This window comes from Arthrobacter silviterrae, from assembly GCF_011045165.1.
Taxonomy (GTDB): Bacteria; Actinomycetota; Actinomycetes; order Actinomycetales; family Micrococcaceae; genus Specibacter; species Specibacter silviterrae.
Window position 1 is genome coordinate 1 of record NZ_JAAKZI010000007.1, and the last position, 57,671, is coordinate 57,671.

General features: G+C 65.6%; 44 protein-coding genes and 4 tRNA genes (1 of these 48 running past the window's edge). 28 read left to right on the forward strand and 20 right to left on the reverse strand.

The features are described 5' to 3' along the window. Nucleotides 1-54 precede the first annotated feature (54 nt). A complete protein-coding gene (locus tag G6N77_RS05715) occupies nt 55-672 on the reverse strand; it encodes a hypothetical protein (RefSeq protein WP_165181074.1) in 618 nt (205 codons plus the stop codon). Nucleotides 673-1,091: 419 nt separating this feature from the next. On the opposite strand from G6N77_RS05715, the gene G6N77_RS05720 reads away from it, so the two are divergent. Further along, nucleotides 1,092-2,183 (forward strand): BtrH N-terminal domain-containing protein, encoded by a 1,092-nt coding sequence (locus G6N77_RS05720; protein WP_165181075.1) that lies wholly within the window; start codon nt 1,092-1,094, stop codon nt 2,181-2,183. 57 nt (nt 2,184-2,240) lie between these two features. Then, nucleotides 2,241-3,365, forward strand: a complete 1,125-nt coding sequence (locus G6N77_RS05725) for a GuaB3 family IMP dehydrogenase-related protein (protein WP_165181076.1) — start codon at nt 2,241-2,243, stop codon at nt 3,363-3,365. Between the two features lie 305 nt (nt 3,366-3,670). Here G6N77_RS05725 and G6N77_RS05730 read toward each other — a convergent pair whose 3' ends face one another. Further along, nucleotides 3,671-4,423 carry a PKD domain-containing protein gene (locus G6N77_RS05730; protein ID WP_205678036.1) on the reverse strand — a complete coding sequence of 251 codons (753 nt, stop codon included), beginning with the start codon at nt 4,421-4,423 and terminating at the stop codon, nt 3,671-3,673. Nucleotides 4,424-4,574: 151 nt separating this feature from the next. Next, nucleotides 4,575-5,021, reverse strand: a complete 447-nt coding sequence (locus tag G6N77_RS20285) for a DUF6318 family protein (protein ID WP_306986949.1) — start codon at nt 5,019-5,021, stop codon at nt 4,575-4,577. Here G6N77_RS20285 and G6N77_RS20290 point away from each other — a divergent pair. Next, entirely contained in the window at nt 4,978-5,463 is a 486-nt protein-coding gene (locus G6N77_RS20290; RefSeq protein ID WP_165181078.1) for a hypothetical protein, read from the forward strand. The genes G6N77_RS20285 and G6N77_RS20290 overlap by 44 nt on opposite strands. Before the next feature lie 405 nt (nt 5,464-5,868). Continuing rightward, a complete protein-coding gene (locus G6N77_RS05745; RefSeq protein WP_165181079.1) occupies nt 5,869-6,441 on the forward strand; it encodes a hypothetical protein in 573 nt (190 codons plus the stop codon). Here G6N77_RS05745 and G6N77_RS05750 read toward each other — a convergent pair. Together G6N77_RS05750 and G6N77_RS05755 are read right to left on the reverse strand one after the other, a co-directional pair. Further along, nucleotides 6,416-6,898 carry a MarR family winged helix-turn-helix transcriptional regulator gene (locus G6N77_RS05750; protein WP_165181080.1) on the reverse strand — a complete coding sequence of 161 codons (483 nt, stop codon included), beginning with the start codon at nt 6,896-6,898 and terminating at the stop codon, nt 6,416-6,418. The genes G6N77_RS05745 and G6N77_RS05750 overlap by 26 nt on opposite strands. After that, nucleotides 6,895-8,025, reverse strand: a complete 1,131-nt coding sequence (locus G6N77_RS05755; protein WP_165181081.1) for an LLM class flavin-dependent oxidoreductase — start codon at nt 8,023-8,025, stop codon at nt 6,895-6,897. Before G6N77_RS05755 ends, G6N77_RS05750 begins: the two co-directional genes overlap by 4 nt. Nucleotides 8,026-8,215: 190 nt before the next feature. Between G6N77_RS05755 and G6N77_RS05760 the strand changes: the two genes are divergently transcribed. Together G6N77_RS05760 and G6N77_RS05765 are read left to right on the forward strand one after the other, a co-directional pair. Further along, nucleotides 8,216-9,682, forward strand: coding sequence for an MFS transporter (locus G6N77_RS05760; RefSeq protein WP_165181082.1), 1,467 nt, complete (start codon nt 8,216-8,218; stop codon nt 9,680-9,682). A 435-nt stretch (nt 9,683-10,117) separates the two neighbouring features. Continuing rightward, on the forward strand, nt 10,118-10,771 hold the full coding sequence (locus G6N77_RS05765) for a hypothetical protein (RefSeq protein WP_165181083.1): 654 nt from the start codon (nt 10,118-10,120) through the stop codon (nt 10,769-10,771). Nucleotides 10,772-10,836: 65 nt separating this feature from the next. On the opposite strand, the gene G6N77_RS05770 is transcribed toward G6N77_RS05765, so the two are convergent. The 3 genes from G6N77_RS05770 to G6N77_RS05780 form a co-directional block, all read right to left on the reverse strand. Continuing rightward, complete coding sequence (locus G6N77_RS05770; protein ID WP_165181084.1) at nt 10,837-14,097, reverse strand: efflux RND transporter permease subunit; 3,261 nt, start codon at nt 14,095-14,097, stop codon at nt 10,837-10,839. Nucleotides 14,098-14,179: 82 nt separating this feature from the next. Beyond that, on the reverse strand, nt 14,180-15,679 hold the full coding sequence (locus G6N77_RS05775) for a malate:quinone oxidoreductase (protein WP_165181085.1): 1,500 nt from the start codon (nt 15,677-15,679) through the stop codon (nt 14,180-14,182). A gap of 93 nt (nt 15,680-15,772) precedes the next feature. After that, nucleotides 15,773-17,461: an ABC transporter substrate-binding protein gene (locus G6N77_RS05780; protein ID WP_165181086.1), complete on the reverse strand. Its 1,689-nt coding sequence runs from the start codon at nt 17,459-17,461 to the stop codon at nt 15,773-15,775. Between the two features lie 176 nt (nt 17,462-17,637). Between G6N77_RS05780 and G6N77_RS05785 the strand changes: the two genes are divergently transcribed. Beyond that, nucleotides 17,638-17,719: transfer RNA gene (locus G6N77_RS05785), tRNA-Leu, on the forward strand. A gap of 51 nt (nt 17,720-17,770) precedes the next feature. Here G6N77_RS05785 and bcp read toward each other — a convergent pair. Together bcp and G6N77_RS05795 are read right to left on the reverse strand one after the other, a co-directional pair. Further along, nucleotides 17,771-18,247 (reverse strand): thioredoxin-dependent thiol peroxidase, encoded by a 477-nt coding sequence (gene bcp, locus G6N77_RS05790; RefSeq protein WP_165181087.1) that lies wholly within the window; start codon nt 18,245-18,247, stop codon nt 17,771-17,773. 187 nt (nt 18,248-18,434) lie between these two features. After that, nucleotides 18,435-18,507, reverse strand: a tRNA-Lys gene (locus G6N77_RS05795). 250 nt (nt 18,508-18,757) lie between these two features. Here G6N77_RS05795 and ilvD point away from each other — a divergent pair. From ilvD to metG, 7 genes are all read left to right on the forward strand, one after another. Then, nucleotides 18,758-20,521 (forward strand): dihydroxy-acid dehydratase, encoded by a 1,764-nt coding sequence (gene ilvD, locus G6N77_RS05800; RefSeq protein ID WP_240901719.1) that lies wholly within the window; start codon nt 18,758-18,760, stop codon nt 20,519-20,521. A 72-nt stretch (nt 20,522-20,593) separates the two neighbouring features. After that, nucleotides 20,594-21,523 carry a hypothetical protein gene (locus tag G6N77_RS05805; RefSeq protein ID WP_165181088.1) on the forward strand — a complete coding sequence of 310 codons (930 nt, stop codon included), beginning with the start codon at nt 20,594-20,596 and terminating at the stop codon, nt 21,521-21,523. A gap of 300 nt (nt 21,524-21,823) precedes the next feature. Next, on the forward strand, nt 21,824-23,710 hold the full coding sequence (locus G6N77_RS05810; protein WP_165181089.1) for an acetolactate synthase large subunit: 1,887 nt from the start codon (nt 21,824-21,826) through the stop codon (nt 23,708-23,710). Nucleotides 23,711-23,712: 2 nt separating this feature from the next. Further along, nucleotides 23,713-24,225 carry an acetolactate synthase small subunit gene (gene ilvN, locus G6N77_RS05815; protein WP_165181090.1) on the forward strand — a complete coding sequence of 171 codons (513 nt, stop codon included), beginning with the start codon at nt 23,713-23,715 and terminating at the stop codon, nt 24,223-24,225. Nucleotides 24,226-24,300: 75 nt separating this feature from the next. After that, a complete protein-coding gene (gene ilvC / locus G6N77_RS05820) occupies nt 24,301-25,326 on the forward strand; it encodes a ketol-acid reductoisomerase (protein WP_165181091.1) in 1,026 nt (341 codons plus the stop codon). A gap of 169 nt (nt 25,327-25,495) precedes the next feature. Next, nucleotides 25,496-27,091 (forward strand): phosphoglycerate dehydrogenase, encoded by a 1,596-nt coding sequence (serA, locus tag G6N77_RS05825; RefSeq protein WP_165181092.1) that lies wholly within the window; start codon nt 25,496-25,498, stop codon nt 27,089-27,091. A 103-nt stretch (nt 27,092-27,194) separates the two neighbouring features. After that, on the forward strand, nt 27,195-28,769 hold the full coding sequence (gene metG, locus G6N77_RS05830; RefSeq protein WP_165181093.1) for a methionine--tRNA ligase: 1,575 nt from the start codon (nt 27,195-27,197) through the stop codon (nt 28,767-28,769). 67 nt (nt 28,770-28,836) lie between these two features. Here the strand turns inward: metG and G6N77_RS05835 are convergent, their stop codons facing one another. The 5 genes from G6N77_RS05835 to G6N77_RS05855 all read right to left on the reverse strand — a co-directional run bounded on the left by G6N77_RS05835 (nt 28,837) and on the right by G6N77_RS05855 (nt 35,543). Beyond that, a complete protein-coding gene (locus tag G6N77_RS05835) occupies nt 28,837-29,841 on the reverse strand; it encodes a type IV toxin-antitoxin system AbiEi family antitoxin domain-containing protein (RefSeq protein ID WP_165181094.1) in 1,005 nt (334 codons plus the stop codon). A 201-nt stretch (nt 29,842-30,042) separates the two neighbouring features. Further along, nucleotides 30,043-32,607, reverse strand: coding sequence for an FtsX family ABC transporter permease (locus G6N77_RS05840; RefSeq protein ID WP_165181095.1), 2,565 nt, complete (start codon nt 32,605-32,607; stop codon nt 30,043-30,045). 4 nt (nt 32,608-32,611) lie between these two features. Next, nucleotides 32,612-33,364 carry an ABC transporter ATP-binding protein gene (locus tag G6N77_RS05845; RefSeq protein ID WP_165181096.1) on the reverse strand — a complete coding sequence of 251 codons (753 nt, stop codon included), beginning with the start codon at nt 33,362-33,364 and terminating at the stop codon, nt 32,612-32,614. Between the two features lie 181 nt (nt 33,365-33,545). After that, nucleotides 33,546-34,250, reverse strand: a complete 705-nt coding sequence (locus G6N77_RS05850) for a response regulator (protein WP_205678038.1) — start codon at nt 34,248-34,250, stop codon at nt 33,546-33,548. Further along, entirely contained in the window at nt 34,251-35,543 is a 1,293-nt protein-coding gene (locus tag G6N77_RS05855; protein WP_165181180.1) for a sensor histidine kinase, read from the reverse strand. A 133-nt stretch (nt 35,544-35,676) separates the two neighbouring features. Between G6N77_RS05855 and G6N77_RS05860 the strand changes: the two genes are divergently transcribed. From G6N77_RS05860 to G6N77_RS05890, 7 genes are all read left to right on the forward strand, one after another. Continuing rightward, a complete protein-coding gene (locus tag G6N77_RS05860) occupies nt 35,677-36,729 on the forward strand; it encodes a 3-isopropylmalate dehydrogenase (RefSeq protein WP_165181097.1) in 1,053 nt (350 codons plus the stop codon). 175 nt (nt 36,730-36,904) lie between these two features. Further along, complete coding sequence (locus G6N77_RS05865) at nt 36,905-38,017, forward strand: branched-chain amino acid aminotransferase (RefSeq protein ID WP_165181098.1); 1,113 nt, start codon at nt 36,905-36,907, stop codon at nt 38,015-38,017. A 238-nt stretch (nt 38,018-38,255) separates the two neighbouring features. Further along, nucleotides 38,256-40,235, forward strand: a complete 1,980-nt coding sequence (locus tag G6N77_RS05870) for a cell wall-binding repeat-containing protein (RefSeq protein ID WP_165181099.1) — start codon at nt 38,256-38,258, stop codon at nt 40,233-40,235. A 321-nt stretch (nt 40,236-40,556) separates the two neighbouring features. Then, nucleotides 40,557-41,861, forward strand: a complete 1,305-nt coding sequence (locus tag G6N77_RS05875) for a YncE family protein (RefSeq protein WP_165181100.1) — start codon at nt 40,557-40,559, stop codon at nt 41,859-41,861. Nucleotides 41,862-42,177: 316 nt separating this feature from the next. Then, nucleotides 42,178-43,785, forward strand: coding sequence for a cell wall-binding repeat-containing protein (locus G6N77_RS05880; protein ID WP_165181101.1), 1,608 nt, complete (start codon nt 42,178-42,180; stop codon nt 43,783-43,785). A 91-nt stretch (nt 43,786-43,876) separates the two neighbouring features. After that, complete coding sequence (locus tag G6N77_RS05885) at nt 43,877-44,653, forward strand: fumarylacetoacetate hydrolase family protein (RefSeq protein WP_165181102.1); 777 nt, start codon at nt 43,877-43,879, stop codon at nt 44,651-44,653. A 148-nt stretch (nt 44,654-44,801) separates the two neighbouring features. Continuing rightward, nucleotides 44,802-46,241 carry an amino acid permease gene (locus G6N77_RS05890; RefSeq protein WP_306986932.1) on the forward strand — a complete coding sequence of 480 codons (1,440 nt, stop codon included), beginning with the start codon at nt 44,802-44,804 and terminating at the stop codon, nt 46,239-46,241. 72 nt (nt 46,242-46,313) lie between these two features. Here G6N77_RS05890 and G6N77_RS05895 read toward each other — a convergent pair whose 3' ends face one another. Both G6N77_RS05895 and G6N77_RS05900 read right to left on the reverse strand, forming a co-directional pair. Further along, nucleotides 46,314-46,808 carry an SRPBCC family protein gene (locus G6N77_RS05895; protein WP_165181103.1) on the reverse strand — a complete coding sequence of 165 codons (495 nt, stop codon included), beginning with the start codon at nt 46,806-46,808 and terminating at the stop codon, nt 46,314-46,316. After that, nucleotides 46,805-47,149: an ArsR/SmtB family transcription factor gene (locus G6N77_RS05900; RefSeq protein WP_165181104.1), complete on the reverse strand. Its 345-nt coding sequence runs from the start codon at nt 47,147-47,149 to the stop codon at nt 46,805-46,807. Before G6N77_RS05900 ends, G6N77_RS05895 begins: the two co-directional genes overlap by 4 nt. 124 nt (nt 47,150-47,273) lie before the next feature. On the opposite strand from G6N77_RS05900, the gene gltX reads away from it, so the two are divergent. The 6 genes from gltX to G6N77_RS05930 all read left to right on the forward strand — a co-directional run bounded on the left by gltX (nt 47,274) and on the right by G6N77_RS05930 (nt 53,475). Then, nucleotides 47,274-48,773 carry a glutamate--tRNA ligase gene (gltX, locus tag G6N77_RS05905; protein ID WP_165181105.1) on the forward strand — a complete coding sequence of 500 codons (1,500 nt, stop codon included), beginning with the start codon at nt 47,274-47,276 and terminating at the stop codon, nt 48,771-48,773. 67 nt (nt 48,774-48,840) lie between these two features. Continuing rightward, nucleotides 48,841-49,569: an HAD family hydrolase gene (locus G6N77_RS05910; RefSeq protein ID WP_205678039.1), complete on the forward strand. Its 729-nt coding sequence runs from the start codon at nt 48,841-48,843 to the stop codon at nt 49,567-49,569. Nucleotides 49,570-49,699: 130 nt separating this feature from the next. Further along, a tRNA-Gln gene (locus G6N77_RS05915) sits at nt 49,700-49,771 on the forward strand. Between the two features lie 89 nt (nt 49,772-49,860). After that, a tRNA-Glu gene (locus tag G6N77_RS05920) sits at nt 49,861-49,936 on the forward strand. 144 nt (nt 49,937-50,080) lie between these two features. After that, entirely contained in the window at nt 50,081-51,868 is a 1,788-nt protein-coding gene (locus G6N77_RS05925; RefSeq protein ID WP_165181107.1) for a dynamin family protein, read from the forward strand. Next, complete coding sequence (locus G6N77_RS05930; protein WP_165181108.1) at nt 51,865-53,475, forward strand: GTPase; 1,611 nt, start codon at nt 51,865-51,867, stop codon at nt 53,473-53,475. The genes G6N77_RS05925 and G6N77_RS05930 overlap by 4 nt, the downstream gene beginning before the upstream one ends. Nucleotides 53,476-53,480: 5 nt before the next feature. Here the strand turns inward: G6N77_RS05930 and G6N77_RS05935 are convergent, their stop codons facing one another. The 3 genes from G6N77_RS05935 to G6N77_RS05945 form a co-directional block, all read right to left on the reverse strand. Next, on the reverse strand, nt 53,481-54,014 hold the full coding sequence (locus G6N77_RS05935) for a DUF1697 domain-containing protein (RefSeq protein WP_165181109.1): 534 nt from the start codon (nt 54,012-54,014) through the stop codon (nt 53,481-53,483). 50 nt (nt 54,015-54,064) lie between these two features. Further along, nucleotides 54,065-56,155, reverse strand: a complete 2,091-nt coding sequence (locus G6N77_RS05940) for a family 20 glycosylhydrolase (protein ID WP_165181110.1) — start codon at nt 56,153-56,155, stop codon at nt 54,065-54,067. Between the two features lie 232 nt (nt 56,156-56,387). Further along, a complete protein-coding gene (locus G6N77_RS05945; protein ID WP_165181111.1) occupies nt 56,388-57,107 on the reverse strand; it encodes an IclR family transcriptional regulator in 720 nt (239 codons plus the stop codon). Nucleotides 57,108-57,309: 202 nt separating this feature from the next. On the opposite strand from G6N77_RS05945, the gene leuC reads away from it, so the two are divergent. After that, nucleotides 57,310-57,671: the 5' end (the start) of a 3-isopropylmalate dehydratase large subunit gene (leuC, locus tag G6N77_RS05950; RefSeq protein ID WP_165181182.1), read on the forward strand. 1,117 nt of this gene lie beyond the right edge of the window; only the first 362 of its 1,479 coding nucleotides appear in the window; its start codon is at nt 57,310-57,312; its stop codon lies beyond the right edge, outside the window.

Genomic DNA, 57,671 nt, shown 5'->3' on the forward strand with positions numbered 1-57,671 from the left:
CGACGGTGGGCCGGCCACTTCGGCGCGGGCAGGGTCAGCCGGCGCGGGCCGGGGTCACCCGGCGAGGGCTGCTTCGAGCCGGTCCAGGGCGGTTTCGGCGGAGACGGCCTCTTCAGCGGGGTTGGATTCGCCACCCGTGCGCAGGGTCCAGTTTCCGGATTCGACGGCGGCCAGCTGGGCGGTGACGGGCTCGGCGCCCACTCGAATGCGCCGGACCGTGGCCATGGCGGGCAGTCCCTCGGCGGCCCCCACCAGGTATTCACTGCACAGATGCAGGCCCAGGGCCAGCATTGCGGGGCCGGACTCAATGGGTTGGATCTCATGCACGCCGAAGGGGCTCAGCCCCAGCAGCACGGCGCCAACGTTGGAGCCGGCCATGAACAGCACGTGCTCCGCGGACGGCGTGGACAGCGAAATTTCCAGCCATTCCTGGGCTTGAGAAAGCACTGTCCCGACCACGGCGCAGCGTTCAACGGGGATGATCCGCCCACCCTGTTCCTCGGCCAGTCCGCGAACCAGCAGCGTGGTGAGGCCGGCGTTGTGGAGCAGTTCGTTGCCGGCGTGTTGGTCCAGCCGGAAAAGGCCCAGCGTGGTGGCCGCAGATTCCGTCGGCGTCATGGACAACAGCGCGAGCAGTTCGTGGTCGGTCATGCGCAATTCGGTGTCAGTCATGGGCTCCAGCATAGGTGAACCTCTACGCGTTCGCCGTTGCCGGGGCTCCACCTTGCCCTGCAGTTCGGCGTATTCCGCCGCGGCCGGGCTGGATGCCTCCCGCGGCACCGAAGGGGAAAGCAGCTTCAATCGGGGTGTCCTGTCCTTCGTCACAGCGGTCCAAAGTCCCGGGAAATGCCCGGCCACTGGGTTGCCTGCACCGAAGCCTGCAACGGCGCGTCAACCGACGCCAACGGCGTCCGGCCCTTCCGCGGAATGCGGCGCCTAGCGGCCCGTCCTGCTGAATCCATTGCGGAAGTTCCTTCCCAAAGCTGTGCATGTGGTCCAGGGGCCTGCCTCATCTCACGGTCCGGCGCAGGCGATGGGGACAGCTCTCCGTGGCTTCCGCCAGCCCGCAGCTTCCCGGCTACAATCAACGCATGCTCCCCGCCTATGCTCCCCGGACAGCCCATTCCCACTGGGACTCGGGGCTGTGGACCCGCGTATTCGCGGCGTCCGGCACCATCAATCCAATGACGGGCGCCCCATTTACGGAAGCCATGCTGGCTGGCTTGGGCGGCGGGATCGGCTTCATGCTGTTCACCTTTGAGTACACCGAGGTGACCACGGCTTCGGTTGTCATGCGCTTCCATCCCGGGCCGTTCGTGGAAAACATGCTCTCCCGCAGCGGAGCCGCCGTGTCCATCCAGCAGACAGGCAGCGCCAGGCTAGCCCAGGCGCGACTGGACGCAGCACTGGAAACGGGGGCACCCGCCGTCGTGCGCGTGGTCCGCGGCCAGCTTCCCTGGGCGGAGGCGGAACCCTGGGCCGACATGGACTCCATGGACATCGCAGTGGTGGCCCGCGACGGGGACGCCTATCTGGTGGACGACGGCGGCGGGCGGCTCGAGCGGATCAGTGCGGCCGCGCTGGGCGGGGCTCGGGGGAAGCGCAAGGCGGACAAGCACTGGCAGGCCCATGTGTTGGTGGATGCGGGCAGGGATGGGGGCGCCGCGCTGACGCCCCAGGTGCTGCGGGGGGCCGTGGCCCAGACCATGGAGGCGCTGCTGTCTGAAAGCGCGCCGCCCGGCATTCCGGCGGGGTACGCAAAGAACTTTGGCTTGGCCGGCATGCGTTCCTGGGCAGCCTGGCTGAGGGACACGTCGGGCAAGCGGGGCTGGGCCCGGATCTTCGCCGACCCGGACCGGCGGGCCGGGGCCATGTCCATGCTGCACCGCCAATTGACCGGAAAGCGGTACAGCGGGCCGGGGGCGCTGCGCCCGTTGTATGCCCAATTCCTGCGGGAGGCGGCTCCCCTCGCGGACGCGGGCGACGGCGTCATTCTGTCCAGGTGGCTGGAAGCGGCGGGGGAGTACCCGAAACTTGGTGCACACTGGACGTGGCTGGCGGCACTGATTGAACTTGACGCAGGCGGCGATTTTGCCGCCATGTCCGAAACCGTGGCCGCCTTGGCGGACGCCGAGGAGCGGACGGCACGGCTGGCAATGGGCACCTTGATGACGGGCAGCTAGCGCTCGCCGGCCCCTGCCTTTGATGGGCGCGGCCCCGGCTGGGATAGGCTAGGGGGCGTGACTTATGAGATTGAGATTGGCCGTGGCAAGCGTGGACGCCGTGCGTATTCACTGGATGACATCGCGATCGTGCCCTCCCGAAGGACCCGCGACCCCAAGGATGTGTCCGTCAAGTGGCAGATCGACGCCTACCAGTTTGAGACGCCCGTCATTGGCGCGCCCATGGACTCGGTCATGTCGCCGGAGACCGCCATTGCGCTGGGCCGGCTGGGGGGCCTCGGCGTGCTGGACCTGGAAGGCCTGTGGACCCGCTATGAGGACCCGCAGCCGGTGCTGGATGAAATCGCCCAGCTTGAAGGATCCGTGGTGGACCCGGAATCCACGCTCCGCATGCAGCAGCTGTACAGCGCCCCGATCCAGCCCGAGCTGATCACGCAGCGGTTGGCGGACATCCGGGCATCCGGGGTCACCGTGGCCGGTTCGCTGACGCCGGGGCGCACGCAGGAGTTCTACAAGACCGTGGTCGCCGCCGGCGTGGACATTTTCGTGATCCGCGGCACCACCGTTTCCGCCGAGCACGTGTCCAAGACAACTGAGCCGCTCAACCTGAAGCAGTTCATCTACGAGCTTGACGTGCCTGTCATTGTCGGCGGGGCCGCCGGCTACACACCGGCGCTGCACCTGATGCGCACCGGTGCCGCGGGCGTGCTGGTCGGCTTTGGCGGCGGCGCATCCACCACCACCCGCCGCGCCCTGGGGATCCGTTCGCCCATGGCCAGTGCCATCTCCGATGTTGCGGGCGCCCGGCGCGATTACATGGACGAGTCCGGCGGGCGCTATGTTCACGTGATTGCCGACGGCGGCATGGGCTCCAGCGGCGACATTGTCAAGGCGATTGCCATGGGAGCTGACGCCGTCATGCTCGGCGCCGCGCTGTCGCGTGCGGCCGAGGCTCCGGGCCAGGGCTGGCACTGGGGCGCGGAGGCCCACCACCAGGAACTGCCGCGCGGCCACCGCGTGAAGATGGGCACGGTCGGCACGCTGGCCGAGGTGCTGCACGGGCCGGCTCACACGGCCGACGGCGCTTCGAACTTGATCGGTGCGTTGCGCCGTTCGATGGCCACCACCGGCTACTCGGACCTGAAGGAGTTCCAGCGCGTTGAGGTGCTGGTTTCCCCGTAGTCCTGCTTTAACTCTCCAGTGGCCAGCCAAACGATGATTGGCTGCGGCCAGGCGCCCCGGTTCCGTGCGGACCGGGGCGTTTTTGGTCTCTCTCCGCATAATTTCTGCGCCCTCCCTGAATACCGACGCTTCATCACTTTTCGCTGGTTTTCGGCCGACGCGGCATCACCTTTCGCGGGCTGCCGCCCGCCGCCCGCCGGTAAGGCCTGTCAATGACTTCGTTGAGGTTGGAGATCACCACGTCCTGCCGTCGTTGAGGTTGGAGATCACCACGTGGTTGTCCCGGTTGTTGGTGCGTGCGTGGTTTAGCAGCCGGTGCCGGTGGGGTTTTGGTTGCAGTTGTCGGCGTAGTTGCGGGTGATGGCGCGCCAGACGGTGAGGTGCAGGGGTGGGGAGGGGATGTTTACCTGGCCGGGGATGGGGAGGGTGGGGCCGTTGTTGACGGTGTAGGTGCCGGTGTAGTGGGTGGTGAGGGTGATGGTGTATTTGCCGGTGGTGGTGTAGGCGTGGCTGGTTTTGGTTTGTTCGCCGATGCGGTCATCGGGTAGTGGGGCGCCGTGGCTGGGGGTGGGTCCGAGGGTGGTGCCGTCGCCGTAGTTCCAGGTGTAGGTGGTGGTGGTGGCGGTGATGTGGACTTTTTGGCCCAGGAGGGTGATGTTGAAGGTTTGTTCGGTGGCGTTGGCGTAGAAGTTGGTGTTGTTTCCGCGCAGGGTGTGGGGTCCGGGTTGGGAGCCGATGGTGGCGGGGGCGACGGGGAGTTGCTTGAACTCGTGCTCGATCCTCGCGGCGATTTCCTTGAGCACGTCGATGGGCTTTTCGTCGTAGATGCAGGTGGGGCCGGAGTCAAAGGCCCAAACCGGGGTCTTCTTTCCTCGGAGTGAGTGGTACCACCACACAGCAACGCCACCTTTCGCGGCCGTGCAGGCAGGCAGATTGACGGCACATTTGGCGAAGATGGCTTGGTCCGCCGTTGTGCAGGCCAGCCTGTATTCGTAGATGTAGGGATCTACGGGTCCGGCCGAGGGCAGTTGCCCCCAGTGGGAGGGATCATTGGGCAACTGATTCCAGGACCCGGACTTAATGTGCGTATCGTCCCAATCCAACTCATAGTCTCCGTCAGCCCATACGGGCTGGCCAACGGTGGAGAACAGTACGACAAGGGCGAAGACGCTGAACAAGAAATGTAAGTTGGGTGTCCGGCGGGGTGAATTACTCACCGCTACTGCCCTTCAGATGTTCGACAGTTTGGGCTATCCATTGCCCTTTGACGTAGTTCGTGACGACAATGTCCGCGACCGAAGATTTCGCTCCCAAGTCCTTCGACAGCGACTTATCGGCGCGGTAGTACTTGACTTGTGACTGGCGGACCATGGTGATCGTTTGGTAGGAACCACCAGGGGCCGGATCAAATGAAGCCTCCGTGGTTAGCACCTCCATTTGTCCTCCCACGATCCACCGCCCGTTTTCGTGTCCACCGATGGCGGAACTTTTCATGGCATTGCACGGCTTGCAGCCTGGGTCGCTGATGGCGAGCATGGGGCCGGCGTCTCCGGTTTCGAAGGCGTAGCCGAGGGTGGCGTACCAGTAGGTGGCGAAGGCTTCCAAGCCTTCCTTGGAGAATTCCTTGGCCTTGGCCGGTAGTACGGGGACGGGCACGTTTTGTGCCGGACCGGCCGCCGTGGCCGGCTTGTACGCCGGCGCCGGCGCTGGGACAGTAGTCGGCGGATTCGTCGGCGCGGCATTGGCGGCCGTTGAGGGGGCCCACTTTCCGGGCGACCCGCTGCCGGCCACCGGCGGGGCGGCGGATGAGCACCCGGGCAGCAACAGCGACGCCGCCACCACGGCGGCCACCACCACTGCCGCGGGCCGTGAAGGCCGTGGAGGCCGTGAAGGCCGTGAAGGCCGTGGAGGCCGCGACGGCCGCGAAAGCCGGAACCGGGCTGTGCCGGCGGGCCGGACCAACAGCCACCCGGCCCGCCCCGACAGGAAGGGCACTGTGTGTGCCGTGGTCCGCATGTTCGTCGTCATAAAAGCCCCCGCCCAAGTCCCCCCAGGGCCGCCTCGTGGCGGTCCCCGGCTCAGCTATGTACCAAGTTAGCCGACTTGACGCAGACCCGCCAGAAGTTATCCACAGCCATTGCGGGGCGCGCCGCGCACAGGGGTGCCCCGCAAATGGCTAGCATTGGCACCATCGGAATGGAATTTCTGAGGAGGTCCAATGCCATCTCGACGGGGACTACGCCAATTTTTCCCAGCGAATCATGCCCCAACCACCGCAATCCGGGTCGCCACAGCCGCCCTCGCCGTCGCGCTTTCCGTCACGGGTTGCGGTGTGTCGATCGGCGTTCCAAGCCAGGCGCCCCAAGCGGGCGGGGCCACGCAATCCGCACCAGCGCCGTCGGCCTCGGCAGGAGGCGCTTCGGCAGGAGGCGCCTCGACGCCGACTGCCGCCAACAGCGCCGGGCCGGGAAGCAGTGCAACCCCGTCAGCGGCGGGCCCCACCATGGAGCCCACGGCCGCGGTATGGAAAATCTACACGGACCCGGGCAAAAACATCAGCTTTGAACTGCCCCAGGACTGGACCACGCAGCTGGTGCCGGGCACCAACCCCGCAGCCCTGCACGTGGAAGTCCGGGACCAGGACGGCACGCTTACGGCCACCCTGCAAACCCACATCACCGGGCTCGGCGGCGCGTGCCAGCCCGGAGCCATGCGGCCCTACACGGTGCTGTCGAGCATTCCACTGGCCATCCCATCCACCAGTACGGGAACCACCACGGTGGACCCCCGTTTTGTGTACCGGCTGATTCAGGGCGCCACACACTTTTACGCCTCCTACGGCATCACCGACAGAGCCGGCGGCCAGGACGGCCGCGCCTGCCTGGTCTACAACACCGTAACCTCGGACAAGCTGGGCATCTACATGTTCGGGGACGTCCTCCAGTTCACCAGTGCACCCGACGGCTCGCCCGGGCTGCAGGCCTTCACCACCATCACGGAGGCCCAGGCACACATGCGCTCCACCAGCTATCGCAATGTGGAGCGGATGGTCACTTCCCTGAAGGTGTTGGGGTAGCTGCCCGCACGGCAACGGTGGCACGCAACTTTCCCGTCAGCTCCAGCAGCACCTGCATCTCGGCGTCGGTGAGCCCTTCCTCCATGACGTGCATGATATTTTGCACATGCGCCCGCCCCACCTTCTTTTGCAACGCCGCGCCCGCCTCGGTGAGGCCGATCAGCACGCCCCGGCGGTCGTCGTCGGGCGTCTTGCGCCTGACCAGCCCGCGCTCCTCCAGCCTGTCCACCAGGCGGGAGATGCTGGGCTGGGTCAGCAGGACGTTGTCATTGAGCTCGTTCAGCCGCAGCCAGCCGGTGGGGCAGCGGGAGAGGTTGAACAGCACGTCGTACTCCCGGCTGCCCACCTCCTTGAAAATGGGTTCCTTGTGGAGTTCGCGCATCACGGCCACCTGCGCGCGCAACAGCGATTCCCAGGATTCCGCGGCCAGGCGCCGGTGCGCTGCAGCTGACATCATGCCCCGGCCCCGCCTACAGCTGCGCCGGAATGCTCGACGCCGGCCGCCTCCTTCGCTGCCTTGGCCGCCTTGCGTGCCGCAAAGGTGGGCGCGTCCGGGACTGTGGCCGGGCGGTTTGCCGCAAACTCGGCGCGGAGTGTGGGCAGCACGTCCGAGCCGAACAGGTCCAGCTGTTCCAGCACTGTCTTCAGCGGCAGGCCGGCATGGTCCACCAGGAACAGCTGGCGCTGGTAATCGCCAAAGTAGTCCCGGAAAGTGAGTGTCTTCTCAATGAGTTCCTGCGGGCTGCCCACCGTCAGCGGGGTCTGCGAGGTGAAGTCCTCCATGGACGGGCCGTGGCCGTAGACGGGGGCGTTGTTGAAATACGGGCGGAACTCGTTCACGGCGTCCTGTGATTTGGGCCGGATGAAGAACTGCCCGCCCAGGCCCACAATGGCCTGCTCCGGCGTGCCGTGGCCATAGTGCGCGTAGCGTTCGCGGTACAGGTTGATCAGCTGCTGGTAGTGCTCCTTGGGCCAGAAGATGTTGTTGGCAAAGAAGCCGTCGCCGTAGTAGGCGGCAATCTCTGCCACCTGGGGGGTGCGGATGCTGCCGTGCCATACAAACGGGGCAACGCCGTCGAGCGGGCGGGGCGTGGCCGTGAAGCCGCGCAGCGGCGTGCGGAACTTGCCCTCCCAGTTCACCACTTCTTCATCCCACAGGCGCCGCAGCAGGGCGTAGTTTTCCACCGTCAGCTCCACGGAATCCTGGTTGTTCTTGCCAAACCAGGGGTACACGGGGGCCGTGTTGCCGCGGCCCAGCACCAGGTCCACGCGACCTTCGGCAAGGTGCTGCAGCGTGGCGAAATCCTCCGCGATCTTCACCGGATCGTTGGTGGTGATCAGCGTGGTGGTGGTGGAAAGGATGATTCTCTCAGTTTGCGCCGCGATGTAGCCGAGAATGGTGGTGGGGGAGCTGGGATAGAACGGCGGGTTGTGGTGCTCGCCCGTGGCAAACACGTCCATGCCGACGTCCTCGGCGTGCTTGGCGATGGTGGTGATGGCCTTCAGACGTTCGTGTTCGGTGGGCGTGCGGCCCGTGGTGGGGTCCATGGTGACGTCCCCGACGCTGAATATTCCGAACTGCATGGTGCGCTCCTTGCTCCGGGCCGGTGGCCAAGATATATGCGTTTGCATCTAATATACCCGGCAACCGTGCAGGACGTGAAAATGTTCCCGGGCGAAACCTGTTGCCGCCCCGCCTGCGTCCAGTTCCCCGGCGGGCGCTAGGATTCTGCCAACCGGTAGTAACGGATCTCACACATTGCGGGGGCAGTTCATGGATTCACCCAAGCTCAGCCAGGCCAGGGCGCAGGCGGGCCCGGCGGCCATGGCCGTGGTGGGATTTTTGGTCCTCGTGGAGTTCACCAGCGGCATCCTGCAGGGCTACTACACGCCGCTGCTGACCGACATTGCCCGCTTCCTCCACATTCGCGACGCCGACGTCAACTGGTTTGAAGCCGCCCAGCTCATGGTCAGCGCCCTGGTGGTGCCCGTGCTGGCGAAGCTGGGCGACATGATTGGCCACCGCCGCGTACTGCTGATCTCCACGGCGCTGACGGCCGCCGCTTCGTGGGGTGTGGCCTTCGCCCCAAACTTCTGGCTTTTCCTAGGTGCGTGGGCGCTGCAGGGCTTTTATGTGGTGTGGCTACCGCTGGAAATCGCCCTCGTCTACAGCCGCTCCCACCGCCAGCCCGACGGCGCCGCACTGACCCGCAAAGCAGCCGGCATCCTCGTGGCCGGCCTGGAATTCGGCGTCATTGTTGGGGCCCTGGCGGGCGGCTTCATTGGCGGCGCCCTGCCCGGACGGTTGTGGCTGACACTCCTCATCCCCGCCATCGCCGTCACCCTGTGCTTCTTTGTGATCCTCCTTTGGGTGCCTGAATCGGCCAGCCGGACGGGCGGGCGGATCGACACCACCGGGCTGGTGCTGCTGTCGACCGGGTTGCTGTTGATTACCGCGGGGCTGACGTTCATGCGCATCAACGGCCCGGGCACCTGGTGGGCGTGGGGCGCGGTGGTGCTTGGCGTTCTGGCGCTGGTGCCGTTCACCCGGTACGAGCTGGGCCACCGGGACCCGCTCGTGGACATTCGGCTGCTGCGCCAGCCCAGCATGTGGCCGGTGCAGCTGACGGCCTTCCTGTTTGGGGTTTCCGTCCTCGGGGCGCAGGCGCCCTTGTCCACATTTGCCCGCACCAACCCGCACGACGTCGGCTATGGGCTGGGTGCCAGTTCGTCCCTGGTGTCCGTGCTGATCGGAGTTTACGTCCTGGGCCTGCTGGTGGGTGCGCTGTTGTTCCCGGCCGTGGCCAAATGGACCACGCCGCGGGTCACCTTGATCGGCGCTGCCCTCCTGGTGGCGTTGGGGTACCTGATGTTCCTGCCGCTGCACGGTTCCATGGTGCAGGTGCTGGTAAACATGGGAATCGCCGGTATTGGCAGCGGCGCCCTGGTGGCGGCCCTGCCCTCTGCCGCCGCGGCGGCGGCGCCGCTGACAAAGACGGGCATGGCCACCGGCCTGACCAATGCCACCAAGACCGTGGGCGGCGCCTTCGCCTCGTGCGTGTTTGGCATTGCCCTGGCCGGATCGGCGCTGGGGTCCCTGACGGCTGGCGCGGGCAGCACGGCGGCCCCTTTGGCAGGCTACATGCTGGTGTGGACGGTGTGCGGAGTCACTGCGCTGGTTGCGGCCACGGCGCTCTATTTTGTGCCGAAACTGGCCTTCGGAGCCACCCTTCCGGCCTGAAAGGGTACTTAGTCCTTCAATTGGAGAATTACCTCACAGACACGCCGGAAGACGGTCTGCGCGGGGGAGGTGCTCGGTTAATCTTTCAAGTGGCGCACATGACCACCGGTCCCCAAGCACGTGGGGAACTTGTCAGTTTCTTGGATTCCCTGGCTGCGCAAACCCTCTGAAAGGCACCTTTGTGAGCAATTTCAACGGGGCACACCGACCCCTTGCAACGATCCCGTTCCCGGTGCGCCCGCACCCCAGCCGGGGCCGTCCAACCGCAAGACCCTCTTCAGCGTCCCGGGCCCCGTTGCAGCCGTGATGGTGCTTGCCCTGGTCGCCGTGTCTGTTTGGGCTATCCCCGCATTCACCCAGTTTGTGGCCAATGGCAAGCCCGGGCCCACGGCGGTCGCGGCATAATCGGAGCAGGGTGCGCCGCCGGCGTTGGGCATGCCGCCGGCAGAATCAAGTCCGGAAGCAACTTCGGCCGGCCAGGAGACAGGGGCCGCTGCGGGCATTCCGGCCGGCGCGGTGGCGCTTCCCGCGGGCTGGATTGCGCTGAACGGGCCCAGCAACGTCCCGGCGGACGGGGATCCGAAGTTCGGGAAGTTTGTGACGGGGGAGTCGTCCTTCCAGCACCTTTCGTCATGGAGCAATGACAACATGTTCGGCATCACCACCGATCCGGAAACGGGGAAGACGATGCAGCAGGTGGCCCAGGGCACTGAAGAGAAGGACGCCGACGGAATTTCCATGGCCTTTGCGTTTTTTGCCGAAACCGACGAGGGCAAGTACGGCAGCGACCCGGCCAAGGTAAAGGCGGCCATTGCGGCCACGCAGGAGAAACTTGCAGCCACCCCCGCAGCCGAACTCCCGAAGTACTTGGTGGGCCACAAATGTGTCTCCGACTTCCAGTCAAGCACCCCGGAAACCCGCGAGTTCCGCCGCGGGATGGCCTGGTGGTGCAATTCAGCTGCAAGACGGCCGCCGGGGATGAGATCCAAGCCGTCAACCCTTTTTTTCCGTCACCCCGTGGGGAACCCCGCAACGAATGGGGATCAGCGGCCACAAGAGCTACTGGGATGCGAATCCCGGCACGCTTGAACTGCTCGCCAACTCCTACCGCATCAACAAGTGGAAGCAGCAAGGGCAGCCCCGTCCGGTCCCGGTCAGTCGGCTGCCGCGCGACGGCCGCGGACCTTGGGGATGGCGCCCGTGGTCCAGTCCTGAAACTCCGGAACCCCCGCCGGGCCGGCGGCCGGGACCCCCGCCGGAACCCCGGCCGGGACCCCGCCTGGCAAAGCGGCCGGCTTGTGCACCACCTTGAGTGCCTTCAGCAGCTCGCGGCGTTCCTTGCGCCCCTCCACGAGGCGGTACAGCACCGGGACCAGGACCAGCGTCAGCAGGGTTGAGGAAACCAGGCCGCCCACCACCACCACGGCCAGCGGCTGGGAGATGAACCCGCCGCCGCCCGTCACGCCCAGCGCCATGGGCGTCAGCGCAAATATGGTTGCCAGGGCGGTCATCAGGATGGGGCGCAGGCGCTGGCGGGCGCCGTGCTCAATGGCGTCTGCCACGTTCATGGCGGGCCTGTCGCCGGAAGGGCGCCGGTACTGGTTGATCAGGTCGATCAGCACAATGGCGTTGGTGACCACAATGCCCACCAGCATCAGCATGCCGATCAGCGACGGCAGGCCCAGCGGGATCCGGGTGATGAGCAGCAGCGCAATGGCGCCCGTGGCGGCAAACGGGATGGACACGAGAAGGATCAGCGGCTGCACCAGCGACTTGAACGTCGCCACCATGATGACGTAGACAATGGCGATGGCGGCCAGCATGGCCAGGCCAAGCTGCTTGAATGAATCGGCCTGCTGTGTGGCCGCACCGCCCACGGAGGCAATGGTGCCGGCGGGAAGCTTGGTAGCGTCGAGCCGCTTTTGGACCTGGGCACTGAGCGAGCCCAGCGAGTTGGCTTCCGGCACCACGGACACGGTGGCCGTGCGCTGGCCGTTGGAGGAGGTGATGGTCAGCGGCGTGTCCACCTGCTTTACGGTGGCCACCGCTGAAAGCGGCACCAGGCCCGCGGGGGTGGGAATCTTCGCATCGGCCAGTGCGGCAACGGAGTCAAAGGTGGTGCCCGTGCCCACCTGGACCTTGTAGTCGGTGGTGTCAATGCGCACGGTGCCGGCCGGGATGGGGCTGACAGTGGCGGCCAAAAGTCCCGTGATCTGCGATTCGTCCAGGCCGGCAGCCACTGCCTTTGCGCGGTCCACGCTCACCTGGACCACGGGCTGCGCCGCGGACAGGTTGCTGGAGACGGACTGGGCCCCGGGAACGCCGGTCATGGCCTTGACCAGGGCGTCGGAGGCCTGTTGAAGTTCGACGCCGGTGCTTGCCTTCACCGTGATGTCCACCGAGCTTGAGGTGCCAAAGCCGCCTCCGCTGGCACCGAGGGAAATGCTGCCAGCATCCTTGATGGTGGCGATGGCGGCCCGGACGGTGTCCTGGAGCTTGACCTGGTCTGCGGCAGGGTCCGTGATGATCTGGAAGGAGGCGCTGGACGCCCCGGAGGACAGCAGGGCCGAGAAGCCGCCGGAGCTGTTGCCGATGGTGACCTGGACGTCCTGGATGCCGGTGATGCCCTTGAGCTTCGCCTCAACCTTCTTCGCGGCCGCATCGGTCACGGCCAGGCTGGTGCCCGGCGGCATGGCCTGCTTGACGGACATGCTGTTCTGGCCGGTGTCGCCGAGCAGATTGGTGGGCAGCAGCGGCGTCATGGCGAGGGTGGCCCCGAGGATGATGACGCCGGCAATGAGCGTGTAGACGGGGTGCTTCTGGGTCTTGGCGAGGACGGGCAGGTAGCCGCGCTGCAGCCACGAGGACCGCTCCTTGGCCTCCACCACGCGAAGCAGGGCCTGGCCGCCCAAGGGGGCGCCGGCTTCGTCCGTGTGGGAGGTGCCCTTCAGGAACCAGTAGGCGAGCACAGGCACAATGGTCAGCGACACCAGCAGGGAAGCCAGCAGCGCAAAGGTGACGGTGAGCGCGAACGGGCGGAACAGCTCCCCGGCCAGGCTGCCCACGAAGGCAATGGGGAGGAAAACGGCCACCGTGGTCAGGGTGGAGGCTGTAACGGCACCCGCCACCTCGCGGATGGCGGACAGGATGGCTGCCCTCTTGTCCTCCCCGTAGCTCATGTGCCGCTTGATGTTTTCAATGACCACAATGGAGTCGTCCACCACCCGGCCAATGGCGATGGTCAGCGCGCCGAGGGTCAGGATGTTCAGCGAATACCCCGTGGCCCAGAGCCCAATGAAGGTCACCAGCAGGGACAGCGGGATGGAGATGGCGGTGACAAGCGTGGAGCGCGCCGAGAGCAGGAAGATCAAGATCACGACGACGGCGAAGCCCAGTCCCAGCAACCCCTCCTGGGTGAGGTCGCTTATGGACTTTTCAATGAACGGGGCCTGGTCCAGGACGGTGGTGAACTTTGTCTGGTGGCCCAGTGATGCCTCGATTTGCGGCAGCTGGGCGTTGATCTGCTTGGACAGCCCCACAGTGTCCGCGTCCGGCTTTTTCGTGATGGACAGTGCCAGCGTGGCCACGCCGTTGGTGCGGGTGATCGAGGTGGTGGTGTCGTCCGCCAGGGCAACGCTGGCCACCTGGCCGATGGTGGGCGCGGCGGCGGCCTTGCTGCCGGCCAGCGGGAGGGCCTTGATGGTGTCCAGCGAATCAACGGGGCTGCCTGCCTGGACGGGGAGTGTCAGCCCGTCATTGCTCAGGGATCCGACGGGAATTAGTGGGCCGTTGTTCTTCAGCGCCGCAGTGATGGAGCCGGGATTGACGCCCGCGGCGGCCATCTTGGCGGGATCGGGCAGGATGGCGATGTGCTGGGAGTTGGCGCCCGTGACGTCGGCGCTTCGCACGCCGTCGATTTTCATCAGGGCCGGCACGGCCAGCCGCTGCAGGTTGGTGTTGAGGGCGGCGAGGTCCTGGTTTGAGGAGACTGCCAGGAAAACTATGGGGAAGTCAGCGATGGAGCCGGCAATCGGCTGCGGGGTGACGCCGGAGGGCAGCGTGGTGCTGACGGTGGAAATGGCACGGTCAATCTGGTTCCGGGCACGGTCCAGGTTGGTGCCGTAGGTGAAGGCCAAGTTGATCGTGGAGACGCCGCTGCGCGAGGTGGACGTGCTTGATTCCAGGCCCTCGACGGCGTTCAGCGCGGCTTCCAGCGGTGCGCTTACCTGCTTGTCAACCACCTCGGGCGAAGCGCCCGGCATTGCCGAGACCACCGTAATTTGCGGAAATTCGATGGACGGGATGAGCTCCTGCTTGAGGGAGCCGAGGGTGATCACCCCGAAAACCACCGCGAAGATGGTGATGAGTGCAATGAGTGCCCGGTTTCCCAGGGACAGCCGTGCCAAACGAAACATCAATAAACTCCCATTGCGTTATGCCGGTTCCGTCTGGCCCTGCCTGTGTTGCCTTTGGTGCGTGTGGCGGCGTCCGCCCGCCCTACCCCGCCACCGTCTCCAGCTGCAGGGATGCTGCAGTCGAGGCAAGTGTCTTTTCAAAGAGCTCGGCATTCTCGTTGAGCTTGGTGCCGTAGGTTGGCATCATTCCGCGCAGGGAGTCCTGCCATTCGCGCTTGAACTTGCGCGGGAAGCACCGCTGGAGCAGCTGCAGCATGATCGGCACCGCCGTGGAGGCCCCGGGGGAGGCGCCGAGCAGGGCGGAAATGGAACCGTCGGCCGAGGTAATGACTTCGGTGCCGAACTGCAGGATCCCGCCCTTCTTGGCATCCTTTTTGATGATCTGCACGCGCTGGCCGGCCGTGATGAGTTCCCAGTCCTTGCCGTCCGCCTCGGGGAAGTATTCGTGCAGGGCCTCCACCTTGCCGGCGTGCGACTTGGTGACTTCGCTGACCAGGTACTTCACCAGGTCCAGGTTGTCCTTGCCCACGGCCAGCATGGGGATGATGTTCCCGGGCCGGATGGACCCCGGCAGGTCAAGGTAGCTGCCGGTCTTGAGGTACTTGGTGGAAAAGCCGCCGTACGGGCCGAACAGCAGCGAGCGCTTGCCGCCGACGAAGCGGGTGTCCAGGTGGGGAACTGACATGGGCGGGGCGCCAACTGACGCCTGGCCGTAGACCTTGGCGCTGTGCTGGGACGCCAGTTCTTCATCCGTGCACCGGAAGAACTGGCCGGAGACGGGAAAGCCGCCAAAGCCCTTGCCCTCGGGGATGCCCGATTTCTGCAGCAGGTGCAGCGCCCCGCCGCCGCCTCCGATGAAGACAAACTTGGCCTTGATCTGCCCGTGTTCGCCGGAGGCCGGGTGCTTGGTGGAAATGTCCCACTGGCCGCCGCTGGTGCGCTGGACATCCGTGACGGAGGTGTTGTAGTTGACCTCCACGCCGCTTTCGCCCATGTAAGCGATGAGCTCGCGGGTGAGCGCACCAAAGTCGACGTCGGTGCCCTCGGCCGCACGGGTTGCCGTCGCCACGTCACGGGGGTCGCGGCCCTTCATGACCAGCGGCGCCCACTCGGCAATCTGTGCGGGGTCCTCGGAGTATTCCATGGAGGCAAACAGCGGGTTGTTGCTCAGCGCGGCGTGCCGGGCCTTGAGGAACTTCCTGTGCGCCTCGCCCAGCACGAAGCTCATGTGCGGGACGGTGTTGATGAAGCCTTTGGGGGAGCCGACCATGTTGTTGTCGACCATGTGCGCCCAGAATTGGCGCGAGAGCTGGAACTGTTCGTTGATGTTCAGCGCCTTTGCCGGGTCAACGGTGCCGTCTTTTGCCATCGGCGAATAGTTGAGCTCGCAGAGCGCGGAGTGGCCGGTGCCGGCGTTGTTCCACGGGCTGGAGGACTCAAGGCCCGGTTTGTCGAGCTGTTCAAACAGCACGATGTTCCAGGTGGGTTCGAGTTGCTTGAGCATTGCACCCAAAGTGGCGCTCATGATGCCGCCTCCGATGAGGACAACGTCAGCGTCTTTGGTGGTGGAAATGAAAGTCACAGTCAACTCCGGGTAGAGGCTCTTCCTAGCGGTAGAAGCCTATCGCGGCGGGGGCGCGATGCTTAAATCACGTCTGGTGGGTCACATCACGCCCTAGCCGCCCGCGCCAGGCGTCAGCGTGACGTGGTTGAAGACCTCGTTGAGGACGGGGCTGAGAGGATAGCTGGCCACCTTGTCGGAGAGGGCGATGGCGGAGATGGGCAGGGCAATGGGGATGGCGGGCAGTGTGGCGGCAATCTGCTTGTTGATGGCGTCATAGGCGGCAACCCGGTCCGGCCCGTTGGGCATGCTGCGGGCGCGGGTGATTTTCGAAACCAGCTGCGGGTCCTCGAGCCCCAGCCCGGCGTTGGCCGAGCCGAACAGCGGGCCCACAAAGTTGTCCGGGTCCGCGTAGCTGCCGTTCCAGCCCATCAGGCTCAGCGCCTGCCCGTCCTGTTTGGTCACGGCCTGGACGTAGCCGTCATTCCAGGCAATGGGCACTGGCTTGATGTTCAGCCCGATGGCCGTCAGCTCACGCGCAATTTCGGCGTACACCTTTTCGGGCGTGGGGAGGTAGGGGCGCGACGCATTGGTGGGGTAGAAGAATTTCAGCTCCTGCCCCTTGTAGCTGGAGGAGGCCAGCAGCGCCTTGGCCTTGACTGGATCGTACGGGATGCCCTGGACCGAGTTGTTGAAACCGCTGAGCTTGGGCGGGATGAACTGCGCCGTGGCGGTGGTGCCGGCAATGAAGAACTTGTCCACCAGGGTTGACTTGTCAATGCCCGCCGCAATGGCCTCACGGACCTTGAGGTCCGCCAGGACGGGAATGGACTGGTTGAGGGCCACGTACATGACGGAGAACGGGTCGCGCTGCAGCACCTGCTTGCCGCTCTTGATGAGCTTGTCAAAGTTGCCGGGCGTGACCGGGTCGAAGCCGTCCAGGGTGCCGTCGGCGAGGGCGGCCAGGCGCGCTTCGGGCTGGTCGTAGGTAATGAACTTCAGCGTGGTGATTTGGCCCTTGGTGCCCCAATAGCCGGGGTAGGCCGTCATTGTCACGACGCCGTTGGCTGAGGAGGTGAATTCGAACGGGCCCGTGCCCACGGGGTGGAGGGCGTACTTGGAGACCTTGTTGCCGCCCATGGTCTCGTTGAGGGTGTTGGCGGTGCCCTGCTGAAGTGCCTTGGGGGAGGAGATGGCGAAGGCGGGAACGGTCAGGGCCTGCAGGAAGCCGGTCAGGCGCATTTTGAGCCCAACCGTGACTTCCAGGGTACTGTCCACCGTGCAGCGGTCGTACAGGGAGTTTGCGGCGTTGTCGGAAAATTCACGGAACACCTGCTTGAAGGTGGCCGAGGACCCGTCCCCGCGCGTTGCGGCCGGCATGGTGTACCAGCGGTTGAAGTTGGCGCACACGGCTGCCGCGTCAAACGGCGTACCGTCCTGGAACGTGACACCCTTGCGCAGCTTGAATGTGTAGCCGAGCCCGCTGCCGAGTTCGGTCCACGACGTCGCCAGGCTGGGGGCGGGCGCGCCCGTCACCGGGTCAATGGTGACCAGGCCCTCGAGCACCTGCCGTGTCACCCGGTACGACTCCGTGTCGGAGACCAGTGCCGGGTCAAAGCCGGAAGGGTCCGCCCCCGTGCCGAAGCTGAAGGTGACTGGCGCTGGGGCCGTGGTGGCCGGCGTCGTGCTGGAGGGGTCGGGGCCCGGCGCCCCAGTGCACCCCGTGGCGGCCAGAAGCACGACGGCGGCAATCACGGCAGCGCGGCGGCTTGCCTTGCGTCGGGGACCGGCTGGGGTGGGCACGTTGTGGTTCTCCTTGCGGGGATGAATTCCATCAGCCCCTCATCTTAGTGGCACTTTCCCCGCAACGCCCGGGAGGCGCGGTGGGTGCGCTGGCAGCGGGCGGTCACAAGCTGCATCGCGGCCGGGTAGTATGGTGCAGGTCTTTCAAGGTGTTCATTCCTTGGCGGACGCACCGCGCGCGAGTGGTGGAATTGGTAGACACGCAGGTTTTAGGTACCTGTGCCTTCGGGCGTAGGGGTTCAAGTCCCCTCTTGCGCACTCTTTGGACCGGGCTTCGGGGCTGCGGCCTCCGCCGTCCTAGGCCTTGTTCTAGGCCTTGTCGATGCCCAGGTCCCGTCGCAACTTCGCCACATGGCCGGTGGCGCGGACGTTGTATTGCGCCACAGCAACCTTGCCCGCGCCGTCCACCACAATCGTGGAACGGATCAGCCCCTGGTAGGTCCTGCCGTAGTTCTTTTTCTCCCCCCATGCCGCATAGGCTTCGGCCACGGCGTGGTCCTCGTCGGCCAGCAGCGGGAACGGGAGATCCTGTGCCGCCGCGAACGTGGCCAGCTTGGCAACGGGGTCGGGGGAGATCCCCACCACCTGGTACCCGGCCGATTTCAGCGAGGCCAGGTTGTCGCGGAAATCGCAGGCCTGCTGGGTGCAGGCGGGCGTGGAGGCGGCCGGGTAAAAGTAGACCACCACCAAGCTGTCGGCGAAGTCCTTCAGAGAGGTGCTCCCGCCTGCGGCGTTGGGGAGGGTGAAGTTGGGGGCGGCATCGCCGGGGACAAGACGGTCACTCACGTCGGAACTCCTTGCGGGCGCCGCCGTGCGGCGCCAAATGGTGGTGTTTGTTCCAGCCTAGGCCAGAATCCACGGGGGCGTGGTCACGGAATAAAGTGGCAGCTAATAGCCAGTTGGGCCGATTCGAGGCTATAAAAAAAACCGCTCCAACACCGGCTGTTGCCAGTGTTGGAGCGGCTTTTCTCTGTGCACCCCTCGGGACTTGAACCCGAAACCCATTGATTAAGAGTCAATTGCTCTGCCAATTGAGCTAGAGGTGCATCTTGGCGCTGCAGTGAACCACCCCGGTTTGTGTCCGTTGTGTTCCCCGCAACGACATGAAACATTACATGGTTTTTGCATGAGTGTGAAATCCAAAGTGGCGTTTGCGGTGCAGATCACACCCGCTGCCGCGAAAAGCCCCGGAATCACGTGGGTTTTGGCGGCAAAATTGGTCCGCGGGGCGGCTGGGCGGCGGCGGGCGCGCGGATTCTGTGGCCTGCGTCGCATTCCGGTCATAGACTGGCGAACATGAGCGTCGAGACCAATTCACCAGACAGGGCGTCAGTGGACAAGGCATCAGCACTTGTCCGCAACGCCGACGGCAGCCCGGACATCAAGCCACGCAGCCGCGTGGTGACCGACGGCATCCACGCCTCGCCTGCACGGGGCATGTTCCGTGCCCTGGGCATGGGCGACGACGACTTTTCCAAGCCGCAGATTGGCGTGGCCAGTTCCTGGAACGAAATAACCCCCTGCAACCTGTCCCTGAACCGGCTGGCACAGGGCTCCAAGGAAGGCGTGTTCGCAGCGGGCGGCTACCCCATGCAGTTCGGCACCATCTCCGTCTCCGACGGCATTTCCATGGGCCACGAGGGCATGCACTTTTCCCTGGTTTCGCGTGAAGTCATCGCCGACTCCGTTGAAACGGTCATGATGGCCGAACGCCTGGACGGCTCCGTGCTGCTGGCGGGCTGTGACAAGTCGCTGCCCGGCATGCTCATGGCTGCCGCCCGGCTGAACCTGGCCAGCGTCTTCCTTTATGCAGGCTCCATCATGCCCGGATTTGCCAAGCTCGAGGACGGCACGGAGAAGGAAGTCACGCTCATCGACGCCTTCGAAGCCGTTGGTGCGTGCGCAGCCGGCAAGATGAGCATGAAGGACCTCGATTCCATTGAGCGGGCCATCTGCCCCGGCGAAGGTGCCTGCGGCGGCATGTACACCGCCAACACCATGGCCTGCATCGGGGAGGCGCTGGGCATGTCGCTTCCCGGTTCGGCCGCCCCGCCAAGCGCCGACCGCCGCCGGGACATGTTTGCCCGCCAGTCCGGGGAGGCGGTGGTCAATCTGTTGCGCCTGGGCATCCGCGCCCGGGACATCATGACGAAGAAGGCCTTTGAGAACGCCATCGCCGTCACCATGGCCTTCGGCGGCTCCACCAACGCGGTGCTGCACCTGCTCGCCATTGCCCGCGAGGCCAACGTTGACCTGACATTGCACGACTTCAACCGCATCGGAGACAAAATCCCGCACCTGGGCGACCTCAAGCCGTTTGGCCGGTATGTCATGTTCGACGTCGACAAGATCGGCGGGGTGCCCGTCATCATGAAGGCATTGCTCGACGCCGGCCTTCTCCACGGCGACTGCCTCACCGTCACGGGCAGGACGGTTGCCGAAAACCTGGCGGACATCAATCCGCCGGATCCCGACGGGAAGGTGTTGCGCGCCCTGGACAACCCGATCCACAAGACAGGCGGCATCACCATCCTGCACGGCTCCATGGCCCCCGAAGGCGCCGTCGTGAAGAGTGCGGGCTTCGATCTGGATGTCTTTGAAGGCACCGCCCGGGTGTTTGAGCGTGAGCAGGGTGCCCTGGACGCCCTCGACAACGGCGAAATCCACGCCGGCGACGTCGTCGTCATCCGTTATGAGGGTCCCAAGGGCGGGCCTGGCATGCGCGAGATGCTTGCCATCACCGGCGCCATCAAGGGGGCCGGCCTCGGCAAGGACGTGCTGCTGCTCACCGACGGGCGCTTCTCCGGCGGCACCACGGGGCTGTGCATCGGCCACGTCGCCCCGGAGGCCGTGGACGGCGGCCCCATTGCATTCGTGCGGGACGGGGACGTGATCCGCGTGGACATCGCCGCACGCACCTTTGACCTGCTGGTGGATGACGCTGAACTGGCCGGGCGCCGGGAGGGCTGGGCACCGCTTCCGCCCAAGTTCACCTCCGGCGTGCTGGCCAAGTATGCGAAGCTGGTCAACAGCGCTTCGACGGGAGCTTATTGCGGCTAATCCAGATTGTTACAGGCGCCCCGGCCCTGCTTGGATATGCTCGCAGGGAAACCATTGCACCTGGGGGCAACTATGCGCAGTACACCGACACGGCTCGAGCGGCATCTGAAATGGGCGGTGCCGCTTGCCGCAGCACCTCTGATCTATCTGGGGGCAATGTTCGCCGCGTGGTTGCTGGTGCAGGGTGCGGGCAGTGGGAACCCGGGGATCTGGCGGCCTTTGGCGGAGTTGGCACTTTATTTGGTGGCCATTGCCGGCCCTCTTGCCGCACTGGTGCGTGCAGCCATCAACGGTCACCGCGCCTTCCGCCACTGGCGCCGGGAAAACGGCCATTTCACCAAGTCGGAAGCCGTGGTGGCGCAACGGCATGACAGTTCCGCCCGGTCCTGGGCGCAAGCGCGTCATCTGCGCTCATGTCTCCTGCGGGGGGAAGCGCCACAGGCCGTCCAGGTGTGGGATGTCGTGGCGAACCCCGGCGAAGTCTTTTTCATGGATGTTCCTGCCGACTATGCACGTCACTACGGCATGGACGTCACTTTCACCCAAACCTCAGGGATTTATTTCGGCAGGCCGGCCTTTGTCCTGGCCGGACTGGGCCTCACTGCCATGTCGAACGCAGCCAAGCGGAACGCCGCCAACAGGCAGGCGGCCGTCCAGTGGCGCGAACGGCAGCCTTGCAGGCTGGTTGTGGGCAACCAGCGCCTTCTGTGCCAGGTGGGCGGGCAGTGGCTGAGTTTTTATTTCTCCGCCGTGACGGCCGTATATCCGGAAATAGATAACTGGTCCCTGATCACCCAGTACGGTTCCACCTCGCCCCTGATGCTAAGCGGAGAGCATGTGCCCTCGGCGGCCTTGTTCACAGTTCTTGCCACGCACGGCGTGGAGGCAGTGTCTGCCCATCCCAGCCTGCAAAGACTGGGTGCCGGCAACCCGGGCAAACCCGGCTCGACGGAAGGAGGGAACGGCATTGACCACAGAGTGGACCATGCGTCCACATTGTGAGATGACGGCGCGGGCTGTTTGACACCCCGGAGCGGAAAACGGGAGACTACAGGTATGCAACTGAACCTCGTAGTCGTCATTAGCTAGCGCGTGACGCAAAGTGGCCGCACCAGGCCATGACCCTCTAACTAACAAGTGAAGAGAACGTCGCAGCACGTGCAAACCCCTCGATGAGAGCCTTCCGGCTGAGGGGTTTTTTTGTTTCCACCACCAGCGGCAACTCGCAAGAGCGCGTCAACAACCCTTAAACGCCACCCCGGAGAAGTACCCAAGAGCATGAGTTTCCCAAAGGATGAACCGATGAGTAAAGGATCGCCCGCCAGCCCCGCGTTGCTGGCAACCAAGTCCCACGGACACGGCGGCCACGCAGGCGGGAGCTCCGGCGCCGTCAGCCCGGCCGCCCAAACCGCCGTCGTAGGCCCCAACAACGTAGTTGCGCCGGTGCAGATGACCGGTTCCGAGGCGCTGGTCCGTTCACTTGAGGAACTTGGCGTCAAGGACGTCTTCGGGCTTCCCGGCGGGGCCATCCTCCCCACCTACGACCCGCTCATGGCCTCATCCCTGAACCATGTGCTGGTCCGCCACGAACAGGGCGCCGGCCACGCTGCCCAGGGCTACGCGATGGTCACCGGCGAGGTGGGCGTTTGCATTGTGACGTCCGGCCCGGGCGCCACCAACCTGGTCACGCCCATCATGGACGCCCATATGGATTCCGTTCCCATGGTGGCCATCACCGGCCAGGTGTCCAGCAGCGTCATCGGCACCGATGCGTTCCAGGAAGCCGACATTGTGGGCATCACCATGCCCGTCACCAAGCACTCCTACCTGGTCACCAACGCCCAGGACGTCCCGCGGGTGCTGGCCGAGGCCTTCCACCTCGCCTCCACCGGCCGGCCCGGACCCGTGCTGGTGGACGTGTCCAAGGACGCCCAGCAGGGACTCATGACGTTCTCCTGGCCCCCCACCATCGACCTGCCCGGCTACCGTCCGGTGTTCCGCGGCCACTCCAAGCAGCTGCGCGAGGCCGCCCGCCTCATCAGGGAAGCCAAGAAGCCCGTCTTGTACGTTGGCGGCGGCGTCATCAAGGCGAACGCCTCCCAGGAACTCCTGGAACTGGCCGAGTTCACGGGCATTCCCGTGGCCACCACCCTCATGGCCCGGGGAGCCTTCCCCGATTCCCACACCCTGCACGTGGGCATGCCCGGCATGCACGGCTCGGTGTCCGCCGTGACCGCACTGCAGCAGTCGGATTTGCTCATCACCCTCGGCGCCCGCTTTGACGACCGCGTCACCGGCGTGCTCAAGAGCTTCGCACCGCATGCCAAAGTCATCCACGCCGACATCGACCCCGCGGAAATCTCCAAGAACCGCACGGCCGACGTTCCGATCGTGGGCTCGCTGAAGGAGATCATCCCCGACCTCACTGCAGCCGTGAAGGTAGAGTTTGACGCCGGTGGCGCGCCGGACATCAGCGACTGGTGGGCGTTCCTGGGCAACCTGCGCGACACCTACCCGCTGGGCTGGACGGAACCCGAGGACGGACTCATGTCCCCCCAGCGCGTCATCTCCCGGATCGGCGCCCTGACCGGTCCGGAGGGCGTGTATGTGGCCGGCGTGGGCCAGCACCAGATGTGGGCTGCGCAGTTCGTCAAATATGAGCGCCCGCGTTCCTGGCTCAACTCCGGAGGGGCCGGCACCATGGGCTACTCCGTCCCCGCCGCCATGGGGGCCAAGGTGGGCAACCCGGACCGCGTGGTGTGGGCCATCGACGGCGACGGCTGCTTCCAGATGACAAACCAGGAGCTGGCCACCTGCCGGATCAACAACATTCCGATCAAGGTGGCCGTCATCAACAACTCTTCCCTGGGCATGGTCCGCCAGTGGCAGACACTTTTCTACGACAGCCGCTATTCCAACACCGACCTCAACACCGGCCATGACAGCATGCGCGTCCCGGACTTCGTCAAGCTCGCCGATGCCTACGACTGCGTGGGACTGCGCTGCGAACGTGTCGAGGACATCGACGCCACCATTGAGGCCGCCCTGGCCATCAACGACCGCCCCGTGGTCATTGACTTTGTGGTCAGCCCCGACTCCATGGTGTGGCCGATGGTGCCTTCGGGCGTCAGCAACGACCAAATCCAAGTGGCACGCAACATGACACCCGTCTGGCAAGAGGAGGACTAGAGATGACACGGCACACCCTTTCCGTCCTGGTGGAAGACAAGCCCGGCGTCCTGACGCGCGTGGCCAGCATGTTTGCCCGCCGCGCCTTCAACATCAACTCCCTGGCAGTGGGCCCCACGGAGGTCACCGGCGTCTCCCGGATGACCGTGGTGGTTGACGCCGACGGCGAGCTGATTGAACAAGTCACCAAACAGCTGAATAAACTGGTCAACGTCATCAAGATCGTTGAACTTGTTTCAGATAATTCCGTGCAACGGGACCACATCCTGGTCAAGGTACGTGCGGATGCCGCCACGAGGCTGCAGGTCACCCAAGCCGCAGACCTTTTCCGTGCTTCGGTGGTTGACGTGTCCACAGACTCGTTGACCATTGAGGCCACCGGCCACCCGGACAAGCTCACGGCACTGCTCAACGTGCTGGAGCCCTTCGGCATCCGAGAAATCGTGCAATCCGGCACCCTGGCCATTGGGCGGGGATCCCGTTCCATGAGCGACCGGGCACTTCGCGCTTCCTAAGTGCGACCGCGGCCGCAACAGCCGCACCTGTTTAGAAGACCAGCAGTACACACCCATTATTCAAGGAGTTTCACAGTGACCGACATGTTCTACGACGACGATGCAGACCTGTCCATCATCCAAGGTCGCAAGGTCGCCGTCATCGGCTACGGCAGCCAGGGGCACGCACACGCATTGAGCCTGCGCGATTCCGGCGTTGACGTTCGCGTCGGCTTGAAGGAAGGCTCCAAGTCCCGCGCCAAGGCGGAAGCCGAAGGCCTGCGCGTGCTCAGCGTTGCCGACGCCGTCAAGGAAGCCGACCTGATCATGGTCCTGACCCCGGACCAGGTCCAGCGCTTCGTGTACGCCGAGGAAATCGCCCCCAACCTTAACGCCGGCGACGCCCTCTTCTTCGGCCATGGCTTCAACATCCGCTACGGCTACATCCAGCCGCCGGCCGACGTCGACGTCGCCCTCGTGGCACCCAAGGGCCCGGGCCACATTGTCCGCCGCGAATTCGAGGCAGGCCGCGGCGTGCCGGACCTGATCGCCGTCGAGCAGAACCCCTCCGGCAAGGCCAGGGAGCTGGCCCTGTCCTACGCCAAGGGCATCGGCGGCACCCGCGCCGGCGTCATCGAAACCACCTTCACCGAAGAGACCGAAACGGACCTGTTCGGCGAGCAGGCCGTTCTTTGCGGCGGTGCCTCGCAGCTGGTGCAGTACGGCTTCGAGACCCTGACCGAGGCCGGCTACAAGCCTGAGGTTGCCTACTTCGAGGTGCTGCACGAGCTCAAGCTCATCGTTGACCTCATGGTCGAGGGCGGCATCGCCAAGCAGCGCTGGAGCGTTTCCGACACGGCCGAATACGGCGACTACGTCTCCGGCCCCCGCGTCATCACCCCCGACGTGAAGGAAAACATGAAGGCCGTCCTGGCCGACATCCAGAACGGTGCCTTCGCCAAGCGCTTCATTGACGACCAGGACGCCGGCGCCCCGGAATTCAAGGCCCTGCGCAAGAAGGGTGAGGACCACCCCATTGAGGCCACCGGGCGCGAACTGCGCAAGCTGTTCTCCTGGATCAAGTCCGACGACGACTACACCGAAGGTTCCGTCGCCCGCTAGGCCCCGGCCGTGTGACGCGCGTCGCTTGCGTCGCCGTCCCGGCTGATTGTTACGGCAAGGAAGCCGGGCTCCCATAAACTGGAGTCCGGCTTTTTTGTTGCAACGCCTACGAATAAGCCATTCACCAAAATCCCCACCAGAACATCAACGAGAGCTAAAGAGGTCATAGGTGAGCGCCACCAAGCCAGTTGTACTCCTCGCAGAGGAACTTTCACCCGCAACAGTTGAGGCGCTGGGCCCCGACTTTGAAATCCGCCAGACGGACGGCTCCGACCGCTCCCAGCTGCTCTCTGCCATCGTCGATGCCGACGCGATCCTGATCCGCTCGGCCACCCAGGTCGACGCCGAGGCCATCGCGGCTGCGAAGAACCTGAAGGTCATTGCACGTGCCGGCGTGGGGCTGGACAACGTGGACATCAAGGCAGCAACGCAGGCCGGCGTCATGGTGGTCAACGCGCCGACGTCGAACATTGTCTCCGCAGCTGAACTGACCATCGGGCACATCCTCTCCCTGGCCCGCCACATTCCGGCAGCCAGCACCGCCCTGAAGAACGGCGAGTGGAAGCGCTCCAAGTACACCGGCACCGAACTGCTGGAAAAGAAGCTGGGCATCATCGGCCTGGGCCGCATCGGCGCCCTGATCACCGAACGTGCCAAGGCCTTCGGCATGGAAATAGTCGCCTACGACCCCTACGTCACCTCCGCCCGCGCCGCCAGCCTGGGCGTGCAGCTGCTCTCGCTGGATGAGCTGCTGGAACAGTCCGACTTCATCACCATCCACATGCCGCGCACGCCGGAAACCGTCGGGATGATCAGCACCTCAGCGTTCGCGAAGATGAAAAAGAGTGCCTACGTCATCAACGTGGCCCGCGGCGGCCTCATCGATGAAACGGCCCTGAACATTGCCCTGCGCGACGGCGAAATTGCCGGCGCCGGGATTGACGTGTTCGTCAAGGAGCCGGCCACCGACGTCGACTTCCTGTCCCTGGACAACGTCATTGCCACCCCGCACCTGGGCGCCTCCACTGGCGAGGCCCAGGAAAAGGCCGGCGTCTCCGTGGCCAAGTCCGTCCGCCTGGCGCTGGCCGGCGAGCTGGTCCCCGACGCCGTCAACGTGGCTGGCGGCGTGATCGCCTCCGATGTCCGCCCGGGCATCCCACTGATCGAGAAGCTGGGCCGCATCTTCACCGCCCTGACCCACGCCTCGGTGACGCAGATCGACGTCGAGGTGGCCGGCGAGATTGCCGCCCTGGACGTCAAGGCGCTGGAACTCTCCGCGCTGAAGGGCGTCTTCAAGGACGTGGTCTCGGAGCAGGTTTCCTACGTCAACGCGCCCATCCTTGCTGAACAGCGCGGCATCAAGACGAACCTGATCACCACGCTGGAATCCGCCGACTACCGCAACGTGCTGACCATCCGCGGCGCGCTGTCCGACGACTCGCAGATCTCCGTCGCCGGGACGCTGACAGGTCCGAAGCAGATCCAGAAGATCGTCGGCGTCAACGGCTATGAGCTGGAAATCCCCATGAGCGACCACCTGCTGGTCATCTCCTACGCGGACCGCCCCGGCGTGGTGGGCACGCTGGGCCGCCTGCTGGGCGAAAACAATGTCAACATTGCCGGCATGCAGGTGGCCCGCCACAGCGAGGGCGGCCAGGCCCTGGCCCTCATCACCGTGGACAGCTCCGTGCCGCAGGGCCTGCTGGAGTCCATCAAGGCCGAGATCGGCGCCACCGTGGCCCGCGAGGTGGACCTGGAGGACTGACCTTCTGCAACATCCGACGGCGGCGTTCCCACTGAGGCGGGGACGCCGCCGTCGTTTTTGTTAGGAAGCGGCGAATCACCACTGTTCACGGTAAATTCGTAGGGTGACATCATCTGAACCGGCCAAGACGCCTTACTACCTGACCACCGCCATTACGTACCCGAACGGTGTTCCGCACATCGGGCATGCCTACGAGTACATCGCCACGGACGCCATGGCACGCTTCAAGCGCCTGGACGGGTATGACGTCATGTTCCTGACCGGCACGGATGAGCACGGCATGAAGATTGCCCAGGCAGCCGAAAAGGAAGGCATCACGCCCAAGGAACTGGTGGACCGCAACGCCGCCGTGTACAAGGAGGCGCACGCGGCACTTGGCATCAGCTACGACAGGTTCATCCGCACCACCGATGCCGACCACCTGGCAGCGTCGCAGGCCATCTGGAAGAAGATGGAGGACGCCGGTGACATCTACCTGGGCAAGTACGAGGGCTGGTATTCCGTCCGCGATGAGGCCTACTACGGCGACGACGAGACCGAACTCCGCGAGGACGGCAAGCGCTACTCCAAGGTCACCGACACGGAACTGACCTGGACGGAAGAGGAAAGCTACTTTTTCCGCCTGTCCAACTACCAGGAAAAACTGTTGGCCCTCTACGAGGAACAGCCCGAATTCGGCGCGCCGCGCACCCGCTTCAACGAGGTCATCAGCTTCGTCAAGGGCGGCCTGGATGACCTCTCCGTCAGCCGCACCACCTTCGACTGGGGCGTCCCGGTCCCCGGCAACGACAAACACGTCATGTATGTGTGGGTTGACGCCCTCACCAACTACCTCACGGGCGTGGGCTACCCCGACGTCGACTCGGCAGCCTTCCAGAAGTTCTGGCCCGCGGACGTGCACATCATCGGCAAGGACATCTCCCGCTTCCACGCCGTGTACTGGCCGGCATTTTTGATGTCCGCCGGGATCGAGCTGCCCAAGCGGGTCATGATCCACGGTTTCCTCCACAACAACGGCGTGAAGATGTCCAAGTCCCTCGGCAACGTGGTGGCCCCGGCCGACTGGGTGGCCCAGTACGGCCTGGACCAGGTGCGCTTCTTCCTGCTGCGCGAGGTCCCCTTCGGTGCGGACGGCTCCTACAACCACGACGCCGTCGTGGGCCGGATGAACTCCGACCTGGCCAACAACCTGGGCAACCTGGCCCAGCGTTCGCTGTCCATGGTGGCGAAGAACTGCGCGGGTGTTGTGCCCGTACCCGGGGAGCTGACAGCCGCGGACGAGTCGATTCTGGCCGCGGCCGGGGCACTCCTGGACCACGCCCGGCAGGCCTACCAGGCGCAGGATTTCCACGGTTCGCTGGAGAAAATTTGGCACGTCCTGGGCGACACCAACGCCTACTTCGCCGAGCAGGCCCCGTGGGTGCTGCGCAAGACGGACGTGCCCCGCATGGAGACCGTGCTGTATGTGACCCTTGAGGTGCTGCGCATTGTGTCCATCCTGGTCCAGCCGGTCATGCCTGACTCCGCCGCGAAGCTCCTGGACGTGTTGGGGCAGGGCACGTCGCCGGACGACGCCTTCCGCCAGTTCGCCGCCGTCGGGACACCCCTGGCCCCCGGCACCGTCCTTCCCGCCCCGACGCCGATCTTCCCCAAGTACGAGGAACCCGCCGAGGCGTAGGCACCAGCCGGAAATTGGCGCCGGTGATCGAGCTTGTCGCGATCCCGCCAATTTCGTGTTCGGAGCATCACTTTTGCGGGAGCCCCGCCTCGCGCAGGAGGGCGGGGAACCGTTCCCGGTCCAACATTTCAGCCCACGTCCAGCGGACAAATCCCACGCCTTGGGCGCGGATTTGGTCCTCCCGCGCCTTCTCCGCCAGCACCCGGTCCTGAATCGAGGCTCCGCCTCCCCAATCGGCGCGGAGATACTTTCCCTTCCCGTCGAATTCACCCACGAGCGCATGTTCCTCGAACCAAAAGTCCACTTTTGCCTCCCGGCCGTCGCGGAGGGCAAACGGCTTTTGGAGGATTGGTGCCGGGAATCCCAGCTGGAACATTTTTGCGCGGCTGATCGATTCGCCCGCCGAGCCGGACAGGGCCGACGCGAAGTTGACCACGGCAAGAGTCCGATCGCGGGCGGCCCTGCTCTTGAAACTTCCCGCGGCAGACTTCAGCTCCTCCACGGCGAGCGCCGGACCCTGCGGGCCGTCGGTGAACCACCGCGGTTCACCCGGGGGCGGCGGGGAGCCGGCGGCCGCAAATTGGTTGACAGCATGGCGGGCCTCCGGAATCCTCAGCGCGGAGTCGCAGACCGCCACGGCGTAGGGGAAGGACAGCTCCTTGATCAATGCCAGCGTGGTCGTCAGCTTGTCGGTGAGCAGAAACGGGCCGCACTGCACCATGCTGCCCGTCAGCGATCCGAAGTGGCGAATCACCCCGTTGTTGCTGCGGCCGCTGGTGGCGGTTTCCGTCACCACATGCAGCTTTGACGGCACTCCGACGATCCACAAGCCCCACAGTCGGGCCGCCGTCGCATGGCAAAATACCGGCTGCCGCGGTGCCAGGGCCTGGAATGCGGCAGCCTGCAGTCCGTACCGCTGGGCCGGGCTTGAACCGTTCCAGTCCGCGGATTTCGCATAGACGCCGCGGCGGATACGCACCAGCTCACCCCTGTTCGTGCGCTGGGCGAGCTTCCGGGAATCTTGTCCCACGAGCCGCAAATCCGCCGGCAGGATCAGGCGTGACGTGTTCATGCCTCCCAGCGTGCCATCACGTGAACTGCCAGGTAAGGGGCAAATTTGCTTCTGTGGATAACCTGCCAGCGTCCAGAAACCGGCGGCCATGGTGTCCTGATCCGGTGACAAACGTGAAATGCCGCCGTTCCCGCATTTTGCCGCAGGTAGACAGGCGGCAAAATGCGGGAACGGCGGCAAATTCCGTCCCGGCGGACCGGATCAGTCCATGGCGAGGCCCTCAACGGGGGACAGCGTTGCCGCGCGGCGGGCGGGCACCACGGAGGCGAGCAGTCCGGCCGCGGCGGCCACGGCCACTACAAGCAGCACCTGGGCCCACGGCACCACGGCCACCACTGTGGTGAAACCGCCCAGGGCGGACTGGGCGCCGAGCCAGCCATACAGCACGCCCAGTGCGGAGCCGATGACGGCTGCCACCCCTGCAATGAGGACAGCCTCCAGCGCAAGCATCCCGCGCAACTGGCCGCGGGTCAGGCCCAGTGCCCGCAGCAGCGAGTTCTCCCGCGTCCGCTCCAGCACCGAAAGCGACAGGGTGTTCGCCACGCCGATCAACGCAATGACGATCGCCACGGCCAGCAGGCCCGTCACCACCAGCAGCAGGGTGTTGATGACCTGGTTGAACATGACCTTCTGCAGCACCGCACCGTCAACCTGGTTTTCATCAACATGCAGCGCCGACGCCAGCTCGGTGCGCAGCGTCGACAAGGCGTTTGCGCCCAGGGCTGGATTGACCTTGATCCACAGCTGTTCCGCGGTCCGGGACAGAACGGGGCTGCCGGCCGTTGCCGCCGGGAAGGAATCCAGTGTCACCAGCGGGGGAAATTCCCGCGTGGTGGCGACCCGCACGGAAAGCTGCGTGGCCTTGCCGGCATCAACCAGCGACGCCGTCCCGGCCTTCGCTGCTTGACTTCCCTTGGGCAGCACCACAGTGCCGGGAGCCGGGCGGTTCCCCGAGTTGCCGAGCAGGCGCGCCGCATCGGAGGAGGCAATGCCGTAGGCTGCCAGCTCCTGGCCGCCTGCCGTCACCGTCCCCACGGGCACCAGGCGGGCAACGGCCGAAACTCCCGGCAGTGCTGCAGCCTTGGCCAGTTCAGCATCCGTAAACGCAGGGGCCCCGGGCACCGCCATGGCTGTCAGGTCCACGGGGAAGTGGCTGGACAGCTGTGATTCAAATGCCTGCCGCGCTGTGGCCGCGCCTGTCATCATCATGGTCACCAGGGTGACACCGATCAGCAGCGCCGAGGCCGTGGCGGTGGTCCGGCGCGGATTCCGCACGGCGTTTGCCTTGGCCATGGTGCCCGGGACCCCGGCGGGGCGGGCAAGGTGCCCCGTCAGGGCCACCAGCCGCGGGACAAAAAGCGATGCCGCCAGGATGATCCCCACGAACGATGCAGCCCCGGACGGCACCGCCAGCAGCAGCGAGGCCTTGAGCCCGCCGGCAACCAGTCCCACGCCGCCCGCCAGGATGAGCGCGATGCCCAGCCCCAGCCGTATGCGGCCCGCGGCATTGTGCATTGAGGCGTCGTCGGCCGGGCGCAGGGCTGCGAGCGGTGCCACGCGGGTGGCTGAACGTGCCGGAACAAGGGCGGCCACCACGGTCAGCAATGTGCCAACCACCAGCCCTGCAATGATGGACGACGCCGGCACCCCCAGGGTGGCGAACGCATAGTCGGGATTTTGGCGCAGCAGGCCAACGACGGCGGCCATGGTCCCCACTGCGGCGAGCACGCCCAGCACCGAGGCCACCAGCCCGACGACGGCGGCCTCGAGAATGACCGACCAGCGCACCTGCTTCCTGCTGGCGCCAACACAACGCAGCAGTGCCAGCTCACGGGTTCGCTGGGCCACCAGCACAGAGAAGGTGTTGGAGACGACCAGCCCGGAGACAAGCAGTGCGACGGCGGCGAAGGCGAGGAGAACGATCGTGAGGTGGTCCGAGCCGCCCGTGAAGGACTTGACGGTGTTGGTGGTCAGCTGCTGCGGGGTGGCCACCTGGCCGGCCGGCAGCTTGAGCGCTGATTCGAGTGCCGTGGCGGCCGCGGCAACGTTGGTGCCCGGTGCCAGCTTGACGGCAATCGTTGCATAGCCGGCCACCGGGCCGGACACGGCGTCAACGGTGGAAGCCGTGGCGGCAAGCTGGGCCAGGCCTGAGAGTTGGGGGTCGGCGGATGCCGCCATGATCCCCGTGACGGTGGCCTTGACTGATGGCGGCACGGCGCTTGGCGGCGCGGCGATCGGCGCGGCGCCCTGGGTGCCTGAACCGCCTTCGGCCTTTGCGCCGCCCCCTTGCGGGGATGCTGCGGAATTTCCCAGCAGCGAGACGGTGCTGCCGACAGCCAGGTGCCGGGCAGCCGCCGTCTTGGCGTCGACGGCCACCTGGCCGGCCGCCGTCGGCCATGAACCGCTCACCAGCGCCAGGGGCTCCAGCGCTGCCGAGGACGGGGTGTTGCGCAGGGTGGCGGCCACGGTGGCGTTGTCGGCCGTAACGGCCACCATTTCCTGCCGGAGGGGGTAGCTGGCTGCGATGCCCGGGGTCCGGGCGGCCGCGGCGGCTGACTCCGCGGTCAACGCGACGGAGTTGGTGGGGGAGGCCACGAGGTCGGCCTTGGCATAGGACTGGCCCAGGCTGGCAGTCAGCGAGGCCTGGGCGGAGGCGTTGACCATGAGGGTGGCGGAGAGGAAGGCGACGGCGAGCAGCACGGCCAGGGTGATGGCAATGAAGCGGCGCGAGTGGTTCCTGAGCTGGCTGAGGGCAACGTGCAGCATGTGCTCAGGCCCCCAGGGAGGCGAGCGAAGCAAGCACTGACTCGGCGGTGGGGCTGTCCAGCTCGCCCACCAGTTCGCCGTCGTTCATTAACACCACGCGGTCGGCGTAGGAGGCGGCCACCGGGTCGTGCGTGACCATGATGATGCTCTGTCCCATCTCGCGGGAAGAGCGGCGGAGCATGCCCAGCACCTCGGCGCCGGAGCGGGAATCGAGGTTGCCGGTGGGCTCGTCGCCGAAGATGACGTCGGGACGGGTCAGGAGTGCGCGGGCCACGGCGACGCGCTGCTGCTGGCCGCCGGAGAGCTCGTGCGGCTTGTGCTTCAGCCTGTCGACCAGGCCCAGCGTGGTGGTGACAAAGGCGAACCATTCCGCGTCCACCTTGCCCCCGGCCAGTGCCACGGGCAGGGTGATGTTGGCTTCCGCGGTGAGTGTGGGGACCAGGTTGAAGGCCTGGAACACGAAGCCGATCCGGTCCCGCCGCAGTTGGGTCAGCGCCTTGTCGTTGAGGGCGGTCAGCTCCGTGTCGCCCAGGTGGATGGTGCCTCCCGTGACGGAATCGAGCCCGGCCAGGCAGTGCATCAGGGTGGACTTGCCCGAACCGGAGGGGCCCATAATGGCGGTGAACTGGCCGGCGGGGAAGTCCAGGTCCACGCCCTTCAGCGCAGCCACCTCCGTGTCGCCTCTGCCATACGTCTTGCGCAGTCCGCGGGCCTGGACAGCAAGGGTACGCTGGTTTTTCTCAGTGATGATGGTCATGGCCCCAGCCTATTTGCGGCCGGGGCCGCCGCGGATCGGAGCACGGGAGGATATGCGCCGGGTTTTCGACGCCGGGGCCTCCTACCACGGGATGACCCGCCACGCCCCTCGAACCGGCACTTAACGTGGATGTTCCGCGCAAACATCCACGTTAAATGCCCGTTCGGCGAGAGGGCAGCCGTCAGCCGGGGGAGACGATCCCTGTCTCATACGCCAGGACAACCACCTGAACGCGGTCGCGGGCGTTCAACTTGGCCAGGATGTGGCCCACATGCGTCTTGACGGTGGCCTCGGAAACGAACAGCTGTGCCGCAATTTCCGGGTTGGAGAGGCCATTGGCGATCAGCACAAAAACCTCGTGCTCGCGCGCCGTCAGTGACGCCACGGCCGCCGCATTGGCGTCGCTGGCCGGGCTCGGGGCGGAGAGCATGGGCGCCACGTGGTCCAGCAGCCGGCGCGTGGTGGACGGGGCAATGACCGCGTCCCCGGCAAACACTGTGCGGATGGCGCCAAGCAGTTCCTCGGGCGGGGCATCCTTGAGGAGGAACCCGCTGGCCCCGGCCTGGATCGCCGACAGGGCATATTCGTCGAGGTCAAAGGTGGTCAGCACCACGATCTTCAGCTCCGACAGCCACGATCCCGCCGGCGCGCCCTTGATCCGTTCCATGAGCCGGCGGGTGGTCTCAATCCCGTCCATGCCCGGCATGCGCACGTCCATGAGCACCACGTCGGCAGCCACGGCAGCCAGCCCGGCCAGGGCCTCGATCCCATTGCCGGCCTCCACCACCACGGCCAGATCGGGCTGCGAGTTGATCAACATGCCGAAGCCGGAGCGGACCAACTGCTGGTCGTCCACCAAGGCCACACGGATGGGAACGGATGTCATTCAGGCCTCCGAATAGGGGATGAGTGCGGCGATGCCGAAGCCGCCGCCGGCGAGCGGTTTGGCGGTCAGGGTTCCATCGTAGAGCTTGACGCGTTCGGCCATGCCGCGCAGGCCGTTCCCGCCAGACGCCCCAACCGCAGCAGGGCCGGGAGGCGGGCCGGCTGCCGCCGGGGACGGCTGGGAGCCGCGGCCGGGCGCGGGGGAGGGTGCGCCGTCGTGCCTGGAAACGGTGTCAGCGAACGACGCCGTTGCCCCCCTTCCGTTGTCCCGCACCGACACTTCCAGGCCCCGTGCGGTCCAGTTCAGCAATACGTCGGCCCGGGCGTTGGGCCCGGCGTGCTTGATGACATTGGTCAGGCCCTCCTGCACCATGCGATAGGCCGTGAGTTCCGCCCCCGGGGGGAGGGCGCGCCGGGCGGTGCCGGTGACGGTGTAGGAGACGGGCAGGCCCGTGGCGCGGATGCCGAGGAGGAGCTCGTCCAGGTCCGGCAGGCCCGGCAGGGGGCGCATGGGGGCGTCGGTGCCGCCGCGCAGCACGCCCAGCAGGCGGCGCATTTCCTGCAGCGAGGTGCGGCCCGTTTCGGCGATGGTGGCCAGCGTGGCCGGGGCCACCTCGGGATTCGCGGCCGCCGCGTACCGTGCGCCGTCGGCCTGGGCAATGATGACCGAGAGGGAGTGTGCCACGATGTCGTGCATTTCGCGGGCGATGTGGGCGCGTTCGTCGCTGGCCGCCAGCTCGCGTTCCTGCTGGGCTTCGATTTCCAGCCGGTGCGCCCTGTCCTCCAGGGCCTGTTCGCGCAGCCGTTTGGTCCGGGTCAGGTCCCCGGCCGTCCAGCTGAACAGCACCAGCACCCACACCGTCAGCACCAGCACCATCCCGTAGGGGAGCGCGGCCACGGAGCTTGAGGTGAGGTTGACGAAGAAGCGGGTGACCATCATGACGGCGCCCAGCAGTGCCAGCACCAGCCCCCCGAGGGACGCCCAGCGGGGGCCAAACGCCGCCAAGGCGTACACGATGACCGGGACGGCCACGTCGGCCGGCATCGGGTGGACGGACAGGCCCCACTGCAGGATGGCGGCGGCCGCAATGATCGCACCGGCCATGGCGGTGCGCGTGCGGCGCCAGGCCAGGGGAAACACCAGCAGCACGGAGAACAGGGCGCCGCCGAGCCTGTCGGATCCCGTCGAGCCGGCCAGGACCCCAAACGGCGCCACCACCAGCAGGAGCACGCCCATGAGGACAAAGTCCACGGCAAAGCGGTGCTGCCGGAACCAGTCGTAGACGGAAGTCATGATCACTGGACCAACTCTAGGCCGGATCGGCGCGGGGGCGCGTCCTGCCACGGGTGGAGATTCCGCCCCGCGGAGTGTCTCAAACTGTGAGATCAGCTGCCCATCATGTGGATGATTTCGCTAGGGTTGGGGCATGAGCGCATCGATTGACATTGCAGTAATCGCCGGTGACGGCATCGGCCCCGAAGTAACGGCGGAGGCCGTCAAGGTCCTGAAAGAGGCCACGGCCTCCGACGGCGTTGAGCTGAAGATCACGGACTACGAGCTGGGCGCCGCGCACTGGCTAGCCACCGGGGAAACCCTCACCGATGCCACCATTGACGCCCTGCGCGGCCATGACGCCATCCTCTTTGGCGCGGTGGGGGCAGCCCCCGGCGACACCAGCATCCCCTCCGGGCTGATCGAGCGCGAACTGCTGCTCAAGCTGCGGTTCAGCCTGGACCATTACGTCAACCTCCGCCCGTCCCGCCTGTACCGCGGTGTGGCGTCACCGCTCGCGGACCCCGGCGCCATCGATTTCGTGGTGGTTCGCGAAGGGACCGAGGGCCCGTACGTGGGCAACGGCGGCGTGCTGCGCAAGGGCACCCCGCAGGAGATTGCCACGGAGGTGTCGGTCAACACCGCCTTCGGCGTGGAGCGCGTGGTGCGGGACGGTTTCCGCCGGGCCAATGAGCGCCCGCGCAAGAAGCTCACGTACGTGCACAAGCACAACGTCCTGGTGCACGCGGGGCACCTGTGGAAGCGCACCGTGGAGGCCGTTGCCGCGGAATTCCCCGACGTTGCCGTGGACTACCTGCATGTGGACGCCGCCACGATTTTCCTGGTCACCGACCCGGCACGCTTTGACGTCATTGTCACGGACAACCTCTTTGGCGACATTATTACCGACCTGGCCGCTGCCGTCACGGGCGGGATCGGCCTGGCCGCCTCCGGCAACATCAACATGGACCGCACCGCGCCGTCCATGTTTGAACCGGTCCACGGCTCCGCACCGGACATTGCCGGCCAGCAAAAAGCTGATCCGACGGCGGCCATCCTGTCCGCGGCACTCCTGCTCGAACACCTTGGCCACGGGGCCGCGGCCGCCCGCATTGAAGCAGCCGTCGCCGCCGACATTGCGGGCCGCAACCCGGCGTCAGCCCGCCCGACCAGCGCGATAGGCGACGCCATAGCGGCAGCCCTCTGACCGGCGTCGTGCCTGTCGGGGGAGCCGGGCTGTGCAGGAGTACGCTTAACCAATAGAGTGAGTGCACCGTAACTGAAATCCCCGGTGCATGAACACAATTCACGGCACGGATTTTCGGCACCAATCTCCGCCCAGGCTGGCACAAGCAATGAGGCGAAAACCATGTGGAGGAAGCATGACACAGACAGCAAATGGGCTGGCATTCACCCGGCAGCCCAACACGAATCCGAAGAGTGACGCCGAGCGGGCAGCCATTTTGGCCAACCCCGGCTTTGGCGACTACTTCACGGACCACACCGCTGTCGTGGACTTCACGATTGACGCGAACGGGCAGGGCGGCTGGGGCAATGCGCGCATTGAACCCTACGGTCCCATCGCCATGGACCCCGCCGCCGCGGTGCTGCACTACGGCCAGGAAATCTTTGAGGGCCTGAAGGCATACCGCCACGCCGACGGCTCCGTGTGGAGCTTCCGTCCCGAAGCCAACGCAGCCCGCTTCAACACCTCGGCACGCCGCCTGGCACTGCCCGAACTGCCCGAAGAGGTCTTCATCGAGTCGCTGCGCCAGCTGGTCGCCGCCGACCAGGCCTGGGTTCCGTCCGGCGACGGCGAGGCCCTGTACCTGCGCCCGTTCATGATCGCCACCGAGGCGTTCCTGGGCGTCCGCCCGGCCCGCGAGGTGTCCTACCGCGTCATCGCCTCGCCGGCGGGCAACTACTTTGGCGGCGAGCTCAAACCCGTCTCCATCTGGCTCTCCACCAGCTATGCGCGTGCGGGCGAGGGCGGCACGGGCGAGGCCAAGTGCGGCGGCAACTACGCAGCCTCGCTGGCCGCGCAGATGGAGGCCGAGGCCCAGGGCTGCAAGCAGGTGCTGTTCCTTGACCCGTTCAACGACAACGCCATCGAAGAGCTCGGCGGCATGAACATCTTCTTCGTGTTCAGGGACGGCCGGCTGGTCACGCCCGCGCTCAACGGCCACATCCTGCACGGCATCACGCGGTCCTCGGTCATGCAGCTGGCCGCCGACCGCGGTCTCAAGGTGGAGGAACGCAAGATCACGATCGACGAGTGGCGAACCGGTGTGGCCTCGGGGGAGATCACCGAGGCGTTCGCGTGCGGCACGGCCGCCGTCATCACCCCCATCGGCGAGCTGAAGACGGCCGAGGGCACCATCGCATCGCCCGGTTCCGGCGCCGGCGAGGTCACCATGGCCATCCGCGAGCAGCTCCTGGGCATCCAGACCGGTGCCGTGGAAGACCTGCACGGCTGGCTTACCCGCCTGGTGTAGTTCGCTTTCCTGCTTGCTTAAGAACGACGCCGGGTCCCTGCCTGGGTGGGTGGCCCGGCGCCGGCGCGGGCTGCGTGCCATCATGGCCTCGCGTATTCGAGGGCGGCCATAGCAGGAAATCCTTGTTTTACGCTGTGAAATTGCAGTAGATTTCTTTCAGTCGCTTCCTGCCACGACGTGGAGTCCAGTCACTGCGACGGGATTATTATTTGGGGGCCTCGTGGGCAATTATCGTGGATTGAAACTAAACCTTGTCGCGGGTATGTTCGCGGCGTTCGCGCTGGTGGTGGGCGGTTTGGCGCCGGCCGATGCAAGCCCGGCGCCTGCCAAGGCCCCGGCCGTTATCCCGGCAGTGGCCCCTTCGATGACCAGCCCAGCATCTGTGACATCCATCGGACCCGACGTGCAGCTGGGTTCTGCCTCCCAATGGTTGTGGAAAACGTTCCTGACTGTCACCCCGGACGGGAAAACCGCCTACGTAGCCTCAGGCAAGAACATCAATGTGTTCAGCATCCCCGGAAACAAGGCATTGGCTTCTGTGCCTGTCGCTGCCAGCGCCGGCTCAATAGTGGCGAGCCCTGACGGGGCCCGCATATACGCCACTCTTACGGCCAAGAACGGCATCACCGTCATTTCCACAGCGAGCAATTCGGTGGTCTCCACCATTGTCCCGGACGGGATTGGCGACAATCCGGACCTGACATTGACGGCAGACGGGAAAACGCTCCTGGCACTGGATAGCGGCGTCAGCAGGAACCTGCACTTTATCGACACGGCCTCATCCACTCCTACCGGGGCGGTGTCCCTGGCAGCCGAGGCTGAAGTGTTCGGAGTGTGGACCACCCCTGACAGCGCACAGGCTTACATTGCCACGGGCAGCGCCTACAACGCGCAAGGAGTCCGGACTTTTGACATTAAGGTAATGGACCTGGCGACGCGGACCGTGGTCGGCACAATACCGTCCTGTGAGTTTGTCCGCGCAATTGCCTTCAGCCCCGACAGCCGGAAAGCCTATGTTGGCTGTGAAACTGGTGACGTCTCCGTAGTGGACATGATTGCCGGAAAAGTGGTCAAGACGCTGTCGCCCGGATTCAAGGTGCACTACGCTCAGCTCGCGGGCGGCGGCACCAAGGTACTGGTGGCCGGGGATGTCGACAACCTGGTTGCGGAGATTGACATTGCCACGGACACCGTCACGGGAACTGTCTCGACGGACTCCCAGATCCTGGGCCTTGTCGTGCCGCAGGCGGGAACTACGGCGTATGTGGTGCGGCAGGACGGGCAATCGCAGATCATGCTCTCCGCGATGACCGTGACAAATGCACACCCATCAGTCTTAACTGACCGCCTGTCTGGCACCGACCGATATGCGACTGCTATAGCCGTCTCGACGGCGCATTTTGGGACGGCCGGAACTGTTTACATTGCCACGGGCGAGCAGTTTCCCGACGCGCTGTCTGCGGCGCCAGCCGCCAGCTGGGAATACGCCCCCCTGCTGCTGACCCACACACTCAGTCTGCCCGCCGGGGTCCAGGATGAGATCATCCGGCTCAAGCCAACCAAGATTGTGGTCGTGGGTGGAACTGGCGCGGTATCCGCTGCCGTCTTTGCCCAGCTGAAGGCAATGGTGCCCAACACCATAAGGAGGGCGGGCGCTGACCGCTACGCGACTGCCCGGGCCGTGGTTGCGGGGGCATTTCCAAGTGCCACATCGGTTGCAGTGGCAACTGGCGTGAATTACCCGGACGCGCTGTCCGCGGCAACTCTTGGCCCTGTCCTTCTCGTGCCATCGGGGTCCACCCATCTGGATGCCGCAACCATGGCTCTGCTCAAGCAACTGAAGGTCGCCTTCGTGGACATCGTGGGTGGAGTCGGTGCCATATCCGCCAGCGTCGACAAGAGTTTGGAGAACAACTACATCCAGGTGTTCCGCTACGGCGGCAGGAACCGCTTTGAAACAAACCAACTGGTGAACAACGCCTACTTCGCTACCACCGCGAGCCGCACCTATTATGTCTCAGGCTGGGACTTCCCGGACGCACTTGCCGTTTCCGCCGTTGGACCACGCCGTCAGGGCCAGGTTTACCTGGTCCAGCCCAACTGCATCCCGGCAGGAGTGGTAAAGGCGATCTCGGGGACTACCGCAGCCACCCGAATAACCCTCGTTGGCGGGCCTGCTGTGGTAGGCAATGACGTGGCCTTCGGCAAGGCCTGCTGACCTTCTCCGCCGTGCCCGGCGCACCGCTGTCGATGCAGGACGGCGGCGCCCGACGGGCATTGCAGGCCGGGCACCTCTGCATGTCGAGACTGTTACTTTCCAGTCTTCCCCATAACAATTCCGCGTCGAATCCGCCGCCGTTTGAGGGGCACCGACCCGGAACCGCGGGAATCCGCCGATCCACCCGCCGGGCCGAAGGTCACGGGCCGTGACCACCTCTCCAACAGTCTTCCGCCGAGGCCGTTTTTGCACTAGCTTTTGTGTCATCCTCTCCTGCCGCAACGCGGATTTCAGGGGTCTGGGATGGAACCGGAGGTAGAAATGAAAAGTATCCGAGTGTTCATGGCGAAGGCGCTTGCCGGCGCGGCCATGTTGGGGGCGCTCTCTTTGTCCGTCGTCGCTTCGGCGGCGGCCGAGCCCGCTGCGGGCGCGGCGCGAGGATTGCTGCCTGCACAAGCGCCGGAAATCTCCGTGGGGGCCGGCGTGTCCGCCATGGTCACGGTGCCTGACGGTTCCCGCGCCTACGTTGCCGATGCCAGCGCGCCAACCGTCACGGCCTACGACCTCGCCACGGGCAGCGTGGTGGCCGTCGTGCCGCTGCCGGGGCAGGCCGTTGGATTGGCGCGAAGCCGCGATGGGGCCCGCATCTACGTGAGCACCTCAAGCGTTACAGACGGCAACTATTTCGTGACTGTCACGACGTCGACAAACACCGTTGCATCCAAGGTCAAGCTGGACGACGTGGCGTACACCATGGCAGAAACAGCCGACGGCACGGCGATCCTTGCCTTGGGCCAAAGTTCAGCAAAGAACTTGTACGTGGTTGATGCGACCACCGGTGCGCTCGCCAAGACCATTTCCATCGCCCAGCTGGATGGCACGCTGGAGGCTTTGTCGGTTTCGACCAGTCCCGGTGATTCCTACGCGTACATCAGCCGTGCTGCAATGACCAGTGCCACGGCTTCGACCTCTGATGTCCTGGTTATTGACCCGGGAGCCCAAACGATCGTGAGGACCATCAAGCCATGTGAGGCGGTCGGCGCGATTGCCTTCTCCAGCGACGGGGCGACAGGCTACGTCGGCTGCGGTGACGGACATCTGGCCGTGTTCCAAAGCTCCACCGGAGCAGTCCTGAAGACCATCGATGTCGGCTTCCAGGTGAGCTATGCACAACTGACGGCGGGCGGCACACGCCTGATTGTCGCGGGGAACATGCACCGGGAGTTGGCGGAAATTGATACTGCCACGCTGCAGATTGTTTCGACTTATACCTCCACCGGTTCAGTCAGTTCACTTTCGGCACCAGAGGTGGGGGAGCGGGTTTGGTACCTGCGCGGTAACCAGGACCACACCATGGTCTTGGCGTCCCTGGACATTGGCGCGACAAGCGTCACGGACATGAGCGCTAGCCCAACGGCGACCATCACAGCAACGACAGCTGCGGGAGCGACAGTGGCAGGGGTTGGCCCAACCCCCGAACACTCCGGCAGTCCGGCTGCGGTTGTCGCCGCTGACGGCACCCCATTGGCGGCCACCGGGGCTGGCATGACATACCCGTTACTGGCGGCAGCCATTTTGTTGCTCGGATTCGGGGGGCTTCTGCTGCGTCGTCGCATGATGCCGTAGCCGTCAACGTTGGGCGGAGGCTGACCGATGGCAGATCCGCTTCAACGGCCGGGCGCGTGTGCCTGGTTCACGGCATCCTTTTCGAGGTCAGCGTCCAGAACTTCTAAGTTCGAAGGCGGTGATTTTCGCCGTTCCGGAACTTTCTCACAGTCCATTCGGAAGTGCCCACCCGCTTGGCCGCGGGTCCCTCGGCAGCGCTTTGGCAAATGATTCCCGAGGAGAAGCGAAAATACTGGGCTGGTTCTTTTGAGTGTCTTGATTGCAATGAGATTGTTTTGTCGAACGGGGTTTAAGATGGTTATTCATCACTCAATGCATGATTAAAAAAGGGGACTTAATGATTGGAAAAGGCAGGGCTGCTCCGTTTTTCAGCGCTTTGGCCATCGCGGCCATGTTGTCAGCCGGCGCTGTGGCGTTGTTACCGGCGGATCCAGCGAATGCGGCGGGCCTAAACGGAACCGGCCCCATAAGGATGTCCGGTGCGGATCGATATGGCACTTCTCAGGTGATTTCAAAGAACAATTTCCCTACACCAACCAAGGCTGTTTTTTTGGCCACCGGTACGACATTCCCCGATGCCCTTGCAGGGGGACCTGCGGCGGGGATGATGGCGTCTCCGGTCATTTTGACGGCACCAACAGCACTGTCCGCGGTCGCAGCCCAAGAGCTAAACCGGCTCCGCCCCGCGACGATCTACGTGTTGGGCGGTGTCGGTGCCGTGTCAAATTCGGTGCTGACATCCGCGCGGGCCTACAGTGCCAATGTGGTGAGGCTCTCGGGTATTGATCGATTCGCGACCGCGGCGGGCGTCAGTAAGCAATTTTGGTCGACAACCCCTACCGTTTACGTTGCCTCTGGTGCTGACTTTGCGGATGCGCTGTCTGGAGGCGCGTTGGCGGCAAAGATGCACTCTCCGATCCTGCTCACAGCTTCAGGTGGGTTGCCGGACGCGACAAGAAATGAACTGCGACGGTTGGCTCCCAGTCGGGTGGTGGTTCTTGGAGGTACTGGAGCTGTGTCTGCTACGGTTGCTTCGCAAATATCCGGGGCGGTTCCTGGTGCAGCGGTGTCTCGAATTCAGGGCCAAGACCGCATGGCTACGTCTGCGGCGGTGTCGAAAGCAGGGTGGGGGAGTTCCTCCAAGGCCATGTATGCAGTTGCCTCAAACTTTCCCGATGCATTGGCGGGAGTTGCTGCCGCGGCGGTAAATGGTTCGCCACTTTTGCTGACAAATGCAGGTTGCATGCCCGTTTCCGTTTGGAATGAAAGCATCCGTCTCGGGGTCACCACGAAAGGCATTTTGGGTGGGCCCGGCGTCTTGTCCATTACGGCAGCGTCGGCGAGTTGTAGCGAGGCAGCGCCATTCCCCGGAGCCAGCGCCACGGCTAGATCCTATAGCGGCTACGGAGACAGTGTAATTAGCATCAGCAAGCCTGATGGGGCTGCCAGCATTGGCATGGCAACCATGACACACCGGGGACGTTCCAATTTTATTGTTTCCGGTCTGAATTCGGCGATGAATTGGTCGTCCAGCTTGGCCAACGAGATCGGAAGCTACGCCGGAACAGTCGTCTTTGACGAAAGCGACTGGCGGGGGACAACCACCAAGCTTCAGATTACAGCTGATGGTCCGTGGACTATCTCAATCGCAAGCGTCAAATCGGCTCCAACGTTCGGCAGGCAGTACGTCAGCGGACGGGGCGATGCAGTATTCAACTACAACGGAGTGGCCAGCGTGGCAACCCTTTCACACGACGGAGTGAGCAACTTTATTGTAATTATGGACCGCACTGATGGCAGCGGGGATTTCAACGACCTGATCGTCAATGTGATCGGCCGTTACAGCGGGACTCGCATTTGGCCGCGGGGTCCGGCTGTGGTTTCAGTCATAGCCGATGGCAATTGGAGCGCCGCCATTCGGTAGCGGCATGAACGGCTGAACTGTTCATGCCAGACTTCCCCCATGGCTGTGTAGAGCCATGGGGGAAGTCTCATTTCAGGCTAGACTCATCCACATGCGCATAGCCCGTTTTGTAGTAGACAGTGACCCAATGTACGGCGTGGTGGAGGGGGACTCCGGCAGTGAAGTAGTCACTGTCATCAAGGGTGACCCGTTCTTCAACGGTGTGGAGCGGACCACCATCAAGTACCCGCTGGATGACGTCCGGCTGGTGTCTCCCATCATCCCGCGCAGCAAGGTCATTGGCGTGGGCCGGAACTTCGCCGACCATGCCCGGGAACTCGGCAACGAGGTGCCCGTCCACCCGCTGCTCTTCCTCAAGCCGAACACCTCTGTGGTGGGCCCCGGCGAGCCGATCGTGCTGCCGGAATTTTCCGAGGAAGTCTCCTACGAAGCCGAGCTCTGCGTCGTCATTGGGCGCATCTGCAAGGACGTGCCCGAGGAACGCGTGGATGAGGTCATCTTTGGCTACACGTGCGGCAATGACCTGACGGCACGCGATGTCCAGCAAACGGACGGCCAGTGGGCCCGCGCGAAGGGCTTTGACACCTCCGCACCGCTGGGTCCGTGGATCGAGACTGAACTGGATCCCGACGAGCTCCGCATCCGGGGCTGGCTCAATGGCGAACTCCGCCAGGACGGCAACACCAACCAGATGGTGCGCAGCGTGCGTGAACTGGTCGCCACCGTTTCGCGCGCCTTCACCCTGCTCCCCGGCGATGTCATCATGACGGGCACCCCCGCCGGCGTCGGGCTGGTTGCAGAGGGAGACCGCTATGACGTGGAGATCGAGGGCATCGGGCGCCTGTCCAACCCTGTGGTCCGCCACTAAGCACAGGCCCGGCCCGCCTGTGGCCCACGCCACGGAAATGTGTCCGCTGCCGTAGTAGCATTGACAGGTCTTCTGCGCCCCCACCCGCTTTTGGCGCGTGCCCAGGGGCTTTTTTTGCAGGACGTCAGCCGATCTTAAGGACCCCCGCGTGTCACAAAACGCCACCGATCTTGCCACCCCTGTGCCCGGATCCATCACGGGGGAGGGCTACCAGCGCACCCTCTCGCGGCGTCACGTCACCATGATCGCCATGGGCGGGGCCATCGGCGTCGGGCTGTTTATGGGGGCCGGCGGCAGGCTCGCCTCCACAGGCCCGGCGCTGATCTTTTCCTACGCCATAGCCGGCATCATCGCCTATCTGCTCATGCGGGCACTGGGCGAGCTGGTCATGTACCGGCAGACCTCCGGTTCCTTTGTCTCCTACGCCGGGGAGCTTTTCGGCAAGAAGGGCGCATACCTCTCCGGCTGGATGTACTTCATCAACTGGGCCATGACGGGGGTGGCGGAGCTGATCGCGATCGGCCTGTACTTCCAGTTCTTCTTCCCCGGCGTGCCAGTGGAGCTCAGCGCGCTGTGTGCCCTGGTGCTGCTGGTGGCGGTGAACCTGCTCAGCGTGAAGGCGTTCGGCGAGTTCGAGTTCTGGGCGTCCTGCCTGAAGGTGGCCGCCATCGTGATGTTCCTGGTGGTGGGCACCATCATGGTGGTCACGAACGCGAAGGTGGGCGGCCAGCACGCCACCGTCAGCAACCTTTTCCAGGCCGACGGCGGCATGTTCCCCAAGGGCGGGCTGGTCATGATCCTGGTCCTGAACGCCGTGATCTTTGCCTACAATGCCATTGAATTGGTGGGCATTACGGCCGGTGAAATGGAGAACCCGGAGCGCGAGGTGCCCCGGGCCATCCGTGCCGTGGTGGTGCGCATTGTCATCTTCTACGTAGGCTCGGTCACCCTGCTGGCCATGATCATGCCTTCTGACCATTACAAATCCGGTGAGAGCCCCTTCGTTACAGTGTTCGCCTCCATGGGGCTTGACTGGGTGGGCTCCGTGATGAACTTCGTCGTCATCACTGCCGCACTGTCCTCCTGCAACTCCGGCCTGTACTCGATCGGCCGGATCTTTCGCACCATGGCGAACAACGGCCACGCGCCGAAATGGCTGACCAAGATGTCATCCCGCCATGTTCCCTACGCGGCCATCCTTGCCATTGCCGCCGTGTACGTGGTGGGCGTGGGCGCCAACGTGTGGCTGGGCGGATCCCACGCCTTCGACCTTGCCTTGAACACCGCCTCCATCGGCGTGATCTTCACATGGGGCTCAATCTTCGCCAGCCAGATCATGCTCCGGCGCAAGAAGGGCAAGGTCTCTTCGCTGCCCATGCCCGGCTCTCCCTGGACCAGCTGGGTGGGCCTGGCCGCCCTGCTTGCAATCACCGTGCTCATCGGCTTCGACACCATGACAGGTCCGGACGGGTCGGTCTTCCACCTGGGCCTGTGGACCCTGTGCGCCATCCCCGTGTTCGCAGCCGTGCTGTGGATCGGCTGGCAGTTCGTGAAGGACAACGAGCCGGCGAATGAGCTGTTCAGCTGACATTTGCCGCCGCTCCCGCATTTTGCGGCCTGTATACCTGCGGCAAAATGCGGGAGCGGCGGCATTTTTGCCTTAAACGGGCGCCCCGGCCAGGATCGCGTCGATCTGACCCATCGCCTCGCCCATTCCCTCCTCCATGCCCATCTGGATCATCTTCTCCATCTGGTCGGCGTTTGCGAAGGTGGAGGTGACCGTCATGCGGGTGCCGGCGCCGGTGTCTTCCAACGCCGTGGACATTCGGGCGCTGCCCACTTCTTCAACCGGGTTGCCGTCGTCGTCGGCGAAACCGTCCTCAAGCTCCAGCCGGTCGGGGGCGCCGATGGCGGTGAAGCGCCACCAGCCGCGCGCCTTGGTGCCGTCCGGCCCGGTCATGTAGTAACTGGCCTTGCCGCCAGGCTGGAAATCGAAGGTCTCAAACGTGGCGGGCCACGTGGGCGGCCCCCACCAGCGCTCCAGCTGGCGCGGATCCTCCCAGAGCTGCCAGACGCGTTCGACGCCGGCACTGAACTCCGCGACGATGGTCAGGCTGAGTGCCTCGGGGCTTTGGGTGGAACTGATGACTGTCATGGTTTTTCCTCGTCTTCCAACAGGATCTCCGCAATCCGCCCGGCCCGCTGCCGCCAGATCGCCTCATATTCGTCGAGCAGTTGCCGGGCCCTGTCCAGGCCGTCGCGGTTTGCGTGCACCAGCTGCTCCCTTCCCCGCCGCTCCTTGCTGACAAGGCCGGCGCGTTCCAGTACGGCCACATGTTTCTGCACGGCCGCGAAACTCATGGCGTAGTGCCCCGCCAAGCCGGAGACCGACAAGCCGCCGTCGCTCACCCGGCGGACAATGTCCCGGCGCGTGGCATCGGCGAACGCCTGGAACAGGCGGTCCAACTCGGTCTCGCGAAGCTCATCTACAACCATTTGGTTGTACGTTATCCGATTGCCTGGTGGGTGTCAAGGGTCCGGAGGGTTTTGGGAGCGGCGGCTAATGTCATTCCGGTGGCTGCGCGGACCGGGCATCCGGTGCGTCTAAACTTGTTTCATCATGACTATTGCTGCCTCGATCCCCACTGTCACTGCCGAAACTCCTGTCCGGGTGAGGTTTTGCCCCTCGCCCACCGGAACGCCCCATGTGGGCTTGATCCGCACGGCCCTTTTCAACTGGGCCTACGCGCGCCACACCCAGGGCAAGCTCATTTTCCGCATCGAGGACACCGATGCCAAGCGGGACAGTGAGGAAAGTTACCTGCAGCTTCTTGACGGGCTCAATTGGCTCGGCATCACGTGGGACGAGGGCGTGGAAGTGGGCGGCCCGCATGCCCCGTATCGCCAGTCGCAGCGTGGGGACATCTACCAGGACGTCATCAAAAAGCTGGTGGCCGGAGGGCACGTTTACGAGTCGTATTCGACGCCGGAAGAGGTCGAGGCCCGTCACAAGGCGGCCGGCCGTGACGTTAAGCTGGGTTACGACAACTTTGACCGCGAACTCTCGGAAGAGCAGATTGCTGCGTTCAAGTCAGAAGGGCGCCGGCCGGCTTTGCGGTTGCGCATGCCGGAAACGGACATCACCTTCACGGACCTGGTCCGGGGCGAGATCACCTTCAAGGCAGGATCAGTCCCGGACTACGCCCTGGTCCGACCCAACGGCGCCCCCCTCTACACGCTGGTGAATCCGGTGGACGACGCCTTGATGGGAGTCACCCACGTGCTGCGCGGCGAGGACATCCTCTCCTCCACGCCCCGCCAGATAGCCCTGTACCAGGCACTGTTCGAAATCGGCGTCGCGGAGTACCTGCCCCTCTTTGGCCACCTGCCCTACGTCATGGGCGCCGGCAACAAGAAGCTCTCCAAGCGCGACCCTGAGGCGAGCCTGTTCCTGCACCGCGACCACGGCTTCATCCCGGAAGGCCTGCTGAACTACCTGTCCCTGCTGGGCTGGTCGTTCTCCGCCGACGAGGACATCTTCTCCGTGGACCAGCTGGTGGAGCACTTCGACATCCACGACGTGCTGGGCAACCCTGCCCGCTTCGACATCAAGAAGGCCGAGGCCATCAACGGCACCCACGTGCGCATGCTGGAGGCAGCGGACTTCCGCAACCGCCTGGTCCCGTACCTGCAGGCTGCCGGGGTGGTCGGCCCGCAGCTCACTGCGCGCGAGGAGGAAATCCTCACCGAAGCAGCGCCGCTGGTCCAGGAGCGCATTACGCTGCTGGGCGAGGCCCCCGAGATGCTCTCCTTCCTGTTCAAGAACGACGACGCCGTTGACGTCGCCGAGGATGCCCGCAAGGGCCTCCCAGAGAATGTCCACGAGGTCCTGGCAGCCGCCGTTGCGGCGCTGGAGCCCGTGCAGGACTGGACCGCGGAAAACATTCAGGCCGCGCTCAAGGCCGCCCTGGTGGAGGGCCTGGGCATCAAGCCGCGCTTCGCGTTTGGCCCTGTTCGCACGGCCGTGTCCGGGCGCCGCATTTCCCCGCCGCTGTTCGAGTCCATGGTGATCCTGGGCAGGGATTCCTCGCTGGCCCGCCTCAAGGCCTTCCAGGGCTGACGTGGCTGGCACCGCGGCACACTGCACCCCTGTTCCGGGCGCCCCTGCGGCCCCGGTCAGGGGTGTCTTGTTTGATATCGACGACACGCTGGTGGACCTGCACCAGGCCATGAAGGACGCCATGATCGCGGCGAGCCGGCCGCTGGTCCCGCACCTGGGCGCAGGGGAATGGGATGCCTTCGCGGCCATGTACATGGCGGACGTGGACCATTTCTATGACAGGTACGTGGCCGGGGAATTCACGTTTGCCGAACAGCGCGGCCTGCGGGCCCGGGCCGTCATGGCCCACTTCGGCGTGTCGGGATTTGACTTGGCTGCCGAGCAGTGGTGGATTGAGGCCTTTGAGAAGGCCCAGCCAGGCTACATCCGGGCCTACCCGGACGTGGTTCCCGTCCTTGACGCCCTGGACGCGGCAGGGTTCCCATATGGGGCGGTCAGCAACAACGTCCACGACTACCAGCGGGCCAAGCTGGACGTGGCGGGGCTGTCCCGCATCCGCGTGCTGGTGGGCATCGACACCGTGGGCGCGGCAAAGCCCGATCCGCGCGTCTTCGCCGAAGGCTGCCGCCTGCTGGGGACCGTCCCGGCCCAAACGCTCTACGTGGGTGACAACTACCTGATCGACGCCGAGGGCTCCGCCCAGGCGGGGTTGCAGGGTGTCTGGCTGGACCGCAAAGGCGGGGGCCCGCCGTCGTCCGCGGCCGTGGAAGGCGTCCGGATCATTGGGGGCCTGGCCGAGGTGCAGGGGCTGGCCGGGCTGATGCTGCCGCGGGCACGCGCCGGCGTCCAGCTGTGATGCACGCCTCAGGGGTGCCGGGCGGTTCCGTTTTGGCGTCTGGGAAACTCTCAGGTATAGTTTTATCCCGGCGCAAGGGCCGCTGAAGGGCCGGGGAAACCCGGTGGATTCGGCGGTGGAGCGCAGCCATTGGGATATGGTGTAATTGGCAACACATCGGTTTCTGGTACCGACATTCTAGGTTCGAGTCCTGGTATCCCAGCGCTTGCAAGAGCCGCCTTTCGATTGGCGTGTTCGGCGAGATTCCAGTAAAGTTTTTGGAGTTCACCGAGCAAAAATCGGTTGTATTAGGGCCCCATCGTATAGCGGCCTAGTACGCTGCCCTCTCACGGCGGTAACGCGGGTTCGAATCCCGCTGGGGTCACCAACAAGGCCGGGAAGTTGAAAAGCTTCCCGGCCTTTTGCATGCCCGGCGCCGTTCCGAGGTACTTCACCCCGCCGCTCCAAGCAACTTCACAGATTCCGCCCAGCAATCCCGCCCAGCACGGGCCGGAACTGGCATGATGAAGCTGTGAACCCAACCTTCAATGGCAATTTCAGGGACGACGCCGGTGCCGCCGGCGTGCAGGACGCTTCGGTTGCGCTGTTGGAGGGTGTGAGGGGGGAGCTGGCCTCGCTCCGGCTCGGGCTCGAACTGCCCGGCACTGCAGATGCACGCAGGACTGCCGGGAGCGCCGTGGGCCAGCTGGATGACTATATCCTCCCGCGGTACCGCAGCCTGGACGCGCCGCTGCTGGCCGTGGTGGGTGGCTCCACGGGGGCCGGGAAGTCCACCCTGGTGAACGCCTTAGCGGGCCATCCCGTCACCCGGGCCGGCGCCATCCGCCCCACCACCCGCCAGCCCATCCTGTTGCACCACCCGCAGGACGCACCATGGTTTGCCTCCCCGCGTGTGCTGCCCACGCTGTCCCGCGTCCGCGGGGAACTGGCCGGCGCGGGAACCCCTGCAACCAGCGCCGGCGCCGCGCCGGACCCCTCCGCCATGCAGTCGCTTGTGCTGCTTGCGGACCCCGCCGTCCCGGAAGGCGTGGCCCTGCTGGACGCGCCGGATGTGGACTCCATCTCCGATGACAATCGCGCCCTGGCCTCACAGCTGCTGGCCGCGGCGGACCTTTGGCTTTTCGTCACCACCGCCAACCGCTACGCCGACGCCGTGCCGTGGAAGCTGCTGGTGGACGCCGCCTCCCGGGACATTCTGGTGGCTGTGGTGTTGGACCGTGTGCCTGCAGGTGCCGCGGAGGAGGTCAGTGCCGACCTCCGCTCCATGCTGGCCCGCGAGGGGCTGGCCGGTGCCGAACTTTTCGTGGTCGCCGAGACAGCGCTGGATCCACTGGGCATGCTGCCCCCTGCCGCCACCGCGCCCATCCGCGACTGGCTGCAGGGCATTGCCGCGGATGCGGCCGGGCGCTCCGGGATTGCGCGGCGCACGCTCAACGGCACGGTGCGCGCCCTGTCCGGGAAAGTGGCCGGCCTTGCGGAGGCGGTCAAGGACCAGGACGACGCCGGACGGCAGCTGGCGGGCGACGTCACCGCCTCGTTCGCGGACGCCGCGGGGCGCATCTCCCAGGCCACCAGCGACGGCTCCCTGCTGCGCGGGGAAGTGCTGGCCCGCTGGCAGGACTTTGTGGGCACGGGCGACTTCTTCCGCGCACTGGAAAGCGGGATCGGACGCGTCCGCGACAGGATCGGCGCGTTCTTCAAGGGGCAGCCGCCGCCGGCCGTGAAGGTGGAGGCCGCCATAGAAACAGGGCTGCAGGCCGTGATTGTGGACCAAGCCTCGCGTGCGGCGGAGGATGCCGACCAGCGCTGGCGCTCCGATCCGGCAGGCCGGGCGCTGCTGGGAACGGACGACCTCTCCGGCACCACGGCCGAATTCCCCGCCGACGTCGCCGCCGAAATCCGCGCCTGGCAGGGTGACGTGCTCGCCATGATACGCACGGAAGGTGCCGCCAAGCGGTCACAGGCCCGGTGGGTTTCCTTCGGGGTGAACGGGATGGGCGTGGTCCTGATGATTTTCGTCTTCTCCCTGACCGGAGGCCTGACGGGGGCGGAGATCGGCATCGCAGGCGGCACCGCCGTCGTCGGCCAAAAACTGCTGGAAGCCGTGTTCGGCGAGGACGCAGTGCGGCGGCTGGCCAACCAGGCGCGCCATTCCCTGGATCAGCGGTGCGAAGGATTGCTGGACGGCCAAAGACAGCGCTTCCTGGAGCGACTGGGGACGCAGCAGGACGGTACACCCCAAGCTGACAGGCTTCGCGAGCTGGCCGTGGAACTGGCGAAACTGGGGGAGGGCGCATGAGCCGGCACCGCGACGCACGCACGGAATCGGCCCTGGCACGCCGGCTTGAGGCACTCAACGAAGCCCGCGAGCTTGGTGAGGGCCGCCTGGACGATTCCGCCCTGCAGCAGGCGTACGACGTCCTGGAACGGGCCACCTCGCGGCGGTCCCTGAGCGCGGATCACACCGTTGTGGGGTTCTTCGGCGCCACGGGAAGCGGAAAATCGTCTCTGTTCAACGCCGTGGCCGCCACGGATGCGGCGCGCGTGACCGTGCGGCGGCCCACCACCAGCGAAGCGCTGGCCATGGTGTGGCAGCCGGCCGGGAGCGCGCCGCTCCTGGATTGGCTGGAGGTTTCGGAGCGGCGCGAGGGCGGCCCGGTGCCCGGCCTCACCGACGACGCCGGGGGGCTGGTGCTGCTGGACCTGCCCGACTTTGACTCCGTCCAGCGCGCCAACCGCGAAACCGTGGAGCGCCTGGCCGGGCAGGTGGATGTGCTGGTGTGGGTGGTGGACCCGCAAAAATATGCGGACGCGGCCATCCACAACGAGTTCGTCAGGCCATTTGCCGCCCACGCCGCCGTGACGCTGGTGGTCCTGAACCAGGTGGACCGGCTGGCCACTGCCGAGGTCAAGCCAGTGCTTGAATCGCTGTCGTCGATTCTGGACCGCGACGGGCTGGGCAAGGTGTCGGTGCTGGGCGTTTCGGCCGTGACGGGGGAAGGGATTGACGTGCTGCGCCGGCGGGTCGCCGCCGTCGTGAAGGCCCGGCAGGCCCAGTCCGCCAGGCTGGCTGCGGACGTGGCCGTGGCCGCCCGCCACCTCGCCGACGCGGCCGGCGCGGGGGATGCCGCAGGGATCCACCAGCAGGACCGCAAGGCCCTCGCCGCCGGGCTTGCAGACGCCGTGCACATGGAAACGGTGGTCTCCGCCGTGCAGACGTCCTACCGGCTGGAGGCCACACGGCGGACCGGCTGGCCCGTGACGAGGTGGATGTCCCGCTTCCGGCAGGATCCGCTGCGCCGCCTGAGCCTGCGCAGGGAAGGCGGGCCGGACGTGAACCGGACCTCGCTGCCGCCGGCCGGCGTGGCTGAACAGGCGCGGCTGGATTCGGCGGTGCGCGACTTTGCGGACGCAGCGGGCAGCGGAGCCGCCGGTCCTTGGCGGGCCTCCATCCGGGCGGCAGCCCGCAGCAACCGCGAGGCCCTGCCGGATGCCCTGGATCAGGCGGTTGCCTCGGCTGACCTGAAGGCGAACAAGGGCGCCTGGTGGTGGCCGGTGTTCTCCGTCATCCAGTGGCTGGCGCTGCTGGTGGCCGTGGGCGGGCTGGCCTGGCTGGGCGTGCTTGCTGCGCTGGGCTATTTTCAGCTGCCCGTCCCGGAGGTGCCCCGCGAGCAGGGCTGGCCGCTGCCCACGCTGATGGTTTTGGCTGGCGTGGTGCTGGGGATTTTTCTGGCCGTGACCAGCAAGCTCATTGCGGCGGCTGGTGCCCGGGGGCGTGCCGCCATGGCGCGGCGCCGGCTCCGGGAGGGCATCGCCGGGGCGGCGGAGGCCTTGGTGGTTGCCCCCACGGAGGCCGAAGTCGACCGCTGCCGGGCGTTCCATGAAGCCCTCGCCGCTGCCCAGTAACCGGGCTACGGTGCCATCGCGTCGCGGCACTTGAGCAGCGTGCGCAGGTTGCGGGTCGTCGTCGTGCTCTTGTATTTGGCCTTGGCGGACAGCTTGCTGAAGGGGGAATCCAGGGTGCCGCCGGCAGGGGCCGGCCAGGCGAGCGCCTCGGGGGAGAGCCTTGCCAGTTCGACGCCGGCCAGCCCGCCTCCCAGCGTTTCGAGTTCGTCGAGGATGGCCGGGTCGGAGGAGAGCGTGACGTAGCTGTGCTGTTCCTTGCTGTCCGCGGGGTACGGGCAGGCCTCTATGACCGCATCAAGGCGCTCCTGGTCCAGGACCACCACCCAGGCGTCATAGCCGAAGTTTTCCCGCAGGCAGCCTTCTACCAGGGACTTTAGTTCCGCTGCCGGGACTTTCGCCGTGCACACAATGTTGCCGGACGCGAGGAGCGTCTTGGCGCCCGTGAGCGGGAGTTTTTGCAGGGCTGTGCGGAGATCGGCCATTTTGATGTTGATGCCGCCCACGTTGATGCCGCGCAGGAACACCGCATATTTTGTCATGGCAAAACCCTACCCGGCGGGCGGCCCTGCCCGGGAGCCCTAGCCGGTCCCTAGCCGGTCCCGAAGAACGGGGCGTGGCCCAAGAAGCGCAGGTGCTCGTCGAATTCGGCAAAGGTTGCCGCCGGCGGCGGCGAGTTCCAGGCGGACTGGGCGTGGACGCGCAGCCGGGGGAGCAGGGTGCGGGTCAGCAGCTGCTCGGGGGCCCAGCCGTGGGCGTCGTCCCAGATGGGGAACAGCTGGCCGTGGGAGCCGGACTCGGCGCCGGGGGTGAGGCGAGCCGGTTCCGACCAGCCGCGGGAGTATACGTAGGGGTTCAGATACGTTTCCCACTGGTACTCGGGCAGCGGCTGGTTGATGGTCATGTTTGGTACGTCGTCCGGGTTCAGAGGGGGCCACAGATCATGGTACAAATCCGAGGAGGAGCCGATGAGCTGGTGGCCGTCCGCGATGAGGTCCTCGGCGGACAGCGATTCATAAATCTGTGCCCAGTAGGCAATCAGGATGTCCTTGTCCAGGGCGACGGCCTTGTTTTTGCCGTTGATCATGTCGTTCCACATGATGGTGCCCCGACCGTCCGCCCGGATCGCGGCGGCCAGTTCGTTGAACAGCTGGAGATAGGCGTCCACGGGGGTGGCGGACGGGTCTCCGGTCGCGGCGCGGATCCAGGACAGGGCGCTGGGGTGGTCCTGGCCGAAGAACTCGTCGCCGCCCACATGAACGAACGGGCTGTCAAAGGTTTCGCCGGTCTCGCGGAGCACATCCGCCAGCAGCCGGCGAACCTGAGGGCGCGAATAGTCCCACCCGGCGGCTTCGCCCGCGCCGCCGGGAAACATGAATTCCGAGTAGACCAGCGTGTCCATTTCCGAGTGGCCGGGCACGTCAAACTCCGGAATGACGCTCACATGGTGGCGCCGGGCAAACTCCACCAGCTCCCGGACCTCCGCCTTGGTCCAGTGTCCGCCCCCGGGACTGTTGTCCACAATTCCGGGCAGCACATCACTTTCGATCCGGAGCCCCTCGCTGTCCTTGACGCGCAGGAACAGCGTGTTCAGCTTGGTGTAGGCCAGGTCCCGGATGTGGTCCCTGAGCCACGCGAGTGAGTAATAACGCCGACCGGAATCCACCTGCAGCCCCCGCCATGGCTGGTCCGTCCAGTCCGTCACGGTGCCCTGCGGCAGTGCGCCGGCACCCTTGAGCGCCTGAACCAGCGTGGCCCCGGCGTACAGTGCACCCGCCGGTCCGCCGGCAACCACGTGAACGCCGTCCCCGGCCACCCGCAGCGAATAGGCCTCATGTGCCTGGACGCGGGCCGCACCGGCGGTGTCCACGGCACCCAGGGTGAGGTGGACGCCGTCGGGCACGGCCGTGCCAAATCGGACGACGGCGCCCCTGGCCAACCCTGCTTCGGCCAGTTGGGCGGCCACCAGCCCGGCAACGTCGCCCAGCTGCCGCCGGCAGCTGGGGTCGACGGTGACCTGCGTGACGCCGTCGGCCGGGGCCCAGCTGCCGCCGGCAGCTTCAAAGCGGCGGACGGCGGGGATGGTGACAGGGAATCCGTTGGGGGCGGGCGGAGGAGCGGACCACGTCTCGGGGGCGCGGGCGGGGTGTGCGGCCGGGCCGATCCGGGTCACGTCCATGCGGCGGCAGTATCCCGGGCCGGTGTTTTCGGCCATGATGCAGAAGGCGTTCAGTTCTGTGGTGCGCGGGCCGGTGGTGATTGTGGCCGTCACGGCCTCCCACTCGGTGCCGTTGCCGGGCGTCTGCTGGCCCTTGTAGCGCTCGGCCCGGGGACCCCCGGCGGCAAGCCCGCGGTAGTGGAGCCGGTGCTCGGCGTCGAAGATGCCCCATATGAGCCCGGTGCCCCGGATCTGGAGTTCCACGCGGTATTCAGTGTTGGGCTCGACGCCGGTCACGAGCTTGTTGACCATCCCGCGGCTTACGGCAGTGCCTCTCGTGGGCAGGTTGTGGCCCGCCGCGCGCCGGGAATCCCCGTCAAAGGAAAAGCCGAGCTGGATGGCCGGGCCGTCGAGGTCCACGAACTGGGCATGGACCCCCTGCGTGCCTTCCCACGACCGCCGGGAAAAGTCGGGGTCGGAGTGCTGCGGACCGGACAGTTGCCGGGAGTCAAGCGGGGACTTCATGCGGGAGGTGCTCCATCGGTGGTGGCTTGGCAGAGGCTGCCGGGCGTGCGGGATCGACGCTACACTGGCCGCCGGTGCGGGCCAACACTGACGGCCGTGGTTACTTCGACGCGTCATCATTGCCGAGATCGCGCGCCCCCGCTTAAAAACTGTGTGTCAGAAGCTACACGAAAACACGTCAAAATAGGGTGATTTCGTGCAGTTTCTGACACACAGTTGGCGGGGGAGAGGGTCAGTCGTTGGTCTTGCGCAGGGCCTCGGTCAGGATGCGGGAGGCGTTGCAGACAATTTCCGCGTGCAGGCGGCCGGGCTGGCGGGTCAGGCGCTCAATGGGGCCGGAAATCGAGACGGCGGCAATGACGCGCCCGGACGGGCCGCGCACCGGGGCGGACACCGAGGCGACCCCGGGCTCACGTTCGCCGAGCGACTGCCCCCAGCCCCGACGTCGAACGCCGGCCAAAACGGTGGGGGTGAAGCGGGCGTTGTGGAGGCCCTCAAGCAGGCGCTCGTGGTCCTCCCAGGCGAGCAGGACCTGTGCGGCGGAACCGGCCTTCATGGTCAGCTGTGTGCCAACCGGAATGGTGTCGCGCAGGCCGATGGGGCGCTCGGCGGACGCCACGCACACGCGGGAATCACCCTGGCGGCGGAAGATCTGGGCGCTTTCACCCGTGGAGTCGCGCAGTTGCAGGAGCACCGGGCCGGCGGCGGCGATGAGCCGGTCCTCGCCGGCCGCCGAGGCCAGCTCAACCAGCCGGCTGCCCAGCACAAACCGTCCCTGCATGTCCCGGCTGACCAGCCGGTGATGTACCAAGGCCAGTGCCAACCTGTGCACGGTGGGCCGGGCCAGGCCGGTTGCCGCAACGAGCTGAGCCAGGGTGGTGGGGCCGGCTTCCAGTGCATCAAGCACCAATGCCGCTTTATCGATGACGCCAACGCCACTAGAATTGTCCATGTAATGATATTGACGTCTCAACATGTGAGATGCAAATCCGCGGGCTGGCATCCGCGGGCCCGAGGCTGGGACAGTGGAGCCATAACAACCAAAGATCCGGGCGGCCGTGCCAATCCCATGGCACCATGACGCCGGGATCAATTCATGAAGGGAGCTGGCCGTGACCGAGGCAACCACACCTGACGCACAGGGCTCAGCACAGGTGCCGGCAGTTTCCACGGCGGCGCCCCGCAGGGCAGCGAAGACGCTGGCGGAAAAAGTTTGGCGCGACCACGTGGTCAAGCAGGGCGAGGGCGACGGCGACGCAGCCCAGCCCGACCTGCTCTACATAGACCTCCACCTCGTCCACGAAGTCACCTCACCGCAAGCCTTCGAAGGGCTGCGCCTGGCCGGCCGTCCGCTGCGCCGCCCCGACCTGACGATCGCCACGGAGGACCACAACACCCCCACGATCGCCATCGACAAGCCCATCGCCGACCTCACCAGCCGCACGCAGATCCAGACGCTGCGCAACAACTGCAAGGAATTCGGGGTCCGCCTCCACTCCCTGGGCGACGCCGAACA

Excerpts from the sequence above, each read along its gene's own strand:
- G6N77_RS05750 (WP_165181080.1), bottom strand. The coding sequence starts at position 6,898 with ATGATGTCAGCTGCAGCGCACCGGCGCCTGGCCGCGGAATCCTGGGAA.
- G6N77_RS05835 (WP_165181094.1), bottom strand. The coding sequence starts at position 29,841 with ATGAACACGTCACGCCTGATCCTGCCGGCGGATTTGCGGCTCGTGGGA.
- G6N77_RS05880 (WP_165181101.1), top strand. The coding sequence starts at position 42,178 with ATGATTAAAAAAGGGGACTTAATGATTGGAAAAGGCAGGGCTGCTCCG.
- ilvD (WP_240901719.1), top strand. The coding sequence starts at position 18,758 with ATGAGCGTCGAGACCAATTCACCAGACAGGGCGTCAGTGGACAAGGCA.
- G6N77_RS05865 (WP_165181098.1), top strand. The coding sequence starts at position 36,905 with ATGACACAGACAGCAAATGGGCTGGCATTCACCCGGCAGCCCAACACG.
- G6N77_RS05895 (WP_165181103.1), bottom strand. The coding sequence starts at position 46,808 with ATGACAGTCATCAGTTCCACCCAAAGCCCCGAGGCACTCAGCCTGACC.
- G6N77_RS05770 (WP_165181084.1), bottom strand. The coding sequence starts at position 14,097 with ATGTTTCGTTTGGCACGGCTGTCCCTGGGAAACCGGGCACTCATTGCA.
- G6N77_RS05850 (WP_205678038.1), bottom strand. The coding sequence starts at position 34,250 with ATGACATCCGTTCCCATCCGTGTGGCCTTGGTGGACGACCAGCAGTTG.
- G6N77_RS05840 (WP_165181095.1), bottom strand. The coding sequence starts at position 32,607 with ATGCTGCACGTTGCCCTCAGCCAGCTCAGGAACCACTCGCGCCGCTTC.
- G6N77_RS05760 (WP_165181082.1), top strand. The coding sequence starts at position 8,216 with ATGGATTCACCCAAGCTCAGCCAGGCCAGGGCGCAGGCGGGCCCGGCG.
- G6N77_RS05765 (WP_165181083.1), top strand. The coding sequence starts at position 10,118 with ATGCCGCCGGCAGAATCAAGTCCGGAAGCAACTTCGGCCGGCCAGGAG.
- G6N77_RS05715 (WP_165181074.1), bottom strand. The coding sequence starts at position 672 with ATGACTGACACCGAATTGCGCATGACCGACCACGAACTGCTCGCGCTG.
- G6N77_RS05885 (WP_165181102.1), top strand. The coding sequence starts at position 43,877 with ATGCGCATAGCCCGTTTTGTAGTAGACAGTGACCCAATGTACGGCGTG.
- G6N77_RS05935 (WP_165181109.1), bottom strand. The coding sequence starts at position 54,014 with ATGACAAAATATGCGGTGTTCCTGCGCGGCATCAACGTGGGCGGCATC.
- G6N77_RS05805 (WP_165181088.1), top strand. The coding sequence starts at position 20,594 with ATGCGCAGTACACCGACACGGCTCGAGCGGCATCTGAAATGGGCGGTG.
- G6N77_RS05900 (WP_165181104.1), bottom strand. The coding sequence starts at position 47,149 with ATGGTTGTAGATGAGCTTCGCGAGACCGAGTTGGACCGCCTGTTCCAG.
- G6N77_RS05875 (WP_165181100.1), top strand. The coding sequence starts at position 40,557 with ATGAAAAGTATCCGAGTGTTCATGGCGAAGGCGCTTGCCGGCGCGGCC.
- G6N77_RS05755 (WP_165181081.1), bottom strand. The coding sequence starts at position 8,025 with ATGCAGTTCGGAATATTCAGCGTCGGGGACGTCACCATGGACCCCACC.
- G6N77_RS05810 (WP_165181089.1), top strand. The coding sequence starts at position 21,824 with ATGAGTAAAGGATCGCCCGCCAGCCCCGCGTTGCTGGCAACCAAGTCC.
- G6N77_RS05930 (WP_165181108.1), top strand. The coding sequence starts at position 51,865 with ATGAGCCGGCACCGCGACGCACGCACGGAATCGGCCCTGGCACGCCGG.
- G6N77_RS05845 (WP_165181096.1), bottom strand. The coding sequence starts at position 33,364 with ATGACCATCATCACTGAGAAAAACCAGCGTACCCTTGCTGTCCAGGCC.
- G6N77_RS05860 (WP_165181097.1), top strand. The coding sequence starts at position 35,677 with ATGAGCGCATCGATTGACATTGCAGTAATCGCCGGTGACGGCATCGGC.
- G6N77_RS05720 (WP_165181075.1), top strand. The coding sequence starts at position 1,092 with ATGCTCCCCGCCTATGCTCCCCGGACAGCCCATTCCCACTGGGACTCG.
- ilvN (WP_165181090.1), top strand. The coding sequence starts at position 23,713 with ATGACACGGCACACCCTTTCCGTCCTGGTGGAAGACAAGCCCGGCGTC.
- G6N77_RS05855 (WP_165181180.1), bottom strand. The coding sequence starts at position 35,543 with ATGACTTCCGTCTACGACTGGTTCCGGCAGCACCGCTTTGCCGTGGAC.
- G6N77_RS05945 (WP_165181111.1), bottom strand. The coding sequence starts at position 57,107 with ATGGACAATTCTAGTGGCGTTGGCGTCATCGATAAAGCGGCATTGGTG.
- G6N77_RS05745 (WP_165181079.1), top strand. The coding sequence starts at position 5,869 with ATGGAGCCCACGGCCGCGGTATGGAAAATCTACACGGACCCGGGCAAA.
- G6N77_RS05940 (WP_165181110.1), bottom strand. The coding sequence starts at position 56,155 with ATGAAGTCCCCGCTTGACTCCCGGCAACTGTCCGGTCCGCAGCACTCC.
- gltX (WP_165181105.1), top strand. The coding sequence starts at position 47,274 with ATGACTATTGCTGCCTCGATCCCCACTGTCACTGCCGAAACTCCTGTC.